Raw genomic sequence first — 56,594 nt, 5'->3', positions numbered from 1 at the left:
TCTCTGAACCTGAGAAGTGCCCTCGTAGATCTCGGTGATCTTGGCGTCACGCATCATGCGCTCCATCGGGTACTCACGGATGTAACCGTAGCCGCCGTAGATCTGTACGCACTTGGTGGTAACGTCCATTGCAACCTCAGAAGCGTACAGCTTCGCCATAGCAGCTTCCTTAGTGAACGGCAGACCAACGTCGTGGTTGAACGCCGCGCGGCGAACGAGCAGACGAGCAGCCTCGATCTGGGTGTACATATCGGCTACCATCCACTGCAGGCCCTGGAACTTGTCCAGCGTCTTGCCGAACTGAACGCGCTCCTTCATGTACTGGATCGCCTTGTCCAGAGCGCCCTGCGCAATGCCGAGTGCCTGAGAAGCGATACCGATACGGCCGCCGTCCAGCGTCATCATAGCAATCTTAAAGCCGCCGTTCTCCTTGCCGAGCAGACGGTCAGCCGGCAGATGCACGTCTTCGAAGATCAGCTCAGCGGTCTGAGAACCACGGATGCCCATCTTGTGCTCGATCTTGCCGATGGAGAAGCCCGGATCGTCCTTGTCAACGATGAAAGCAGAAATGCCCTTGTTGCCCTTGGACTTATCGGTCATAGCAAAAACAACGTAAGTATCCGCGCGGCCGCCGCCGGTGATGAACACCTTGGTGCCGTTGAGGATGTAAGAGCCGTCCGGCTGCTTGACAGCAACACTCTGCTGTGCAGCGGAGTCGGTACCAGCGTTCGGCTCGGTCAGGCCGAATGCGCCGATCTTCGCGCCTTCCTTGGGCTCGATGAGCGGGCGGAGCCACTTTTCCTTCTGCTCTTCGGTACCGAATGCGTAAATCGGCCATGCGCCCAGCGTGCCGTGCGCAGACATGATGCCGCCGGTGGTACCGCAAACGCGGCTCATCTCTTCGATCGCGATCGAGTAGCAGATGTAGTTACCGCCGGAACCGCCAACTTCCTTGGGGAACTGAATGCCCATCAGGCCGTACTTCATCAGCTTCTGGACAGTCTCTTCCGGATAGCGCTCCTGCTCGTCGATCTCGGCTGCGATCGGCTCAACTTCGTTAAGCGCGAACTCACGGCACATCTTCTGGAACAGTGCTTCTTCTTTTGTAAGCCTAAAATCCATGCCATATACCTCCCAAAAAATATTCGCGGGTGTACAGAAAAACACAGCGCCCGATGCCCATGGGCCGCAGCGCTGTGTCCTAAGCCAACACCCTACTTTGGAGCATGTCTATTTCTATTATATCGTTTGCCGAGAATATGTCAAGGATTTAACACACTTTTGCGTGAGATTTTCGACCCGATTTTTTCCATTGCAGTTCGCTCTTTTTACCCTGTGTGGAATCCCGGCTTTTGTTTGCATTTTGTATATGCATGGCCGGCATCTCACACCATATCCGAGCGGTTTTTCACATATTCCGCGCCGCTTCCGCATAAGAAGCAGAGAAGGCCATTATATAAGGAGGAAAAGTCTATGTGTGGAATCGGCGGCTTTGTCGATTATGAACATGACGCGCGCCGCTATGCCGCAGCGGCAGAACGCATGCAGCGCAGCCTGACGCCGCGCGGCCCGGATGCGTCGGGCGACTATCAGGACGCGGACGCGGTGCTCGTCCACCGCCGCCTTATCGTCATTGATCCGGACGGCGGTTCGCAGCCTATGTATGCACCCGACGGAAATACCGTACTGGTATATAACGGAGAGTTATATAATACCGAAGAAATACGAAGAGACCTACTTGCGCGCGGGCATACCTTCCGCAGCCATTCGGACACCGAGGTGCTGCTGCACGCCTTTCTCGAATGGGACACGGACGCGTTCGAGCGTCTCAACGGCATTTTCGCGTTCGCCATCTGGCAGAAAAAAGAACGGCGGCTCGTACTGTGCCGTGACCGTCTGGGCGTCAAGCCCCTGTTTGTCGCGCGCTTGCAGGACGGCATCGTGTTCGGCTCGACCATCGGCGCGGTGCTTTGCCACCCGGCGGTTGAACCTGAAGTAGATGAGGACGGTCTGCGCGCCGTGCTGCTGCTCGGTCCCGCACGCCCGCCCGCGTCCGGCGTGTTCCGGCAGATCGACTCCCTGCTGCCCGGACATTATGCGGTGCTCACACCTGAGGGCTATGCCGACCGCACCTACTGGAAGCTGGAGGCACATGAGCACCCGGACGATTTGGAAACCACGATTGCACGCACACACGAGCTCATCTGCGACGCAGCACAGCGGCAGCTGGTGTCCGACGTCCCGCTCGCCTGCTTCCTGTCCGGCGGACTGGATTCGTCCATTCTGTCCATGCTGGCCGCCAAGGACTACGCTGCACGGGGCGAAACGCTGCACACTTGGTCGGTCGACTACCGCGACAACGACAAATATTTCACGAAAAACAGCTTTCAGCCCAACAGCGATAACGAATTCATTCAGATGATGGTGGATGCACTCGGCACAAAGCACCACAACGTCGTCATCGAACCCGACGCCCTGTGCGCCGCTCTGCTGCCCGCGACCGACGCGCGCGACCTGCCCGGCATGGCGGACGTCGACTCCTCGCTGCTGCTGTTCTGCGCGGCGGTCAAGAACGGCGGCACGACCGTGTGCCTGTCCGGCGAGTGTGCCGATGAGCTGTTCGGCGGCTATCCGTGGTACCACCGCGAGGAAATCCTGTTCGAGGACACCTTCCCATGGTCGCGCTCGGTCGACCTGCGGCTCGGACTGCTCGCGCCCGGCATTGTGCAAAACGGCGCGGAATTTGTCCGCGAGCACTATCTTGCCACCTGCCGCCGCGCGGAAAAACTGCCGACCGACAGCAAGAAGGATGCACGCATGCGCGAAATGTTCGTACTCAATCTGGACTGGTTTATGGCGACCCTGCTCGACCGCAAGGACCGCATGAGCATGTATTCCGGTCTGGAGGTGCGCGTTCCCTTCTGCGACCACCGCATTGTCGAGTATGCCTATAACATGCCGTGGGATTTCAAGGCGCTGGACGGACGGGAAAAAGGCGTTGTGCGCCGCGCATTTGCGCACGAACTGCCGGAGGAAATCGTCGTACGCAAAAAAAGCCCCTATCCCAAGACCTTCCACCCGGCCTATACCCGCCTGTGCGCCGACTATGTCCGCCGCATCTTCGAGGACAGCGACTCAATCGCCGCCCACCTGTTTAACCATGCCGCCGTGGAAGCGCTCATGGAAAAGCCGGAAAGTCTGGCGGAACCGTGGTACGGTCAGCTCATGCGCACCCCGCAGATTTTCGCCTATATCATCCAAATCGACCGCTGGCTGCGGCAGTACAAGGTGCGGCTGGTGTAATCCAGCCGCCCATCCCGCTTGACAAGGAGGTTTTGCCCATGCCCAATCCCACCGAAGATTCCGCCGTGCTGCGCGTGGTCGTCACGACCGCGCTCGGCGCGCTGCCGCTGGCCGACGCCTCGGTCACGGTATCGACCGCCGCGGACGAAACCGGCGCGCGTGAGCTGCTCTACTCGGTGCGCACGGACGCGGGCGGCATGACGCCGCCTATGACGCTGCCCACCCCGCCGCGCTCCAACTCCATGACGCCGGACGGCGGTCTGCCCTATGCGGTCTATACGGTTGAAGTGGCGCGTCCGGGCTACACGCCGGTCACCGCGCTGCACGTGACCATGTTTTCCGGCGTGCCTGCTGTGCTGCCTGTGGCGCTCACGCCGCTGCCGGAAAACCGGTCCTCCGCCCAGACCGACCTGACTGCCACGGGCGAGCCGCAAGTGCTGTACCACGACCAATCCAATCCCAATGCAGAGGAGTGATTCGCTTTGCCCCAGTCCCCGGTGACCATCCCGGAAACCATCACGGTGCATCTGGGCACGCCCTCATCCGCAGCACAGAACGTCACCGTGCCCTTTGCCGACTACATCAAAAACGTCGCCTCCTCGGAAATCTATCCGACGTGGCCGGAAGAGGCCATCCGCGCCAACATCTATGCGCAAATCTCCTATGCGCTCAACCGCGTGTTCACCGAATGGTACCGCGCGCAGGGATACGACTTTGACATCACCAATTCCACGCGCTATGACCAGTCCTTTGTCCCCGGACGCGACATTTTCGAGAATATTTCCACCATCGTTGACGATATGTTCAACAGCTACCTGACCCGCGGCAACGCCATCGAGCCGCTGTTCGCCCAATACTGCAACGGCACGACGGTAACCTGTCCCGGCGGCCTGAGCCAATGGGGAACGGTGCCGCTGGCTGAGCAGGGTATGACTGCGGAGGAGATTGTGCGATATTACTATGGAGACGACATCAACATTGTGCGAAATGCACCCATCGCACCCAACCTTGGCGGGTCGTGGCCGGGCGTGACCTTCCGGCTGGGCGATGTGTCCGAGGAGGTGCGCACCATCCAGAACCGCCTCAACCGCATTTCGACCAACTATCCCAACATCCCGAAAATCTATCCGGTCGACGGCATCTACGACGCAGACACCGAGCGCGCGGTGCGCGCTTTCCAGAAGCAGTTTAACCTCGGCGTGGACGGCATCGTTGGCCGTGCGACATGGTACCGCATCGCGTTCATTTACAACAACGTCAAACGCCTGAGCGAACTGGACAGCGAAGGACTGCTGCTCGACGAAGTCTCGCGCCAGTTCCCCGAAACCCTGCGCGAGGGCGCGACCGGTCCGGGCGTGCAGCTGCTCCAGTATTTTCTCGCCATTGTGGGCGAATATTACGACCAGCTGCCGCGCTGGCAGCCCAGCCAGATTGACGGTATCTTCGGTCCGCGCACGCGTGAGGCCGTCGAAGCCTATCAGCGCATGATGGGGCTGACCGTGGACGGCATTGTCGGCCGCAACACGTGGAACGCACTCGTATCCACCTATCAGTCCGTGCTGGCCGTACAGCCCGACCAAGGCTTTCTGGGCGAGGTCGCCGGTCTGCCGGATATCTTCCTGGTCGAGGGCATGCGCGGCGAATCGGTACGCGAGGCGCAGGAACTCATCAACATCATCGCGCGCGGTTATCCCGAGGTGCCGTCCGTTTCGGTCGACGGCATTTTCGGGCCTGCGACACGAAACTCGATTTCGGTCATTCAGTCGATATCCGGCCTGCCCGCCACCGGTGCAATCGGCCCGCTGACGTGGGAGGAAATGGCCTTGCTTGCGCGCGATGTGCTGGTTTCCTCGCAAACCAGCGAAGGGCAATATCCGGGTTATCCGGTGGGAGAGGAGGCGACCGCCTGATGTATACCGACAGCCAACGCAGAACGCATATTTATGATTTACAGCGCTTTCTGCGCCGCATCCAGCAGGAGCAGGGCGCAGTGCAGCCGCTCGCACCGGACGGGATTTTCGGTCCGGAAACCGCCGCCGCCGTGCGGGAATTCCAGCGGCGGGGCCGCCTGCCCGTGACGGGTACGGCAAATTTCGACACATGGACGGCCATCTACGCCGCCTATCTCGCCCTGACCGACCTTGACGCGCTGCCCGCCGCGGTCGACTTTTTCCCCGCGGGCGCGGACGCCAAACTCAAGCGCGGCGACAAAGGCCCCTCGGTCTTTGTGCTCCAGCTCATGCTGGGTACGACTACGCCGCACTTCGGAGGCACGCTTCCCGTCCCGCTCACCGGCGAATACGACGCAGATACCGAGGCCGGTGTGCGCCAAGCGCAGGGGGTATTTCTCCTCCCGCAGACCGGAGAAACCGACCGGGCCACCTGGGCGGCGCTCACGCTGTTCCACAACAGCTTTTTCGGCCGCACCCCGCTGGCGTGGACGCTGGAATAACAACGAAAAGGACGCCCGAAGGCGTCCTTTTTTTGTGTGATACCGTTATTCTGCCGCGTCTGCAGTCTCTGCAGCGGCATCATCCGTTGCTGCCGTGTCATCTGTAGCAGCAGCGTCATCTGTGGCAGCAGCGTCATCCGTGGCAGATGCGTCCGATGCCGCGTCCTGTGCATTGAGAATTTCCTTCACTTCGGCCGGCACATAATCGCGCACGTTCTGATAGGTGATCTCGTCAAAGGTTTCGGTCGTCTGTACATCCGCTTCCTGCATCCACTGGGTCAGCAGGTCGTCCATCGTACCGGCCACTGTCGTTGTCAGCAGGCTCTTGTAATTTTCGAGCTGACCGTCCACATCCAGCGGCACACGCTTGATGATATGATAGCCGTAGGACGACTTGACCAGACCGGATACCTCGTCCTCGGCCAGCGCCTTGGCGCCGTCGTAAAACTCGGTAACCATATCTCCGTCGGTGAAGATGTAGCCATCCGGATTGCCCGACAGGCCTGGGTCCTCGCTATACTCGTTCATCAGCGCGTCATAATCCTCGCCCGCGTTGATGCGGTCCAGAATCTTCTGCGCCTCGGCCTTGGCCTCCTCATCCGTGCGGATGGTCTCGCCCGTGGTGGAATCGACGGTCGAAATCAGGATGTGCTTGGCGGCAATGTAGTTATCAGCAAAATACTGCCGCAGCTCCTCATCGCTCGGCACATTGGCGCCGTTTTCGCCGTAATAGTATTCGTTGAGCGCGTTATAGCACTGGCTGATATACATAAAGTTGCTGTAGCTCTGATCCGAGAAGCCGAAGTTCGCGATTTGCTTGATGAAAGCGTCATAGCCCATCGAATCAATGGTATCCTGACGCAGCTGGCTCATCTGCTTTTCCTGATTGTAGGTCAGCTTGAGGCCCAGCTCGTTAAACTTCTGCAATACCACACGCGCATATACCGACTGATCCTTGGCAGCCTGCGGCATGGAAGCACCCAGCGTTGCAGCGGCATATTCGTCGTTCCATACGTCGCTCATGCCGAACTGCGCATACATATTGGCGTAATACGCCATGTTGTACAGCATATAGCCCGCATATTCATCCGCGCACACCTCGTCGCCGTTGACCGTCATCACGACTGGTGCGCCACTGTTCAGCGGCTGATACTGGATGGTCATGCTTGCCGTTCCCCAGATGGTACCGCCCATAACGACAACCAGCATCACAACCAGCGCGACGGCGCGCTGCACCATTTTGCTCATATTCTAACTCTCCTTATCGCGTAATCGAAACAGACTTTAATCAGTATAGCACCTTTCGGAGAACGATACAAGCAAAAACACAAAATCGTCACAATCCGTCAGGCTTCCGCTGCCGAACGTTCCAGCTGCGTATTGAAATTGCTGTAATGCTGCAGCCGCGCATGGTCGTTCCAGCCCAGCGTGCGATCCCGCGGCGTGCGATACGGGAGGCAAAACGGCTGCGAAGCGTGATAATAATTGATTCCCGTAGCGCCAAACACGCGATTTTCGTCCAGCTGCATGACATAGAGCATATAGCCTCGCGGGTTATCCGCACCCAGCGGATAGCTGATGACGCCGCTAATCTGGTTGCTGGTGTATGTGCCGAACATGTTGGTCGTCGTCACTGTATTATCGGCAAGGTCGGGAATGGGAGCGGCATAGGTTTGCCTCCGTTTCTCGTACACCAGCCGCCCGCCAATCAGGTCATAGCCGTAATCGCTGTCCTCAAAGGCGGAAAACGCATCGCCCCAGTACGCGCTGCCCTGTACCCACGCAAGGCGGTGCAGCACCGCCATGCGGTACTCCGGCAGCTCAATATAATAGGTGGATGCAATCATCGTATCCTTACCGGGCGAAATCTCCGGCTCAATCGGCGCACGTTCGGGCGCGTTGGTCTGGTCGCACAGCGTCATACTCTGCGCATCCGGGCCAAACGCCAGCATCTCCGCGCAGCAGGCGACATGGAACGCGCCGTCCAGTGCGCGCACGTCCTCATCCTTGAGGTCAGCCAGCACCTCGTCCGGCAAACCGAGGTCAGCGAGCTGCTGCCGGATTTCAGCCTCCCCGTGCTCCTCCATCGGCGCGGCATCCAGCCGCGGATGGTTGACGCACACGCTCAAGGCCAGCATGAGCAGCAGGCAGCCGCCGAGAAAGCCCCATCTCACCGCGCTCGTGTTCAGACGCACGGGAGCGGCTGTAAAGCAGTACCCGGCTTCGCCCATCGCCTCGCCCAGTCGGAACAGTGCGCGCACGATGCACACAAAGGCAATCAACATCGGAATCGCGGCCAGCCAGCTGTGCGCCAGCGGCGAAAACGCCAGCACAAGGATGAACCCTTCCCAGCACACCGCCGCTTTGAGCGGGTCGCTCTTCGGTTCGATGTCCGCCGTACGGCACACCTGCCGCAGTCCGGCACGCAGCGCAAGCATCTGCACAATCTGAATGCCCATGCCCGCCAGTCCGAGGCCGATATCCAAATTACCCGTTGGCAGCCAAGGCGTGACCGACAACACCAGAAACGCGCCCACCCAAACCAGCCGCACAACAGAAAGCGCCCACGCCAGTCGAAAGGCCGCTCCGTTGCGGCGCAGCGCGCGGAAACCCAAATATTGCAGCACCACACCCACCGCAGGCAGCAGGTATTGCAGATACAGAAAATTAAGCGTGATGCCGGTCAGCGCCAGCCCTCCTGCAATGCGGTCAATCGGCTCATGCCACGGATTGACCTCATCGACCACGCCCTGCGTGGGTATGGTATCGGCAATCTCCTGCTCGATCATCCGGTCAAATTCGTCCCGTTCCGGTCCGGTCATAGCGCGTCACCTCCCAACGCCTTTTGCAGATGGCGGCGCAGACGGTACAACCGTCCCTCGACCGCTCGCTCGGTTAGTCCCATTTCCGCTGCGATCTGCGCGGTGGACTGCAAATAATAATACTTGCGGTAAAACAGCATCTGCTCGGACGCACCGAGCGCGTCAACCGCCTTTTGCAAAAGCTGCGTGCGCTCACGCCGCAACACCACCTCCTCCGGCGAGGGAGAAGCCCCTGTCTGCTCATCCCACGTCTCGTCCGGCGCGCGCCGACGGCGCAGCCGGTCGACCGCTGCGTTGCGTGCCACAGCCGTCATCCACGCGGCCAGCGTGCCCTTTGCGCGGTCAAACGACGCAAACCGCTCCCATACGTGCAGGAAAACATCGCTGACGCATTCTTCCGTGTCCTGCGCGTCGCGCAGGATGCCGCGCACAATGTACTGCACCATCGGACCGTACTGCTTTTGCAAAAGCGTTACGCCCTCCGCATCGCCCGCAGAAAGCAGCGCGAGGATTTTGTCGTCCATGCTGCCGCCCCCTTTCTCTATCCTGTCTACCTATATCTACGCAAACTCCTTGCAAAACCCACGCAACTTTCCATAAAAAAACGGCACAGCAAATGCTGTGCCGTTTTGGATTGTGCGTTCTTTACTCCATCAGGCCGACGCAGTCGTAATACGGCTTCTCGGCAATCAACTTTTTGTTATCTTTAAACAGAGTATGACCAAGCGTAATCACCAGATAATCCGCCTTGGCGAGAATCTCCTCAAAGGAGACGTTGGGAATGCCCTTTACTTCGCTGTCCTTTGCAAACGGCTCACAGGCGATGACCTTGACGCCCTTCTCCTGCAAAATATGGCACAGCTCAATCGAGGGGGACTCGCGCAAGTCGTCCACATCCGGCTTATAGCTCAGACCGAGCACGCCGACCGTATCAGTGACCTTGCCCATCTTGGAGACGACCTTTTCGGCTACGAAGCGCGGCTTGTTCTCGTTGCGTTCACGCGCGGCGAGGATAACCTTGGCCTCCGCCGGGAACTGCTCGTAGATGAACCACGGGTCAACGGCGATGCAGTGACCGCCCACGCCCACGCCCGGCGTCAGGATATTGACGCGCGGGTGGCAGTTAGCGAGCTTAATCAACTCGAATACGTCAATGCCCATCTTGTCGCAGATGACCGACAGCTCGTTCGCGTACGCAATGTTGACATCGCGGAAGGTGTTCTCGGTCAGCTTGCACATCTCGGCGGTCAGGTCGTCGGTCTTGTGCACGACGCCCTTTTCCAGCACCTTTTCGTAGATGGACGCAGCCATTTCAGCGGCTTCCGGGGTGCGCGCGCCGACAATGCGGTCGTTGTTCTTCAGTTCATACATCATGTTGCCCGGGATGACGCGCTCCGGGCAGTGCGCAACATGAATCTTGTCCATGTCGATGCCGGACTCCTCGGAGAGCACACGCGCGAGCATTTCGGTGGTGTGCGGCGGCACCGTGGATTCCAGAATCACCAGATTGGGCGCTTCGAGCACCTTGCCCGCCATGCGGCCTGCGGATTCGACATACTTGAGGTCAGCCTTGTGGCTGCCGGTTTCATCCTGATAGAACGGCGTGGGTACAGCGATATAGAACACATCGGACTTGCCCAGCTCGCTGGAGAAATGCAGATGCCCGTGTGCAACGGCGGTTTCAAACGCCTCCTGCAGGCCCGGCTCGACAATATGGATATGACCACCCTTGAGGGTTTCGATTGTTTTTTCGTTCACATCAAAGCCGCAGACTTCAAAGCCGGCTTCCGCGAGGGTGATCGCGGTCGGCAAGCCGATATAGCCCAGACCCATGACAGTAATTTTCATAATAATCTTCCTTCATTCAGCAAAATCTTCTTACATTATACCACTTTTTTTCTTAATTTCAATCAAAGGTTTGAATTTTCATACCAAAGCCGCTATAATGAATGGTATCACGAATTCACACTGTTTTGATAGGATGATTGCTTTATGATTTTCAAGGGGCTGCTTGATGACGCGCGCTCGATTCGCGACCGCGATCCGGCTGCGCGCACCACGCTTGAAGTTTTTCTGCTCTATCAGGGCTTTCACGCACTCATTTACCACCGTCAGGCGCATTGGCTGTACAAACATAAGCATTTCTTTCTCGCGCGTGCGCTTTCCCAGTTCGCCCGTCATATGACCGGCATCGAAATTCATCCGGGCGCGACCATCGGGCACCGCCTGTTTATCGACCACGGCATGGGCATTGTCATCGGTGAAACTGCCGAGATTGGGGATGACTGCACGATTTACCATGGCGTAACCCTCGGCGGCACCGGCCATGACACGGGCAAACGCCACCCGACCATTGGCAACAATGTACTGATTTCGACAGGCGCAAAGGTGCTCGGCCCGTTCACCGTGGGCGACAACAGCCGCATCGGTGCGAATGCAGTTGTATTGCAGGAAGTGCCGCCCAACTCGACCGTGGTCGGCATCAAGGCACGTGTGGTCAAAATCGACGGTCAGCGTGTGCCGTCTTACGACCTCGACCAGATCCATCTGCCCGATCCGCTGGCGCAGGAGCTGTGCCGTCTGCAGCACCGCGTCTATGTCAACGAGCAAAAGCTCAAACGCGAAGAGATCCGCGAACACGAAGCGGACGAATAATGCAAAAAGACGCTTTCACAAACGGAAAGCGTCTTTTTTTATTACTTATGCTGCCAGGAACTTGACATACAGCCGGTAACACAGCAGAATGCTCTGTTCGACCGTGCAGGACTCCTTGGGAGACAGCGTGGTAGCGGATGTACCGTTCATAATGCCGTTGGCTGCCAACAGGCCGACCCCCTCTACTGCCCACTTCGACACCTGTGCCTGATCGGCAAAGCCCGCAATGCTTGCCGCCTTGGGCGCCAGATCGGTGCCGTTGTTCTGCTCAATGTACTTGACCGCACGGGCGATCATCGTGGCGATCTCCTCGCGGTTGGTGGTAACATCGGGTGCGAATTTGTTTTCACCCACGCCGTTGACAATGCTGGCCTGACTGGCCTTCAAAACCGCCGGATTACTGCTGTCGATGAACGTGTTGGCCGGTGCGGCTTCCAGATCCTGATCCAGCATCACTTCCACGCTCTGTACGATCAACTCCGCAAACTGCTCACGGGTGATGGCTTCCTGATATTTCGGACTGCCGGTCAGCACGGGAACCAGACCGGCCTGCATGGCGGACTCGATTTCAGATACTGCCCAATTGCTCGGGCCGCCCTCACTCGGGATATAGGGAAGCTCATTTGGATCTACAACTTCGCCCTTGATGGCAAGCGCAGGTGCGCAGAACAGGCACAGGCTCAAAAGCATGCAAATCAGTTTTTTCATGTTATTTTCCCTCTTTTCTTAGAACTGGCTGGTAAATGCGGATAATTTCTGATCCAGATACTGTGCCCGGCGGCTGGTAGACATGGGCGCTGCCAGAATGGTAACCCCGTCGCTGTCCGGCTCATAGGTCAGACCCATTTCGCCGTAATCATGTGCGCCCATGAAGAAAGTACGCAGCTCCGCTGCTTCCTCCGGCGTTTCTGCCTGCGCCAGTATCGTGCGTGCAGATTCTATGTTTTCATCAGCTTGCCAGCCGTGTGCTATCTGACCTTCTGTTAAATCCTGATCATAATTCGGTAGAAAGCCGACAGGAATTTTCAGCGTCGTTGTCGCGTTGGCTTCTACCTCATAGGAGATTTGCAGGATATATTGGTACGGCACATAAACACCTGCATCGATTATTTCAGAGCCTTCACTGAATTTGGCATAGGGGATATAAAACAGGTCGCCCTTGTCCGGCTGCGTATTACCGGTGTTCGTGACCTCTATTACCATTTTTCCGACATAGTCCTCATCAATCGTATAGCCTGTGATGTGCGCGGAGGCCTGACCGTAGGTAACCATGGGTATCTCCTCTGCATCCGGCATATAGCCGTTATCGCCAATCAGATACAGTCCGGTCAGATCGTCGCTATCCCATGTGCGCGCATTGCTCTTGCTACCGCTTTTGTTGATCTCCGCAATCTGTGCGCCCTTGACCGTAGAACCGCCGTACTCGGTGGGAGTAAATTTACCGTCGGTGAAAACGGTTGCCTTGCCATTGTGGAAATAGCCCACATAGATGCTGCCCATCGAGTCAAAGGCATAGAACTGGCAGGGAATGACCAGCTTACCGGTGGTGTCAATATAGCCCACCTTCATAGTGTCCTTGTCCATGACTGCTGCCAGACCTTCGAAAAAGTCGAACACATACATAAAACGATCACGGTTTAAGTCAACGACCTCGCCCTTTTCATTGATGTAGTTCCACTGGTCGTTTACCAGCGCGGGCATCAAACCTTCACGGAACGGGCGCTCGCCGTACTGAAAAATGTTCTGTTGCATCAATTTGTCCCCGTTTTCCTGCCAGAACCGGTTAGCGTCCACTGCCGCACCTGCCGGAACTAACAGTACGGAGACCGCAAGCACCACCGATAGCAAAACTGCCAGTATTTTTCTCATGTTGTTCTCTCCCTTTTTTGTAAAATATTCCAATCTAATTCCTTTCAGAATCCCTATATTTAGTTATATTTTACATAGCTTCCAGACATTCGTCAAGCTTGATTCCATTTTTGGTTTTTCTGCACAACGCAAAAAGGACGCTTTCCCGACAGGAAAGCGTCCTTTTTCATTTTTCAAACCCTTCAGCAATCACGCCGAACAGCTCATTGATGCGCTCATACCGTCCCTTGAGATACAGCCAGCCAAACAGCGCCTCAAGCGCGGTCGCCTGCGAATACTCCGCAGTTGACGCCGACTTGGGCACGCTCTTGGGCTTGGCGTTGCGCCCATGGCGGTAAACCTCCTGCTCGGCTTCGTCGAGCAAAGGCAGGATGCGCTGCACGGCTTCCGCCTGCGCAGGTGCGCAGACCAGCTGCGTTGTGCGGCGGTGCAGGTTTTTCGCGGTTTGCATGCCGCCGCAGGCCAGAAACGACCGCACCATCACCTCATAAACGGCATCGCCCACATGGGCGAGCGCGAGGCTCGACATGCGGGCGATAGCAGCGTCATCCAAAATCGGATGCAGATAGTCCATTACTTGTCCTCGGATGCCTTTTCCGCAGCGGGGGCTTCCGCAGCCTTGGCAGCCTCTGCCTTAGCCTTCGCAGCAGCCGCCTGCTTTGCCTGCATCTCCTTGAACTTTGCCTTTTCCTCTTCGGTCGGCACCGGCTCGATGCAGCCCTTCGGGCAGGCCTTGGCGCACATCTTGCAGTTCTTGCACTTGTCGTAGTCAATCTTAGCTACGCCGTCAATCACATGAACTGCGTCAAACTTACAGGTCTTTTCGCACATCTTGCAGCCGATACAGCCGTTCGAGCAGACCTTCATGACCTCAGGACCCTTATCGCGGTTTACACAGTTGACGTGTACCTTTTTGGAGTCCGGGATGAGGTTAATCAGCTTCTTCGGGCAGGCCGCGACGCACTTGCCGCAGGCCACGCACTTGTCGGAATCAACCTTGGCCACGCCGTCCACAATGTGGATGGCGTCAAACGCACACGCCTTGACGCACGAGCCGAGGCCCATGCAGCCGTAAGCGCAGGCCTTGGGGCCGTTGGCAACACGCAGCGCTGCCGAGCAGTCCTGCAGGCCTTCGTACTTTGCCTTGTCAACCGCGTTGCAGCCGCCGTTGCAGTAAACGTGCGCAACCTTGCGCTCGCCTGCTTCTACGGTCACGCCCATAACCTCAGCGATCTTAGCTGCCGCCGCAGCGCCGCCGACCGGACAGCCGTTAACCGGCGCCTTGCCTTCTACAATCGCAGCCGCCAGACCGTCGCAGCCCGGGAAGCCGCAGCCGCCGCAGTTTGCACCCGGCAGGCACTCACGAACCAGCGGTACGCGCTCATCCACCTCGACCGCGAACACCTTGGCCGCGATACCGAGCAGGATGGCGAACACGATGCCCATGATAAACAGGACCGCGACCGCAGAGATAATATTTTGCATATCCATTTCTTATCTTTCCCCCTTGCTTACCAGATCGACAGGCCGGAGAAGCCCATGAAGGACATCGCGAGCAGCGCCGCGGAAATCAGCGCAATCGGGAAACCTTCAAAGCACTTGGGGCACTGGGCCGTTGCATCCAGACGCTCACGGATGGAAGCAAACAGCACGATTGCGAGCGTGTAGCCCACACCGGCGCACACGCCGTAAACCATCGAGCCGATGAACGAATAGCCGTTGTCAATGTTGGAAATGGCCGCGCCGAGCACCGCGCAGTTGGTGGTGATCAGGGGCAGGAAAATACCGAGCGCAGAGTACAGTGCCGGCATCGCCTTTTTCATGAACATCTCAACGAACTGCACGAGCGTTGCAATAACCAGAATGAACGCGATGGTCTGCATGTAATCCAGACCGAGCGGCTCGAGGATGAAATACCAGACCGCCCACGAAACCGCGCTGGCCAGCGCCATAACGAAGATAACCGCCATGCCCATGCCGATAGCCGTATCGGTCTTCTTGGAAACACCGAAGAACGAGCAGCAGCCGAGGAACTGGACAAGAATGTAGTTGTTGACCAGAACCGCTGCCACGGCAAGCGACAGCACTTCGGTCAGGCCCATTGCGTCAGGAAAATTGAAAGCCATTTACTTGTCCTCCTTTCCAGACATGATCTTCTGGATTGCTGCAAAGATGAAGCCCATCATGAGGAAGCCGCCGGCCGGCAGAATCATCATAACCGCCGGGTTGGTGCTCAGACCGGGAATGGCGAAGCCTTCCGCCGGAATAAAGCTCAGGAACGGCAGCAGGGTGGACAGGCCGGACAGCAGCGTGCCGGCGCCCAGCAGCTCACGGAAGAAGCCCATGAGGACCAGAGCAAACGTAAAGCCCAGGCCCATGCATACGCCGTCCAGAGCGGAGGGCAGCACCTTGTTCTTGGAAGCATACGCCTCGGCACGGCCGAGGATGATGCAGTTAACAACGATAAGCGGCAGGAACAGGCCGAGAGACGCCGCCAGAGACGGCACAAACGCCTGCAGTGCCAGGTCGATCATGGTAACGAAGGTTGCGATGATCGTGATGAACGCCGCGATACGGATTTTATCCGGAATAAACTTGCGCAGCGCGGAAATAACGACGTTGGAGCAAATCAGAACGATGGTTGCCGCAACGCCCATGCCAATACCGTTGGACAACGAGGTCGTCGTTGCCAGCGCAGGACACAGACCGATGGTCTGCATGAAAATCGGGTTGTCGAGGATGACGCCCGCTTTCAGCTGTTCAGAAAATTTCATTTGGCTCTTCCTCCTTTAACCCAGACTTGCGACACAGTTTGCCGCAGTGTTAACACCGAGGGTGACCGCGCGGGAGGTAATGGTCGCGCCGGTGATGGCGTTGATCGTGCCGCCGTCCTTGGAAACGGCCAGACTGCCGTCCGCCGGCTGACCGGCAAACTGTGCAATCCAGTTCTTATCGCTCTGCGACTTGGCGCCGAGGCCCGGGGTCTCGGATGCCTCGGTCACCTTGATACCGGCAACCGTGCCGTCCGCATTGATGCCGACGATCATCTTGAGTGCGCCGCCAAAGCCCTTGGGGTTGACTTCCACGCAGTAGCCTGCGTCCGCGCCATCCAGCGTCGCCTTGTATACGCCGGAAACCACCGGCTGGTTCTTATCGGCCGGCGTAGCGAAGTCCGCCGGAACCTCTACATCAGCAAATTCCGCGTCCGGAATAATCTCGCTCATTGCCTGATTGCGGGTCTCAATGCCGTTCTGCTCGATCTTGTCCTTCGTCACACTGTTAATCACGCCCAGAAGCAGCGCGCACACAAAGGTGATAAGGCCCAGTACGACGACCAGCATCAGAATGCCGCCGCCCTTTTTGCTGCTATCCATAACTTACTGTGCCTCCTTCTTCTTATCCAGCGCGTAGCCGAACTTGCGGGGATGGGTGGCCTTGTCGATCGCCCAAACCAGCGTGTTCATAATGAGGATGGAATACGAAACGCCCTCCGGCAGACCGCCGAAATAACGGATGAACACGGTCAGCAGACCGCAGCCGATGCCGAAGATGATCTGTCCCTTGGGGGTAACCGGGCTGGTGACATAGTCGGTCGCCATGAAGAACGCACCGAGCATCAGGCCGCCCGAAAGCACCTGAGACAGCATCCACTGTACGCGGGATACGTCGCCCATCGGGAACAGGAAAGTAAGTACTGCGACCGTCAGGATGTACGCGGCCGGGATATTGATGGTGATAACCTTGCGCCACAGCAGGTATGCGCCGCCAGCGATCAGCGCAAGCGCCGAGGTCTCGCCGATAACGCCGCCGGTCTGGCCGAGGAACAGCTCAAGCAGGCTCGCATCCGGCAATGCACCGGTCTTGAGAGCCGCCAGAGGCGTTGCCGTGGAGATGGCGTCGGTCACAGTGACCGAGCCGATAAGCGGCAGGGACGCATGCGGCTGGGTCCAGGTGGTCATCAGGCCCGCCCAGGATGCCAGCATGAACGCACGCGCGCCGAGCGCCGGGTTCATAAAGTTCTTGCCCAGACCGCCGAACAGCATCTTCACGATGATGATGCCGAACAGCGCGCCGAACACCAGCATCCACCACGGAGCCGAAACCGGTACGTTGAACGCGATCAGCATGCCCGTCACCAAGCAGGACAGGTCGCCGATGGTGTTCGGATGGCCTACGATTTTGTTGTAAATGGTCTCAAACACAGCGCAGGCAACCATGGTGATCACGGTCAGCACCAGCGCGCGCGGGCCAAAGGTGTATACCGCAACGCACAGCGCGGGAAGCAGTGCCACAAGCACATCCAGCATCAGGCTGCGGGTATCGTCATCCGCCTTGATATGGGGTGAGGAGGTGACGACGACTTTACTCAGATCATACATTTTCGTTTCCCCTCCTTACTTCTTCTCGGCCTCAGCCTTCGCCTTTTCGGCATCTGCCTTGGCCTTTTCTGCCGCACGCTTGGCCTGAATCTTACCCTTGGTCAGGCGGAACTGCGCCACCAGCGGGATGCGGGCCGGGCAGACATAGGCGCACGAACCGCATTCGATGCAGTCCATCACGCCGCACTCGAGCGCGTTGTCCAGATCGTCCTTCTTGCCGTACAGGTTCATGTAGTTCGGCAGCAGGTGCATCGGGCAGGCGTTGATGCACTTACCGCAGCGGATGCACTGCGGATTGGCTACGCGCTTGTCTTCCTCGCCGGAGAAGGCCAGGAATGCGTTGGTGCCCTTGAAAATCGGAATTTCAAGCGAGAACTGCGCAACACCCATCATCGGGCCGCCCATCAGCAGCTTGTTAGGCGCTTCCTTGAAGCCGCCGCAAGCGTCGATCAGCTTTTCAACCTGCGTGCCGATGCGCACTTCGAGGTTTTTCGGCTCGGCGATGGCAGAGCCGGATACCGTTACGATACGGCGGATAACCGGCATACCGGTGGTAAAGCGGCGATAAACCGCGCCGGCGGTGTCCACGTTGAACACAGCGCATCCTGCGTCCGCCGGCAGCTTGCCGGAGGGAACCTCACGGCCGGTGCAGGCGTTAATCAGCTGCTTCTCCGCGCCCTGCGGGTACTTACACTTGAGAGGATAGAGCTTGAGGCGCGGATCGTCCGCGATCAGCTTTTCGATGCCCGGGAAGGCGTCGGACTTGTTCTCCTCAACCGCGATGATCGCGTTCTGCACGCCCATGATATCGGCCAGCATTTTCAGGCCGCCGATCACTTCTTCCGGACGCTCCAGCAGCAGACGGTGGTCGCCCGTTATGTACGGTTCGCATTCCGCCGCGTTGATGATGACCGTGTCGCACTTGCCGATACCGGACTGGATTTTGACATGGGTCGGGAAGGTTGCGCCGCCGTGACCGACAATACCGGCCGAGCGAATGCACTCGATGCGCTCCTCATTGGACATGGAAGCAAAGTCGTACGGATGCACGGACTCGTGCAGGCGGTCCTCGCCGTCATTTTCGATCACAATCGACAGCACTTTGCTGCCGTTGGGATGCAGACGCGGCTCCACTGCCTTGACCTTACCGGACACGGTTGCGTGGACAGGAGCGCTGACAAAGCCGCCGGCTTCCGCGATGGGCTGTCCCAGATCCACGGTATCACCGACCGAAACGATCGGCTTGGCCGGGGCGCCGATGTGCATGGAAACCGGCAGAATAACCTGATCAGGCAGTGCCAGCTTCTCGATCGGCTTGGTGTTTGTCGCGGCCTTGTAACCCGGATCTGCATGAGTACCGGGGTGAATGCCGCCACGGAACGAATACACCATGTTTTTCACCTCTCTATTTTTTTGCGCAAGAAGAACCTGCGCCGAGGGGGCGCGGCTCCATCTTCATAAAGGAAGTTGTAAGGCCGTGCCTTGGCGCAGCCTTACAAAATAGATTATACTGTTTCTTACACCAAATAAGCAAGTCCAAAACACAAAAAATTTGACCAAAAAACAAAAAATCTTTGTGCCGCTTGATTATCTGCTGGTATTTTCTCTACTCCTTTTGTGAACAAACTGTGATTTTACATCTTTTCCACCCATCCCCAGATTTGAAAAAAGCCGGCGCGTTTCCGCGCCGGCCTGTCAGCCTTATTGCTTGTTTTTCGGATTTTCACAGTACATTTCCGTGTAAGCCGTCGCTGCCGGGTCTCCGCGCGGCGGCGTGTCCTGCGACCAGGGCGGTACCGGTGCGACCGCGGCGGAATCAATATGCGCCGCGTCGTCATACTGCGGGAACGGCTTGGGCTCGCGTTCAGGCTTTCGTTTGTCCTTCATGCCGCGCCGCCCCCTTACACCGCCACACGTCTGGCCATAAACTGAGCGGCGGTCTGGCACAGCTTGACCGTCACCTCGGTTGCCGATGTGCTTTCATCCTCGCTGACATACACCACGCAGCCGCTGACGTCCCCTTCGGTGATAATGGGTACCGCCACGACCACATTATACGCGTCGTGATCGGATACCGTCAGCTCAGGCGTTTCGTCCACACCGCGCTCATAAACCACGCGCTGTTCCATCAGCTGCTCCAGCTCGGCGGAGATGCGTTTTTCCAGAATATCCTTTTTCGCGCCGCCTGCCGCGGCAATGACCGCATCGCGGTCACAGATTGCACAGCTCATTCCCGCCGTGCGCGCAAGCGCCTCAGCCAGTTCTCCTGCCAACGCGCCCATTTCCCCCATCGGGGAATACTTCTTGAAAATCACTTCGCCGTCGCGGTCGGTGAAAATCTCCAGCGGGTCGCCCTCGCGGATACGCAAGGTGCGGCGGATTTCCTTCGGAATGACCACGCGACCCAAATCATCAATACGGCGCACAATGCCGGTTGCCTTCATTTACGCGTTCCCTCCCATACGCAATTTCTGGTTGTACAGGTAGTATGACTGGAACGCAGCGCATTATACGGCGGCAATTCTGGCAATTTTTGACGCGCATAAACAAATTTTGTCGTCAGCGGGCGATAACGCGCACCCCTGTGACGATGGCGCGCGGCGCACCGGTCAACGGCATGCCGGTATACGGTGTGTTCACCGCTTTGGATTGATACGTTTGATATACAGTTTCCTGCTCCCAATCGAGCAGCACCAGACGGGCAAAATTACCCTCCGCCACCGCGCGGCCGGTTAAGCCGTAAATCTCCGCGGGCGCTTTGCTCATTTTGTCGATGAGCTGCATGGGTGTCAGCCGGCCGGTTTTCACCAGATAGGTATTGCACACGGAAAACGCGGTTTCCAGCCCCGTGATGCCGCTCGGCGCTTTGGCAAACTCGCGCGCTTTTTCCTCTGTGGTATGCGGCGCATGGTCGGTGGCAATCATATCAATGGTGCCGTCGCGCAGCCCTTCTATCAATGCCTGCCGGTCGGCCTCGCGGCGCAGCGGCGGGTTCATGCGCGCATAAGTGCCGTGCGCGGGTACGTCGTCCTCGTTCAGGCTCAGATGGTGCGGCGTGACCTCGGCATAGACGCGCGCGCCGAGCGCCTTGCCTGCGCGAATGAGCGCAACCGACTGCCCGCAGGAGACATGCTGGAACACCACGCGCGCACCCGTATCGAGCGCCAGCGCGATATCGCGCGCAATCATCGCGGTTTCCGCCGCGGCCATCGCGCCGGGCACGCCGAATTGCTTTGCCGCCACCGAACCGTAATTGACGCCGGGAGACGGCACAAGCGACGGCTCCTCCTCATGGAAGGACAGCAGGATGTCGCGCGCGGCGGCCTGCTCCATCGCCGTGCGGCACAGCGCCGCCGAAGTGAGGTTGATGCCGTCATCGGTCAGACAGGGCGCGCCCGCAGCGGTCAGCGCGTCAAAATCGGTCAACTCCTGCCCTTTCAGGCTCTTGGTCACCGCGCCCGCCTGGAGTACCTCGACCGGGCAGTCCTTCGCCTTGTCGGTCACATAACGGATGATTTCGGGCGTATCACAGGTCGGCAGCGTATTCGCCATGCAGATAACGGTCGCATAACCGCCCGCGGCAGCGGCCGCCGCGCCGGTCAGCACGTCCTCTTTTTGCGTCTGACCGGGGTCGCGGAAATGCACATGCCCGTCCACAAAGCCGGGAGAAACCGTCAGCCCCGCCGCATCGTACACCTCGCAGCCCGCAGGCGCGTCAATGTGCGGCTGCACGGCAGCGATTACGCCGTCATCCCCGACAAGCACATCGCGCGGCGCATCCACGCCGGTATACGGGTCCAGCACCCGACCGTTTTGAATCAGCAGCATAGAAATACCTCCGTGAGATAGGATGTCCGCCCGTCTAGGCGGCGATTCTTTTTCTTTATTGTATCATGACCCCTTCCGCGCCGCAAGACATCCCCTTTTTCCGCGCCGCAAGGCGCGCAGAAAACAGAAACCGGCGGTTACACCGCCGGTTTCATAAAAAGCCCGGCTTTGCCGGGCTTTTTATACAAGGAAGAGAAAAAGTTTCGTTTATCGGAACTTTTTATCGTTTGGACGCATCCGCGGCACGCCGCGGTGCGTTCCTCTTCGACCAAACCTGTACGGTTTGGTCGAGATTTTTACATTTGGTGGTCCAGCGTCACGACCGGATTATACCGCGTGTCAATCTCCTTGAGCCGGTCGTAAATCTGCATCATCAGCTCACGCTTGCCCTTTTCGTCATACGTAAACGGCACGACCACATCAAAAATCAAGTTGATTTGCCGTTCGCCATCCACCACGCGGAAATCGTGCATAGACAGATTTTCGTCAATCCCCCGCAGCACGCTGTCCACTTGCTCACGCAGCGCGGCGACATGCTCGTTATTGACATCGATGGGGTCCATATGGATAACCAGATACACACCTGTACGCTGCCACACGCGCTTTTCCGCCTCATCAATGACCTCATGCACCGCGACAAAGTCCGAATCGCTCGGCACTTCGGCATGCAGCGAAGCCAGCGAACGACCCGCGCCGTAGTTGTGAATAATCAGGTCGTGCACACCGACAATATAATCAGATTCGCGTACAATGTCCTCGATGCGGCGCGCAATTTCCGGGTCGGCCGCTTCGCCGAGCAGCGGCGCAACCGTGTCACGCACAATGCCGATGCCCGCCCAGAGAATAAACAGTGCTACCAGCACGCCGACATAACCGTCCACCGGCAGGGTGGTAAAACGGCCCGCAATCATGCCGATGACCACCACCGAGGTGGTAATCACGTCGTTGCGGCTGTCCTGTCCCGCCGCCATGAGCACCGGAGACTCAATTCGGCGGCCGATGGAGGAATTGAACGCGCCCATCCACAGCTTTACCAGCATGGACACTGCCAGAATCACCAGCAGCACAACCGAAAACGCCACCGGCTCGGGGTGGATGATGCGGTCGAACGAGGTTTTAAGGAACTCGAAGCCCACCAGCACGATGATAAACGCCACAATCAGGCCCGCGATGTACTCGGTACGTCCGTAGCCGAACGGATGCTTTGCATCCGGCGCCTTACCCGACACCTTAAAGCCCACAATCGAAATCAGACAGGACAGCCCATCGGACAGGTTATTGAATGCGTCCGCTGCAATCGATATCGAGCCGGTCAGCAGGCCGATTACCAGCTTGAGCACAAACAGGAACACATTGCACGCGATGCCCACCGCGCCGGACAAAATGCCGTATCGCTCGCGCACGCGCGCATCCTTTGTATTATCCGCATCATGAATGAACCAACGGACCAACGCTTTGGTCATAATAATCCCCTCGAATACAAAATGTTATAAACACCAAACAATATTGCAATCTGCAATATCATAATTGCCGGAATGCCCCACATGAAGCTGCGGTGGAGCGTTTTATGACGGATAAGCAGCATGGTCAGGTACACACCCGGTCCACCGCCGACCAGCGCCCAGAAAAAAAGCGTGCGTTCGGGCACACGCCGCCAGCCGCTGCGCGCAGCAAGTTTGTCATAAATGCAGACAGCCGCGCCAATCACGCTGACCGCAATAAAATAGTATAATACGCGCTGCACGTTCGGAATGCCCTCCTCCGGCGAAATTTTCTTTTTATTGTACCACAGTCTGCTGCACCGCGCAATTCGCAGCAAAAAAAGTAGCCGTCGCTAACGCATTTGCGACCAAAATGAGAAATCCCACCCAAGCGCTTTGTCTTGAGTGGGATTTCCCATAAAAAATGAAAAGAAATGAAGAAATAAACCAGGTTACTGCGTATAGGATATATTGCCGTTTTTATCGCAGGTCATCGTTATCGTATAGGTTTTGCCGCCTGCATAATTGAATGTGCATTTGCCCTTTACCGATGCGCCTGTGCACCACGAATCGCCGGAATATCCATACGACGAGGAAGCAGACCAGCTATCCGCTACGGCCTTAGCCCGTACCGTATCATATTGAAAAGTCCCATTCAAGTAAAAGGTTCCAATATAGGTGCTTCCGTGATAGGCGTCGGCTTTGCGGGTAATCGATTTTTCGTAAATGGTAAACGGCGACGGGGTATCGACGGTGGATACCTTCAGATAATATCCATCACCATAGTCAACGACCGTGAAATCGTCCTCATTTGCTGCAAACGCGGGAATCGTGAAACAAAAGAGCATCAGTGCGGAAAGAACCGCAGAAATCATTTTTTTCATGTAAACCACCTTGCTAATCTTCTAACATTCCATCAGAAACAACACGATTGGTTGATGATGTAGTTTGTTCATTGACATAGAAGTCATCGCGCATCACTTGCTGTGAATGAATATAATACGCGCCGAACGCCACTGCAATCACCAACAGAATCAAAATGAGCAATCCAAGTGCCAAGCGACGCTTACGTTGCGCACATGCAATCTCCGATGCGCTGATGGTTTCCATCAGTTGCGCCGCTGTCTGCTCCGGCGTGCCGATTCTTGCGCATAATTCCTCATAAGACAGCATAGGATAAGCCAATAATTCCTGTCGCAGCCCGTCCAGCAATCTGGAACTGGTCGCTCTGGAACAGATCAGCCTACGGGAAACCGCGCGCACATAACGGTGCACGGCTTTTGCTGCCGTCATACTTTATCCTCCCCACTGACACGACGAATCTGCTGTACCGCTTCGGACATCTTATCGTAAACATCCTCTATCTGTCGCAAATACGTTATCCCATCGGGAGTGATTTCGTAATATTGGCGGACACGGTTATCGTCTGAAATTTCTTTTTGGCCTTCGCGCACAAATCCCTGTGATGAAAGGCGATAAATAACCGGATAGAGCAGCGAAATAGCATATTGCCCGGCGCTGCGCTTTTCCAATTCGTGTGCCATTTCATATACATACATCGGCCGCTCGGAGAGCAGCAAAAGTACAAGCAGCGGATTGACTGCACGCTTGAAGTAATCCTCGAAGGAGTGGCCGCTTTCCTTGGTGGATTTGCTTTCTTTTTTCATGATGCCACCAAACATGTTTGTTGATATTATACTAACAGCTTGTTTTTATCTTGTCAATATTTAGTATTGCTAAATATATAAATATTTCGTGCCATAATATTTGTATATCTGTGCATACCCAAGGGGATAACCCCAAATTTAAGATGCGCATCAGTAATCAAAAGCCCGGCTCAGCCGGGCTTTTTCTGTAAATATGAAGCAAAATTTCACATGCCGGAATGCTGCGCAGCCGGTTGCTTTGTCCAAGCGTCGCGCAGCACCACCGATTAAATCAGCACAGCACGCTTCCGTCGACAATTTTCTTCGGGCTGCCGTTGTCGAACGGCTGCTTGAAATGGCACCACAGCTGCAATCCCGAGTCGAACTGCGCGGCATACTGCCCTGCCAGCCCTGCCGCGCCGATGCGCGCCAGCCCGAACAGATCAGGCACGGAATCCGTGCGCGTTTCTTCCGGCCTCCACAGGTTGTGCCAAGGCGTGTGCTGTTCGTTGAGTGCGTCCCATGCCGGACGTTCCACTTTCATGTGTCCGGTCAGGATTGCGCCGCGCCCCGCCAGCCGTTCCAGCCGCTGCGCGGTGCGGTAGGTACGGCGCTTATCTGCATAGAAGAACTTTTCCCACGACAGCATTTCGTCAAACGAACGCCGCAGGTCACGCACCGATACATCCTCGCCATACACATTTTCCAGCACCGCATGCAGCAGCACCGCCAGCACGGCTTTTTCTTCCACAGGAAGCGCGTAAAAGCCCGCCGGTTTAAAGTTGGTCACCGGCGCATGATACGCCCGCTCGTATACCAGATAGTCAATGTCGCTCTCAATCTGGCAATGTACGGCCGAAGCGTTGAGCTTCGGCTCCGCCCCGCAGATTTGCACCTGCCGGCAGTATACATATGGATGAATCTCGCTGTCGAGCGCATAGTGGCACAAAAAGCCGTAGAAATACGCCGCCGCCGTTTCCTGCGCCGCCCCGGTCAGGCAATGCACGCCGCGCGCGAGCGCTGCAAACAACTCGTCGGTCTTTTCCGAATGCATGCGGTTGCCCAGCTTGTGCAGCGGGCTGCCCAGTAATATCTTGCGGTAAAACAGTGGGTCCGGCCCCTGACACCCCCACCGAAAGCTCACCGGATGCTTGCGCGTCAACTCCTGCACCGGCGCGGGAAAGACGCTTTGCGCCTGCTCTCCAAACAGATGATGCGATACAAAATCCGCCATAACCGGACCTCCTCTGTCCTATCAGTTGTTTTCCTCTATTATACACGCTTTGCGTCCCGCGGGGAAGTGCCTGCTCAATCCACACCCGGGAACACGATACCCGCATCCTGCCGTGCGCGCTTGAGCAATTCCATCATTTCGATGGTTTTCTCCATGCGGCGGCGGCAATCCGCGCGGTCATCCGCCGCGACCAGCCCCGCGATGCCCTGCATCTCCCAGTACCACGCGGTTTCGCCCTGCTGCTCGTCAAAGACCTGCTCGCCCTCGTCGGTCACAACCGTGACGCGCGTACACATGCTGACCGGGTTCTCCACGCGAATGAAACCCTTTTCTCCTATGATATGCGCGCCGTTTTCACCTTTGCAGTCCTTCGCGCCCGTACACGCGCAAACAAAGCCCGAATATTCCAGCGCCGCGACGCCGCCGAGGTCGATGCCGTTGGCATGCCGCCGTGCATGATAGGTCACGCGCTCCGGCATACCGAACAGGCCGTACACAAAATACAGGTTATACAGGTTGATATCCATGAGCGCACCGCCCGCAAAGGCAGGATTGAACACATTGGGCGTCTGCCCCGCTTTCAGTGCGTCGTATTTGCTCGAATACTGGCAGAAGGTACACGACACCTGCCGCACCGGCCCGATTTCGGGCAGCTTCTCGCGAATGCGCGCAAAATGCGGCAGAAACAGCGTTGTGATGCCCTCCAGCAGGAATAATCCTTTGCGCTCCGCGAGTGCGGCAAGCTCCTCGGCCTGCGCACGAGTAGGCGTAAACGGCTTCTCGCAGATGACATGCTTGCCGCTTTCGAGTGCTTTTTTGGTCTGCACATAGTGCAGGCTGTTGGGCGAGGCGACATAGACCCAGTCGATTTCCGGGTCGGCCAGCATATCCTCCAGCTTGGTATATACCTTATTTACGCCGAACCGCTCCGCAAGCGCGCGTCCGGTTGCTTCCCCACGCGAATACACCGCCTCATAGGTCACGCCCGCCACGCGCACCGCCTCCGTCATCACCCATGTTACGATGTTGCCCGTTCCAATCGTTCCGATTTTCATATGCAGCCTCTTTCCCGCCTTGCGGCATTCCGTTTGTCTTTATCATGGCACACTTTGCCGCCGCGCGCAACGGATTTTTTGTCCCCTTTGTAAAAAAACGCAGCCGCCTTTCCCATAGGGAAAAACGGCTGCGCCATCCATCTTCTTTTTGAGCAAGTGAAACGGCTTAGCCTTCGTAATCCGCTTCGTTCTCCCAGTTGTGCCAGACAGCCTGCACATCGTCGTTATCCTCGAGATTGTCGAGCAGCTTGCGCATCTGTGCCATATCCTCTTCCTTTTCGAGGGTGACATAGTTCTGCGGAACCAGCTCGACCTCGGCCTCGACAAACGAATAGCCCAGCGTCTCGAGCGCCTCGCGCACAGCGGAAAAATCCCCCGGCGCGGTGTAAATCTCGAAGGTTTCCTCGTCGGCCTGGAAGTCCTCGGCGCCGGCGTCCAGCGCCTGCATCATCACGGTGTCCTCGTCCAGCTCGCCGCGCTCCATGATGATAACGCCTTTCTTGTCGAACTGCCAGGATACGCAGTTGGTCGCGCCCAGACCCGCGCCGTACTTATCAAACAGGTGGCGCACGTCGGCAACCGTGCGGTTCTTGTTATCGGTCAGCGTTTCGACAACGACCGCCACGCCGCCGACACCGTAGCCCTCATAGTTGTTGGCCTCATAGTTAACCTGACCATTCGCGCCCGAATACTTGTCCAGCGTGCGCTTAATGTTGTCGTTGGGCATATTGTTGGCCTTGGCCTTGGCGATGCAGTCGCGCAGACGGGAGTTGAAATCCGGATTGGCCGAACCGCCTTCCTTAATAGCAATGGCCATCTCACGGCCGATTTTGGTGAAGATTTTTGCTTTTTTCGCGTCGTTTGCGCCCTTGCGCTTGGCAATATTATGCCACTTGGAGTGTCCCGACATGGTGGAAAGTCCCTCTTTCTATCTGAAATAAATTTAATATAACCTCAAAAACGCCATACGGCGCATACAAATTTTATCAGATTTTTTATATTTCCGCAATACCCGCGTGTATATTTTTCACGTGCCGGGTGCAAACTACGCTTGAAATCTTCAAAAAAGAGGTGATTTCCCATGAGCAAGCAGAACAAGCGTCAGAACCCGTCGACCACCAACCAGTGTCCGAACGGAAGCCAGAATAAGAACCCGCAGCCGAACACCCAGAGCAAGAATCCGAGCAGCACGCAGGACTGACCGGTCCGGCCTGCCGCTTCGACTTACGGCTTGGGTAAACAAAAGGACGTGCCGCAGCACGTCCTTTTGTATTTTGCGCTTAGTCGCCCATCGACAGGCCGAGCGCGCGCGCCGCACGCACCACTTCGCCGTCGGGCGGCACGGTCTTGAGCTTGCCCGCCACCTCTTTGAGCGGCACGGGCACGATTTTATCGTCCTGCAGCGCCACCATATAGCCGTATTTCTTCTCGCGGATGAGATGCGCCGCCGCCACGCCGAAACGGCTGGTCAGCAGACGGTCGGCCGGACAAGGCGCGCCGCCGCGCTGATAGTGGCCCGGAATGGTCACGCGAATCTCATGCCCGGTAATCGCTTTCAGCTCGTCCGCAATGCGGTACGAAATAGACGGATAAGGCATATTTTCACGCGCAGCCTTAAATTCCTTCTTGCTCATCTTGGCCTCTTCCTGGCTGATGGCACCTTCCGCAACCGCAAGGATGGAAAAGCGCTTGCCGCTCTGTGCGCGCTTGTCGATTGCTTGCGCTATCTTTTTGGCCGAATACGGAATCTCCGGAATGATGATAACGTCCGCGCCGGACGCAATGCCGGAATACAGCGTCAGCCAGCCGGCCTTATGGCCCATCACCTCGACGATGAACACGCGCGAATGCGAAAACGCGGTCGAGTGAATGGAGTCGATAACCGTCGTTGCGATATCCATAGCCGACTGGAAACCGAAGGTCATCTCGGTGCCCCACAGGTCGTTGTCAATCGTCTTGGGCAGGGTCACAACGTTAACGCCGTGCTCGCTGAGGAGGTTCGCGGTCTTGTGCGTGCCGTTGCCGCCGAGAATGACCAGACAATCAAAGCCTTCCTCATTGACGGTTTTGAGCATTTTCTGCAGCTTGGTCTCCTCGCTGTCCTCGGTGGCCTTCTGCATTTCCTTAAACGGCTGGCGGGACGTGCCGAGAATCGTGCCGCCCAGGGTCAGAATATCCGAGAAATCCCGCGCGTTCATTTCATGATAATCGCCCTCTATCAGGCCGCGGTAGCCGTCCCGGATGCCATAGATGGTCACCTTGCTGCCCAGTTCGTTATACAGCGTCTTTGCTACGCCGCGCAGAGCGGAATTCAAGCCCTGGCAGTCGCCGCCGCTTGTCAGCATGCCAATCTTCATAAGCGCAACCTCCTTTTTATTACCTTTATCATACGCCAATTTTCCCGCCTTGTGAAGAGTCTTTCCATAGGTTTTACATCCACAGCGTAATTCATCCGTTTTTGACTACTGTCGCAGTATCCGGTATTTTCTCTGCAAAATTTTTGTAGGATTCATCAGTTGCATACTATATATAGTTGTGTTATTCTTAGACCAGACAAGTTCCCTGCAACTGACGGACAAGGTGGAGCGCAAACCACCGGGGAGCAGGGGTTCCGTAAAAATGCCGACCGTCTGGGCAGTGTCGCACAAGATACGCGATGCTGCCCTTTTTTGCATCCAAAAAAGGGCAGCTGAACCAAAGAAACAGGAGGAATCACCTATATGAACGCATGGAACACCTTCATCGGCGGCGATTGGCAGAATGAGATCAACGTCCGCGATTTCATCCAGAAAAACTACACCCCTTACGAGGGCGACGGCGCGTTCCTCGCGCCCGCAACCGCGCGCACAACCGCGATGCGCGAAAAGTTTGACGCGCTGCTTGCGGAAGAGCGCGAAAAGGACGGCGTGCGCAACGTGGATACCGATACCGTTATCACGATTACGGCGTTCGACCCCGGCTACCTCGACAAGGATAACGAAATCATTGTCGGCCTGCAGACCGATGAGCCGCTCAAGCGCGCCTGCAACCCGTTCGGCGGCATGCGCATGGTGCGCGAAGCGTGCAAGGCCTATGGCTATGAGGTTTCGCCCAAGATTGAAGAAGAATTCAAATATCACAAGACGCACAACGACGGCGTGTTCTCCGCCTACACCAAGGATGTACGCGAAGCGCGTCATGTCGGCCTGCTGACCGGTCTGCCGGACGCTTACGGCCGCGGCCGCATCATCGGCGACTATCGCCGCGTGGCGCTGTACGGCGTCGACCGTCTGATTGAAGAGAAGCAGCGCGACAAGGACGCGCTGGGCGAAGTGCCGACGACCGAGAAGGAGATCCGCACCGCAGAGGAGCTTTCCGACCAGATCAAGGCGCTGAAAGATATGGTCAAGATGGCGGCTTCCTACGGATTTGACATCTCCCGCCCGGCGGAAAACGCCAAGGAAGCGGTGCAGTGGCTGTACTTTGCCTATCTCGCCGGCATCAAGGAGCAGAACGGCGCGGCGATGAGCCTCGGCCGCACCTCGACCTTCCTTGACATCTACTTCGAGCGTGACCTCAAGGCCGGTGTTCTGACCGAGTCCGAGGCGCAGGAGATTATGGACGATTTCGTTCTGCATCTGCGCATGGCGCGCCACCTGCGCACGCCCGAATATAACGAGCTGTTCGGCGGCGACCCGATGTGGATCACCGAGTCCATCGGCGGCATCGGCGAGGACGGCCGCTCGCTCGTGACCAAGAACAGCTTCCGCGTGCTGCACACGCTGTACAACTTAAATCCCGCTGCCGAGCCGAATCTGACCGTGCTCTGGAGCGAAAACCTGCCCGAAAACTGGAAAAAGTTCATCGCTAAGGTGTCCATTGACACGGACGCCGTCCAGTACGAGAACGACGACGTCATGCGTCCCTATTACGGCGACGACTATGCCATTGCCTGCTGTGTTTCCGCGATGCGCGTAGGCAAGGATATGCAGTTCTTCGGCGCACGCGCCAACATTGCAAAGCTGATGATGATGGCTATCAACGGCGGCCGCGACGAAAACAAGTTCGATCAGGTCGGCCCGGAACTGCCGGTCATGGAGGGCGATACGCTCGACTATGACGAGGTTTGCCGCCGCATGGACTTCTACCGTCCGTGGCTGGCCAAGACCTACGTTTCCGCGATGAACACCATCCACTATATGCATGACAAATACGCCTACGAGAAGAGCCAGATGGCCCTGCACGACACCGAGGTACGCCGCCTGATGGCGTTCGGCATCGCGGGCATGAGCTGCATGGCGGATTCGCTTTCTGCCATCAAGTATGCCAAGGTGCACCCCATCCGCAACCCGGAGAACGGCATTATCGTTGATTTTGAAATCGAAGGCGACTTCCCGAAGTTCGGCAATGACGATGACCGCGTCGACTCCATTGCCTGCGAGCAGGTTGAGAAGTTCTACCACGCGCTGACCGAGTATCCGCTCTACCGCGGCGCGATTCACACCCTGTCCATTCTGACCATCACCTCCAACGTCATGTACGGCAAAAAGACCGGCAACACGCCGGATGGCCGTCGCTACGGCGAACCGCTCGCACCGGGCGCAAACCCGATGAGCGGCCGCGACAAATCGGGCGCGCTGGCCTCGCTCAACTCGGTGGCAAAGCTCAGCTACGAATACTGCCGCGACGGCATCTCGAACACCTTCTCCATCACGCCGGGCGCGCTCGGCAAGACCGATGAGGAGCGGGTCAACAACCTCGTCGCCATCATGAGCGGCTACTTCGCCCAGAAGGCGCACCACCTGAACGTCAACGTCATGAACCGCGACACCCTCATCGCCGCCTACGAGCATCCCGAGCAGTACCCCAACCTGACCATTCGTGTCTCGGGCTATGCGGTCAACTTCTATAAGCTCAGCCGTGAGCAGCAGCGCGAGGTGATTTCGCGCACGTTCCACGAAGCGGTCTAACAACCTCTAAGAGGGACGCCCCCTCCGGGGCAGCAGCCGCGAAGGTTGTTCTGAGCCTGTGAGGCGGGCGGTAACCGGAAACCGGGACTGCACTTTTGCGCGCGCAGCGCGCCCTCAAGGAAATGGGGTGATTCGCAAGAGGGGAGAAACCTCCGGTGTCTCCCCTCTTGTGCGCCTGCCGCGCGCAGCGGCAAACATACCAAGTAATGCTATTTCAAGAAAGGTTGTGGCAAAATGACCGGACGCATTCATTCCATCCAGTCCCTCGGCGCGGTGGACGGGCCGGGCGTGCGCTGCGTCATCTTCATGCAGGGCTGCCCGCTGCGCTGCGTCTACTGCCACAACCCGGACACATGGGACACGACCTGCGGCGAAGAAATCGACACGGACGAACTTGTGCGCCGCGTGCTGCGCTATCAACCCTACTGGAAAAACGGCGGCGGCGTAACCGTCTCAGGCGGCGAGCCGCTATTGCAGGCGGATTTCATCGAGGAATTTTTCCAAAAGCTCCACGAGCACGGCGTGCACACCGCGCTGGACACCTCGGGCACCGGCTGCCCGACCGCAGCAGCCGAGCGCGTGCTGCAACACACCGATTTGGTGCTGTGCGACTTGAAATTCCTGACGGCGGCGGATTATCGCCGGTATTGCCGCGCAGAATTGTCACAGGTCGAGCGTTTTTTGCAGCTGACCGCGATGAAAGGCGTACCGCTCTGGGTGCGGCATGTGGTTGTGCCCGGTCTGACCGACAGCCTCGACCACCTGCGCTTGGTCAAGGCGCATGCTGAACGGTATCCCAATCTGCAAAAAATTGAATTTCTTCCTTTCCACAAGCTGTGCATTGAAAAATACGACCGGCTGGGGATTGACTTCCCGCTGCGCGATACGCCTGCCATGAATGAGGCATGGCTCAAGCAGCTGCTGGAAAAGCTGTAAAAAAAACGCGGAGGAACGCTGTTCCTCCGCGTTTTGCTATGTATTATAGTTACGCCTCTTCCTTCTCCGGCCGTCTGCCGCAGAAGTGCACCTCGTACCGACGCATGCAGTCCTTGATTACCTCAATCGCTTTTTCCCGGTTGAGCGCGTCCGAAGTAGTTGTATGCTTGTGTTCCAAGCCCTTGTAAACCTCAAAAAAATGCGTGATTTCACTGCCGTAATGCGGCGGCAGCTCATCCATATCGTGATAGAAATTCCATGTCGGTTCTTCAAACGGAATCGCAATGATTTTATCGTCGATCTCATCCTCGTCGATCATACGCATCACACCGATTGGATAGCAGTCCACCTCCACCAGAGGGTCGAGCGACTCCGTGCACAGCACGAGTACATCAAGCGGATCGCCGTCGTCCGCGTAAGTGCGCGGAATGAAGCCGTAATTGGCCGGGTAATGCGTGGAAGTATACAAGATGCGGTCCAGCCGCAGCAGACCGGTGCTCTTGTCCAGTTCATACTTTTTCTTGCTGCCTGCCGGAATCTCGATAACCGCAGTGAAGCGTTCCGGCGTAATGCAGCGCGGGTCAATGTCGTGCCAGATATTTCTCATGCCTTTTCTCCTTTCTCTTTGTTTCTCCAGTATAACAGACGCTCTATCTTCGCGCAAGGTCTAAGCCCCCGGTAAAAAGCCATTACTTTACATGATTTTTACATAAAACGCATTGTCCCAACACAAAAAAGCAGTATAATAGTAGTATACTGAGCGATCGTATGGCCGTCTTTCTTGTCCGGCGGCCGGAATCAAAACAGGGGGGAATCTCTCTCATGACACAGGCAATCTGGGAACAGGGCTATACGCAAAACCGTGAGCTGTCTTGGCTGCAGTTCAACGCCCGTGTATTGGCCGAAGCGGAGGACAACGCCGTACCGCTTTTGGAGCGATGCAAATTTCTTTCGATCTTCACCAGCAATCTGGACGAATTTTTTATGATCCGTGTGGGCAGCCTGTGCGATATGGCGGCAGTGGATAAGGGACATATCGACAACAAATCCGGCATGACCGCCAAGGAACAGCTGCACCGCATCTACGCTGCGGTCGAACCGCTGTATGCGCGCCGCGACGCTGCGTTTCGAGATGTCAGCACCCGGCTGCGCGCAGAGGGGCTGCGCCGCCTTTCCATCAGCGAACTGGAGCCCGCGGAGCAGAAATACATCAAGCAATATTTCAAAAGCGTCATCGCCCCCGTCCTTTCCCCGCAGATTGTGGATGCGCACCATCCTTTCCCGCACTTAGAGGGCAAGGTGCTGCATATTGCCGCGCTGCTCGGCCACAAAAAGAGCGAACGCTTAGGGCTGCTGCCCGTTCCCGCCTCGCTGCCCGCGCTGGTATTCCTGCCGGGTGAGGAAAAGCGCTATGTGCCCATTGAGGATATTCTGCTCGAATACACCGGCCATGTATTCGAAATGTACGACGTGCTGGAAAAGACCGTATTCTGCGTCACCCGTAATGCGGATATCAACCCGGATGACGAAACCTTCGGCGCGGAGGAGGGCGATTTCCGCACCAAGATGGAAAAGCTGCTGCGCCGCCGCCGTCGCATGGCGGTCGTGCGCATCGAGCTGACCCGCCCCATCAGCGACCATTTTACCGAATATTTCCGCAAACGCTTTGACGTAACCGACGCGCAGATTTTCCTGTCGCGCAAAGCGCCGCTTCGGATGGGCTATGCGTTTTCTCTGGGGGAGCACCTGCCCGAAAAACAACGGGCGGCCCTGTCCGACCCGCCGTTTTCTCCTCAGCAGCCCGCCATGCTGCCCGCCGGCCAGAGTCTGCTCAAGGCCGCGCTCAAACGCGACATTCTGCTTTCCTACCCCTATGAGTCGATGGAGCCGTTTTTGCAGATGATTCGCGAGGCCGCAAACGACCCTGCCGTGCTGTCCATCCGCATCACGATTTACCGTCTGGCACGCAAAGCCAAGCTGGTGGAATATCTGTGCGCCGCCGCAGAAAACGGCAAGGATGTGACCGCGCTCATCGAGCTGCGCGCCCGTTTTGACGAGCAAAACAACATCGACTGGTCCGAGCGCATGGAGGAAGCCGGCTGCAAAATCATTTACGGCTTTGAGGAGTACAAAGTGCACTCCAAAATCTGCCTGATTACCCGGCGGGAGCGCGGCGATGTGCGCCATATCACGCAGGTCGGCACCGGCAACTACAACGAAAAGACCGCCAAGCAGTACACCGACGTGTCGCTCATCACCTCGGACGAGTCCATCGGCGCGGACGCAGGCGCGTTCTTCAACAATATGGCGCTGGGCAACCTCGAAGGCCGTTACAACCGCCTGCTGGTCGCGCCGAGCAGCCTGAAAAACAACCTTCTCGCTCTGATGGATGAGCAGATTGCCCGCGGCAGCGAGGGATATATGCTGCTCAAGTGCAATTCGCTGACCGATATCGACATTATCCACAAGCTGCGGGATGCTTCCTGTGCCGGCGTGCGCATCGAAATGATCGTGCGCGGCATCTGCTGTCTGCTGCCCGGCGTTAAAGGACATACCGAAAACATCACGGTCACCAGCATTGTCGGCCGTTTTCTGGAGCATTCACGCATCTTTGTGTTCGGCCGTGGATCGGAGGAAAAAATGTATATCTCCTCCGCCGATATGATGACCCGAAACACCGAGCGCCGTGTAGAAATCGCCTGCCCCATTGACTCGCCCGAAGTGAGCGCACGGCTGCATGACATTCTGTATGCCATGCAGCACGACACGGTCAAGGCGCGCGTCTTGCAGCCGGACGGCACCTACCGCAAAAAGCCGCCCGTGCCCGACCCCATCTGCGCGCAGGTGCTGCTTATGCAGCAGGCCATCGACCAGGCCCGCGAGCAAGCTGCGCATCCTGCACCTCCCGAGCCGGGCTGGCGCAAGCTGCTGGGCCGTCTGCTGGGCCGCTGAGGTCCGCTTTTTCAAAGCGCAACATGCCCCACACACTTCCCCCTTGCTTCGCACGACACAAAATCCGTAGTGCATTCTTCCGATGCACTACGGATTTTTTGTTTGGTCACGCATTCGTGTGAGGGCAGGTCCTCTCCACAATCCTTCCGTTCGCACTATTCCTCCTGATTCTCCAACCCGGTGATTGTCACAATATTGGACAAATCACAGAAGAAACGATTTTTATCCCGTTCCGTGCTGCCGGGCGCAAATGAAAGACGCAGTCGAATCATATAACTGTCATCCCCTTGCCTGCCGTATGTCAAATTGGACATTGCAACACGATAACGATCGCATCTCTCCTCAATCTGGAGCAAACTGTCGTGCAAATCTTGGCATTCAATTTTCAGATACAGGCGGGATGCGCTTTTCTTTTGCAGCCGTGCCTGCAACTTATCCAATGCGGACAACGTAATCAGCACCGCCAAGCTGCCAAGCAGCGCCACAAGATAATATCCCATACCGGTGGCAAGCCCAAGGCATGCCACTGTCCATAGGCTGGCCGCCGTAGTCAGTCCACGGATCGTGATGCCGTCCTTGAGAATGGTTCCCGCGCCCAGAAAACCGACACCGGATATGACCTGCGCGCCCAGACGCGCCGGGTCCGGCGCGGACTGATACAGTTGATGCGTATCCTGATACAATTGGCTGCCGATAATCATAACCACACATGCGCCAAGCGCCACCAGCATGTGCGTGCGCAGACCCGCCGGATGCGCCGTCCGGGTGCGCTGTCCTCCCACGATCAGTCCGACTGCCATGGCAGCCAGCAATCGGAACGCGATTGACCAAACTGTAATTGTTTGCATACGGCCATCACTCCACTTCGCCATCGGTGCAGCACAGCCTTATTCCCGTATATCAGAATTCTGTCATTCCAGCATAAGGCAGTTATCCCGCTTGATTGTACAGTAAACCTCTGTATTTTCCTGCAACAGCATTGCCTCGGAAAACAGTACGTCCGCCCGCAGTCTGACGTCATCGCAGGCAACGGTATAGCGGATGATATTTCCATGCGGTACGCTGTTAACCACCGTTCCCTTGCAGACATAGCAGTCCGGCTGCTCGGTCCGCGATGCAGACAACTGAATCACCTCCGGCCGGATTGCGACATTTTCGGTCTGCGCATCCTCACCGGTCAGCGTTTTAAACTGCGCGGCGCTCAGAATATTATAGTTGCCGATGAAATTGGCGGCAAATTTCGTGCGCGGCCGCGTGTAAATCTCCACCGGTGTGCCGGACTGCTCAATTTGTCCGACATTGAACAGGTGGATCATATCGGACATGACCATCGCCTCATCCTGATCGTGCGTTACGAAAATGGTCGTGATGTTCAGCTCCTGCTGAATGCGACGGATTTCGCTTTGCAGATTTTTGCGCAGCAGCGCGTCGATTGCGCTGAGAGGCTCGTCCAAAAGCAACACCTTCAGCTCCGTGACGATGGCACGTGCCAGCGCCACGCGCTGCTGCTGGCCTCCGGACAGCTGACGCGGATAGTGGTCGATTTTATCCGACAAGCCTACAATTTCCAGCACTTCTTTTACCTTCGCGTCAATTTTAGACTTTTCCACCTTTTGAATCTGCAAACCGAAAGCAACATTCTGGCGGACAGTCATGGTTGGGAACAGGCTGTACTGCTGGAAAACCATACCGATATTGCGCTGTTTCGGCGTCAAGTGGGTAATATCATTGCCGTCCAGAAAGATTTGACCCTGATCCACATGTTCCAAACCCGCCAGACAGCGCAGCAGCGTGCTCTTGCCGCAGCCGGAAGGGCCGAGCAGCGTCACCATCTGTCCATATTCGACGCCCAGATTGATGCCCTTCAGAACATGGGCTGAGCCAAAATATTTATGAATGTCCTTAAACTCTATATATGCCATACCGTATTACTCCTTTGCATCCTTGCGCGCCTGTTCCTGTTTGCTGTCTACGCGATTCTGCATCGCAAAAGCAATGCCGGCGATGAGCAGCGTCGCTAAAAACATGATAAGTACGATAGCGCTTGTGTACTGGCCCGGATTGTTTCTTGCGTTATACAGCAATTGCTGCGCGGTCAGATACTGACTGCCGGCGACAATCTTGACAATTGCGAAATCGCTGAAAATTGTGGACATCGCAAGCAGGGATGAAATCAAAATACCGGAAACCATATTGGGTACGATGATGCGCACAAACGCATACAGCTTGCTCGCTCCCAGAATCTCCGCCGCTTCAATCAGCTGCTGCACGTTGATGGCACGCAGATTATTACGAATGCCCTGATAAATAAACGGCAATATAATGATACAATACACAAATGTCAGCATGACAATGCGGTTGCCGAAAATCGGTCCCGAACCGGCATACAGACCCAGCACGGAAATCGCCAAAATAACGCCCTTGAGCGTATGCGGGATCATGCAGATACTCTGTATTACGCCTTCCAGCTTGGGACAGTAAAGGATCGAAGTGTAAATGGCAAGAATGACCACCGCGCCGGTCAGGAGAATCGGCACAAAGCTGATGGTGATACCACGCAGCATGGATGGCCAGAATCTTGCATCCTCGAACACATCCTGATAATACTCGAGCGTATATCCGGAGGGAAGAATGCCCGACCAGCTGGTGACAAACGAATAGATGCCCAGAATCAGCAACGGCAGGATCAGGAATATGCTGACAATCAGAATGATTACCGGCGGCAGCCAACGATTGCTTTTCATCAACTGTTCCCTCCTTTATAGAAGAACTTCTTCACCATGTTGCACAGGAAGATGACCAGCAGCATGATCAGCATCATTGTGATGGACAGAGCCGACCCCATTTCCTGCTGCTGCACGGTTTCTCCCGTGAACATGCTGGTGATTTTAATCGGCAGCAGCGGATAGTTGGTGGAGATCATCATGTACGGCGTCGCATATGCGGTCAGCGCATTGGCAAACAGCATGGAGAAGGTGTCGCAAAGGCTGGGCAGCATCACAGGGATGCCGATATTCCACCAGAAGCGGAACGGGCTGGCCTTCATCAGCGCCGCCGATTCCTTCCATTCCTTGCGGATACTCTGGAAAGACGGCAGCAGAACCAGCGTTCCAAGCGGAATCTGGAAGTAAACGAAAACCAGAAGCAGTCCTTCCTTGCCATACAGGTTGAAATCGTCCAACGCATGGATGCCAAACTGGTTGAGCACCTCTATTAATACGCCCGAATTACCAATCAAGATAATAAACGCAAACGCCAATGGCAGACCCGCAAAGTTAGAAACCATGTTCAGAATGGACAGGAACTTGCTGTTCCAGCCGCGCGTTGCCTCTGCTGCCGCCATCGCTGCGATGAATGATACGATTAAGCCTGCGACGGTGGAAAGCAACGTCAGGTACAGGCTGTTTCGCATCGCCGCCTGATAAATCGGCTTGGAAAACACATCGATATAGTTTGCCACAGAAAGCGAACCTGTTTCCGGAGAAATAAAGCTCTGCCAGACCATGTTGGACAAAGGCGCAAGCAGGAAGAAAATCACCAAAATAAAGAACGGAAACGATGCCGCATATTTTCCGATGCCCTTCGCCTGTATCTTTCGATTCATTCTTGTTTCCCCTCCTTTTGCGCAATCTCCAATTGCTCAATCATCGCTTTGCCGCGCGGTATACACAGCAGATCGCAGATGAGCGGCGCAATGTTCAGATTGGAAATGCAGTGGTCGGAAAAATCGCCCGGTACAACGCGGTCCGAAACGATATACAGCGGAACCTCACGCTGAATCGCCTCATTCCCGCCGTGCATACCCAGCGTATCCATGCCATGATCTCCCGTAATGAGAATATCGTATGCATCCGCGCGCCAGCGGTCGAATAAAACAGCCAGCTGGTCGAACGAGATTTCCGAAGCATGTCCGTATTCCCGGCTTGCTGCCGTAAACTTATGCCCCTGATCGTCCACATTCATCGGATGCACCAGCATAAAATCCGGCTGGTACATCTGCCGCAGCATCTCTGCATCTGCATATAGATGGCTGTCCGGATAGGTATCCTCACAGTAAAAAATGCCATGGTCAATATCGCCCGAACCTTGCAGACACATCCGGTCGCGAAACAGGTCAAACGGTGCGCGATCGGTATACAGCTCCGCAATCCAATCATATGCCGCGGCTGCATTGCTGCGCCCATGTGCCCGGGTGAGAGAAAACAGATTCTCGCAGCGGCTGCGCCGCACAATTTGGTTGGAGTAGATGCCGTGCGCATGCACCGGCTGGCCGGTCAATATGGTTTCATACATCGGGCGGGAGGAGGACGGCAGTCCGCACTGTACGCGATACTTTGCCGCAAGCCCCGCTTCCGCCAGATGTTCAAAAAATCCGGCGCGCTGCACAGCCGTATCAAATCCCTGCGCGTCGATCATTACCAGAATCACTTTTTTATTCAATGTTTAATCCCTTCCTTCTGCGGGTGAAAAAAGGAAGCCGCCTTATGATACAGACGGCTTCCTTGCGACTGTGAAGATGCCGAAAATCAGCTAATCAGAGGAAGCACTTCTTCTTCCCACAGACGGGCGATTTCATTGCAAGCATCCGCAAAAGCTTCTACATCCGTAATCTCCAAGCTGTTTTCGTACGCCGAATCCGGCAGCATTTTTGCAGCGACATCCTCAGGCAGCTCGACATCCGAGCGGATGGGACGCGCATAGGATTTCGCACGCTCAATCTGACCCTGATCGCTCAGCAGATATTCAATACCGAGGGCGGCAGCGCACGGATGCGGCGCCCACTTATTGAACAGAAGCGCATATCCGGAGGTGACCGAACCGTCAGACGGAATGGTTGCAACCAGATTCATGTTCGGGTCCGCTGCATTGATCTCATCGCGCCAGCTCAGACATTGGAAATCATAACGGGCGACCATGCAAGCGACCTCACCGGTTGCCACGCGGTCACGAACCGGATCGGCGGGATCCAAACGGCCCTGCTCCGCCAGCTCCTTGAAGAAGTCGATGCCCGGCTGCACATTGTCCAAGCCGCCGCCATATGCGATTGCACACGCCAGCACCGCTACCTGAGAGGATGCGCCGCCGATTACGTTGCCCGGCGAAACCATATAGTCGCCGTTCTTAATGTCCTCCCACGTTTCCGGAACCTTACCTCCGGTCAGGTTCGGGTTGGTCAGGAACGCGCTCGTGCCGGTATAGGTGACATACCAGCGGCCTTCCGGATCCTTGGCCCAGTCCGGAATCGAATCCCAAGTGGAGACCTTATAGCCTTGCAATACATCCTGCTGCTCCGCCGTTACGGTAAAGGCCTGACCCACATCGCCGAAATCCTTGGTCGGGCTGTCCTTTTCTGCTTCAAAGATAGCTACCGTCTCCGCGGAGGCCATGTCCGTGTCATAATGCTCGATTCCGTATAACTCGGTGAACGACTCCCAGCTCTCTCCCCAGTTCGCCCAGTCGTCCGGCATGCCGGTGGTCTCCAGGCGGCCTTCTTCCTTCGCGCCTGCAATCAGCTCATCCATCGTCATGGAATTGAGATCCAAAGCGGTCGTTTCCGTTTGGTCCTCGCCACCGCCGCCACAGCCGGCTAACAGAAAGCCCGTTGCCAACAGCATCGCTGTCAGCCTTGTCAGCTTACGACTTTTTTTCATACAGATCTCCCTTTCTTTCTCATTTTTTCTTTTTTTCTTTTCTATCGACGTTACAGGTTTTCCCTGTCACGTGCGATTCAATAGAGGAATGGCGCATGGCTTACGACCGCGATAAAACGTCAGTTCTGTAAAGCCGATTTCGATTGCCTTGTCAATAGCGCGCGGAATTTCTCCGCCGACTGCCTGCAGCACATGCGCATCGCTTCCGATGGTAATACGCCGGCCGCCCAGCTCATAGTACCGTGCCAGAACCCAGTCCTCCGGCTCCTGACGCTGCTTCCAGTCCATGAATCCCCGTGTATTGATCTCCAACGATATCCCCTGACGAATCACTTCCTGTAAGATTGGCTCCACATATTCCTGATACGATATAATGGTCGGTACAGGAATTTTCCCTTTCATCACGCGCAGCGGATAGTCCAGATGGGCCAGACTGTCAAATCCGCCGAACCGCAGCAGTTCCAGCATATCGGTGAAATATTCTTTCAAAACCGCGTCGACAACAGACGCATCCGTGTAATCGATTAGATATATGTCCCGATCCCCGCGCAGAAAATGTACCGCGCCGAGAATGAAGTCGAACTGCCGGGATGTCAGGAACTCTTTGGCGACCTCCGGCATGAAATAAGGATGCCCTACTTCAATGCCCCAGCGGATTTCCAAACGATCCGCAAATGCCTCCCGTGCCCGCTCAAACGCATCCCGTCTTGCCTGTTCGTGCTCCAGATAGAACCGGTATCCGATTTCTGCATCGCACAAATCGAAATGATCCGTGATGGTAATACCCTGCAGGCCGCGGCTCACGGCAGTCTGCGCGATTTCCATGATGTCATATTTTCCATCCTGTGAATATTTGCTGTGAATATGCTGATCGTACATCGGCACCGCTCACCTCTCTCCATCGGCAATGATGACTTTTACGTTTCTGTTTTCCATCTCGTTTATGAACGCTCTATCTGCCTGCGCATCCGTAATCAGATAATCCACCTGATCGAGCGCGCAGGAGCGGTAGTTTGCCCGCACATTGAATTTTGTATGGTCGGTGACGGCAATCACCAGATCGGACTTACGCAGAAAACGCTGCTTAATCAGACACATTTCCATGCTGTAATCCATGATACCCTCATCCAGCGTCAGACCGTCCACGCCAATCACCGCTACGTCAATCTTTCCAAAGCTATCCAGAAAATCCGAGGCAAGCAGGCCAGTCGTAATCAGTTCGCCCTTTTTGACCTGTCCCCCCAGCAGATAGACCGAATGATCCGTCCGGCAGGACACTGCCATGGCACTATGCAGTGAATTGGTGAGCACCGAAACATTCTGCCGCATTGCCAGTAGACAGCCCACTTGATAGGTCGTAGTGCCCGAGTCCAGCACCACCGAGCACGAATCCGGGATCAGCCGGATCGCCTCCTGCGCGATGGCGCGTTTTTCCGCCACACAGACCTGACAGCGCTTGTTCCATTCGTCCATTTCCATGTTATCGGGATCTTCTTTGCGAATCTCCGCACCGCCATAGATCTTACGCACCAATCCTTCGGATTCCAGCAAGTCCAGATCGCGTCGTATCGTTTCGATGGATACGTCGAACCGCTCGCTCAGATCTACTGTCAGGACTTTCTTCTCCTGCATCAACAATCTTTTGATGCTTTGCAGACGATCATATTTCAAGCGCGTTTTCCCCCCCTCCGCACTATTTTTTTCAAATTTCAAATGTTATCATTTTTTGCAAGGTTTTTTGTTAAATACAACAATTTTTGTCCTTTTCAACTTGAAGATACCATGCATTTTCGACAATGTCAACCCAAAATACCAATTTTTTTCGAGAATATAACAGCAATTTTTCCCAACGGTTTTCTAACCCTGCAAATATTATCAAAAAATGATTATCTTTTCTGTGTGGACAAATGTTTTTTTGCTGCGCACACGAAAAGGCCTTGCTTTTCCTCCGCGCCGCCATTATACTGAAACCGTTACGGGAGGTGACACTGTGGTCAAAACCATCGTTCTCGCCGATGACGAACCGATCATCCGGCTGGACATTCGCAAATGCTTGGAAGAACAGGGCTATCAGGTCTGCGCAGAAGCATCGGACGGCTTTGATGCAGTGGAGGCCTGCCGTTCCCTGTCCCCGGATGCTGCGCTGATTGACCTGAAGATGCCCGTGTTCGACGGCATCTATGCCACCGAGCTGATCACACAGGAAGGGCTGGCCGGCTGCGTCGTCATCATGACCGCGTATGCTGACAACAGCTTTGTGCAAAACGCAGCTTCCGTCGGTGCGGCCGGTTATCTGGTCAAGCCGGTTCATCCCGCGCAATTGGCGCCCGCCATTGAAATCGCCTTTGCGCAAAGCGCTGCCCTACAGCGCGGGCAGGCGGAAATCCTACGTTTGCAGAAAAAAATGGATGACAACCGTGTCATCGACCGTGCCGTCACCCTGCTGTCCAGCGCACAGCGCCTGCCCGAACGGGAGGCCCGCCGCTGGATTCAAAAGACCGCTATGAACAAGCGCTGCCCGGCCATTGAAATTGCACAAAGCCTGATTCGGCGTTATGACAGCCGAATCGACGTCAACGCTGCGAAGCAATGTCTGATGCAGCAGAAAGGGCTGAGCGACGCCGTTGCTTATCGCTGGCTGTGCCGCACAGCCAAGGCGCGCGGCCAAACGCTGGAAGAAACGGCGCAGCAAATCAGAAAGTAGGACAAGGCGCAATGAACTGGAACGAAGTACAACAACGCGCCCGTCTGTCCGACGCGATGACCGACCGCTTGCGCGAGCTGGGCCACTGGCTCCCGTTTATTGCCGACCTGATGTCAGTCGACCTGTTTATCGACTGTCCGGATGCGCAGAGCGGGCTGCTTTTCGTCGCAGCGCAGGCGTTTCCCAGTGCCGGACACTCGATGTACAGCGGCAGCGTGGACGGCTGCATCGCGCAGCGCGAAAGCGAACCCGCCGCCTATTGGGCGCTGGAAACCGGCGCGCCGATCCGTGATCTCAAAGCCGTGACACAGGAAAATCGCGTCGTGCGGCAGAATGTTATCCCGCTGCGGGATAACGACGGAACGGTCTGCGCGGTCCTTATCGCCGAGCAGGACATCAGTCAGGGCTACCACATGGAGCAAAAATACCGCGCGTTATCGCAGTCACCTGTCAGCGAGGCTGCAACGGACAGCCGCGATCTTGAATTGCTGCAGCAGCGCGAAATCCATCACCGCATTAAAAATCATCTTCAAACCATGGCAAGCATCATGAACTTGCAGATGCGGCAGGCCTGCCATCCGGAAGCGCGTCAGGCATTTCAGGAAAACCGGGCCCGCATCCTGAGCATCGCCACGATCGAGGATATTCTGTTGGCGCAGCCATCCGGACGAATCAGCCTGCATGAGCTAATCGACCGATTGTGCCGCAATATCCAGTCGATTTTTCAAAATTCAGACACCAATGTGCAGTATACAATTCGCGGCGGCGATGTGTCCCTGCCGCAGAAGCAAGCATCGGATGTCGCCATTGTCATCAACGAGCTGCTGACCAACGCCTGCAAGCACGCCTTTGTTGGACGGTCGGAGGGGCACATTGATATCCTGCTGCAGCGCACGCAGGCCTTTGTCACGGTCGTCGTGCGCGACGATGGAATCGGTTTCCCGCCCGAGGGCTATCGTGAAGGGCTGGGCTTATCCATCGTGCGCATGACGGTACAGGAGAAGTTAGGCGGCGAGCTGCATATTGCCGGCAATTCGAGCGGCTCGATAATTTCATTTGACTTTTCCGCAGACCAATGCTAAGATGAATGCATAACCACATAGTACGGTTATACAATCGGGTATAACTGAGTTGGCAATTGCGCCCAGAGCGATGAGTTTTTTCTCACCGCTCTGGGCTTTTGTTGTTTTTCGGGGAGGAAATGCCTTGCAGCATACGCAGCTTTGCAGCGTCGGCATCGACATCGGAACATCCACCACACAACTGATCTTCAGCCGACTCGGCGTGGAAAATACCGCAGGGTATTTCTCCATTCCGCGCGCCGAAATTGTGGAAAAGAAGGTTTTTTACCGCAGTCCAATCATGGATACGCCGCTTGTGGACGATCGTCATATCGACGGGGCCGCGCTTCGGCGCCTCATCGAACAAACCTATGCCGACGCCGGCGTTGTGCCGGCACAGGTGCAGACCGGCGCGGTTGTCATCACCGGCGAAACCGCACGGCGCGAAAATGCACGAACGGTTCTCGAACAAATCAGCAGTCTGGCCGGAGACTTTGTAGTATCCACCGCGGGGCCGGATCTGGAATCCATCCTCGCCGGACAGGGCAGCAGCGCCCAGCAATATTCCCGCGACCACAACACCGTAGTTGCCAATCTGGATATTGGCGGCGGCACCACCAATATTGCCGTTTTCGACGGCGGATCGGTGATTGCCTGCGGCTGCCTGGATATTGGCGGACGGCAGGTCAGCCTGACTGCGGATGGCAAAATTCGCGCCGTGTGCAATGGCGCGCGCCAGATCGCTCAGGCGCTCCAGTTGCCTGTCATACCCGGTCAGCCCGCTGATCCGGACGCACTTACGCTTCTGTGCAGCAAAATGAACGAGCTTCTGGAGCAGCTGCTTGGGCTGATGCCGCCTTCCGACTTGCTGGAACGCCTCGCCACCCCCGGCAGCACGCCTTTTTCTCTTCCAGCGCATCGACCCATTCGCTTTCTCTCCTTTTCTGGCGGGGTGGCGGACTGCATTCTGCGTCCGCCACCCGACCCCTTTACCTATCATGATATCGGCGTGCTGCTCGGCAACGAAATCCGGCGCGGCAGGCTGTTCGGACGTTTTCAAATCCTCTCCGCCGCCGAAACCATCGGCGCGACGGTTGTCGGCGCCGGAACCTATACCACCCGTCTTTCCGGCAGCACCATCGCCTATGACAGCGGCCTGTTTCCGCTCAAAAACATTCCGGTGCTCCGTTTGAGTGCCGAACAGGAATCCGCGCTCTCAGCAGGCAATGACCGCGTTTTGCGCGAACAGGCCGCCTGGTTTATGCAGCAAAACGACTGCCCGCTGTTTCTGCTTGCGCTGGAAGGTCCTGCCGACCCGACCTATACGCAGCTTGACACATTGGCCTCCGCCATCGCCGCCGGCCTGAGCGAAGCACTGCCGGAAGGTCAGCCGCTGCTGGTACTCAGCCATCGCGATATTGCCAAGGCACTCGGCCAACTGATGCGTCAAAAAGCCGGCAGCCGTCCCGTCGTTGCGATTGACGGCATCGAAATCGGCAGCGGGCAGTTCATCGATCTGGGCATGCCTGTTTTAAACGGCATGGCCGTTCCGGCGATTGTGAAAACGCTGATTTTTGAATCCTGAAGCAAGGGAGGAACACCCATGGCATACCGCACCAGTCTTTTGGGGCAAACCTTTACTTTCGATGACATCAAAACCGTTCTGGCACGGGCAAACGAGGAAAAATCCGGCGATATTCTTGCCGGGGTTGCCGCCCGCTCCGATCTGGAGCGTGTAGCCGCCAAGGAGGTTTTATCCGGCATTCGTCTGGAGGAACTGCGCGAAAACCCTGTCGTTCCTTACGAGGAGGATGAAGTCACACGACTCAATCAGGATGGGCTGAACCAGACCATCTATGGTGAAATTCACGGTTGGACGGTTGGCGAACTCCGCAACTGGCTGCTCTGCGAAACCACCACCGAAGCGGCAATTCGCCGGATTTCCAAGGGACTGACGGCAGAAATGGTCGCGGCGGTTACCAAGCTGATGAGCAATCTCGATCTGGTCTACGCCGCGTCCAAAATCCGCGTTCCGGCGCGGTGCAACACCACGATCGGTCTGCGTGGCACGCTGTCGACCCGTCTCCAGCCGAATCACCCAACGGACAGCGTGGAAGGGATCACGGCATCCGTGCTGGAAGGCCTGTCCTACGGCTGCGGTGACGCCGTTATCGGCCTGAATCCCGCCGGCGACACCGTCGACGGCACGGCGGAGGTTTTGAAGCGGTTTGACGATATCAAAAACCGGCTGCACATCCCCACGCAAATCTGTGTGCTCAGTCATATCACGACACAGATTGAAGCCGTGCGGCGCGGCGCCCCATGCGACATGATTTTCCAATCCATTGCGGGCAGCGAAAAAGGCAACCTCGCCTTCGGCTTCACCACCGACAATATTCGGGAAGCCAAACAGCTGCTCGAACAGCAGGGGACAGCCGCCGGTCCGAATCTGTTGTATTTCGAGACCGGCCAAGGCAGTGAACTTTCCTCCGACGCGCACAACGGTGCCGATCAGCTCACCATGGAGGCGCGCTGCTATGCCTATGCGCGCTGCTTTTCTCCCTTTATGGTCAATACGGTGGTCGGCTTCATCGGCCCGGAATACCTGTATGACAGCCGACAGGTGATTCGGGCAGGGCTGGAGGATCACTTCATGGGCAAGCTATCCGGCGTGCCGATGGGCTGCGACTGCTGCTATACCAATCACATGATGGCCGACCAGAACGATATTGAAAACCTTTCTCTTATGCTGGCTTCCGCCGGCGTCAACTACATTCTCGGCGTGCCCGCCAGCGATGACATCATGCTGAACTACCAGACCAACGCCTACCATGACGCAGCGGGCATTCGCGAAATCCTCGGCCTGCGGCCCATCCGGGAATTCGACTGCTGGCTGGAGGAAATGGGCATTACCCAGAACGGACGCCTGACCGCCCGCGCAGGAGATCCCACCATTTTTGCCGACTTGCTATGAATCAAGGAGGGATGAGCATTGCTTTATTCGGATATTGAACGTGTCGTCGATCAGGTGATTCGTTCGATGCGGGATCCGCACGCCCCCGTTGTACCGGAAAAATGGGCGGATCTGCCGCCCATCCAGTATGGTGGCGCCTGCAAGGCGCGCGCCGCTGCGGAAAACACCGCACGGCAGCAAGACACTTCAAAGTGCCGCGCACAGCTTGGTTTGCCGCCTGAGGAGGAAAAAAAAGCAGAGGTTTCCACATTGCAGGTGCAGGACCCCGCTTTTCTATCCCGCATGATGGCACAAACGCCCGCGCGCATCGGCGTGGGACGTGCCGGCGCGCGGCTGCGCACCGAAACCTTGATTCGGCTGCGCGCGGATCATGCCGCTGCACGCGACGCCGTCTGGAAAGACGTAGACACCGCCGTGCTGGAGGAATTGAACCTTTTCTCCATTCAAACCCGTTGCCAGAGCAAGGCGGAGTTCATCACCCGTCCCGATCTCGGGCGGGGCTTTACGGACGAAACGCTCTCCCGCCTGCGGGAACACTGCGTCAAGGATGTGGACGTGCAGCTTATTGTCAGCGACGGTCTTTCCTCCACCGCCATCAACGCCAACGCGGCGCGCATTCTGCCGATCGTTCTGGACGGGCTAAAGGCACGGGGCCTGTCGGTGGGAACGCCAATTTTCGTGCGATACGGCCGCGTCGCAGCGCAGGACGTAATCGCCCAGGCACTCAACGCCGCTGTGGTCTGCTCGTTTATCGGAGAGCGTCCCGGTCTTGCAACAGCGGAAAGCATGAGCGCTTATATCAGCTATCACGCACAGCCCGGCATGCCGGAATCCCGGCGCACCGTGTTATCCAACATCCACAAAAACGGCATTCCGGCTATGGAAGCCGGCGCCTATCTGGTGGATCTCATCGCGCAAATTCTTGAACAGAAGGCCAGCGGCGTGGCCCTTGTCCGTTAGGAAGGGAGGTGCATCTGCTTGATTCCTTCCCCGGTACCGGCACACGTCCTGAGCATGCGTATTCTCCCCAACGCGGACCCGGCGCTGCTTGGACAGCTGACGCTGCGCGACGGCGACCGAAGTCTCGGTTTGCTGACGGCGGACTGCGACGACGTCGCCTATGCGGCGCTCGATGAGGCGACCAAAAAGGCCGATGTGCAGGTTGCCTATGCCCGCAGCATGTACGCGGGCGCGTCCAACGCCAGTACACGGCTGGCCGGAGAGTTTCTCGGCATTCTGTCCGGTCCCGATCCGGAACAGGTGCGCAGCGGTTTGCAGGCCGCCGCACACTACATTCGGGAGGAAGCGCACTTCTGCACCGCCTGCGAAGACGGCTCGGTCGTGTACTTTGCACACTGCATCTCCCGCACCGGCTCCTACCTCTCCCGGCAGGCCGGTGTCCCCGAGGGAACCGCCATGGCCTATCTGATTGCGCCGCCGCTCGAAGCGGCAATCGGTCTGGATGCCGCACTCAAGGCATCCGCGACCACGCTGCGCGTGTTTTACGGTCCCCCGACCGAAACCAATTTCGGGGGCGGACTGCTCACCGGTGAGCAGTCCGCCTGCCGCAGCGCCTGCGACGCATTCGCGCAAGCAGTCTGCGATATTGCACAACATCCCATTCTCGTTGAATAACAGGAAAGTGAGGCGTTTTGATTTTGGAAATGGATCGAGATCTGCAATCCATACAGGAGGTACGCAACCTCGTTGCGCGCGCCCGCACGGCTGCCGCGCAGCTTGCCACTTTCTCGCAGGAGCAGCTGGACGCCATCTGTGCAGCCGTTGCTTCCGCCTGCGAGAAAGAGGCTGAGCGGCTTGCCCGCATGGCAGTGGAAGAAACCGGCTTTGGGCGCTGGGAGGACAAGGTGCTCAAAAACCAATTGGGCAGCACCATCGTCTGGAACCATATCAAAAACAAGCGCGTCGTCGGCATACTGCATGACGACACCGCGCGAAAAGTCATCGAAATCGGTGTGCCGATGGGCGTGGTCGCTGCGTTGATCCCTTCCACCAACCCCACTTCAACCACCATGTACAAATGTCTGATTGCGCTCAAATCGGGCAACGCCATCGTCATCAGCCCGCATCCCGGCGCAAAGCGCTGCATCACAGAAACCTTCCGCATCATCGAACAGGCCGCGCGCCAAGCCGGCGCGCCCGATGGCGCGGTAACCTGCGTTGAACTGACCACCATGGAGGCCACTAACGCCCTGCTTAAGCACCGTGATGTCAGTATCATTCTCGCAACCGGCGGCGAAGCCATGGTGCGCGCGGCCTACTCCTCCGGCAATCCGGCGCTCGGCGTCGGCCCGGGCAACGGCCCGTCCTTTATCGAGAAAAGCGCGGACATCCCGCTCGCCGTACGACGCATTTTTGCCAGCAAGACCTTTGATAACGGCACCATCTGCGCTTCCGAGCAATCCATCGTGGTGGAGCGCTGCTCGGAAGCCGCAGTGGTGGCCGCCTGCACCGAGCAGGGAGGCTACTTCCTCACCGACGAGGAAAGCCGCCGGCTGGCCGCCTTCATGCTGCGCGCCAACGGCACCATGAATCCGAAAATCGTCGGACGAACCGCGCAGCAGATTGCCGCCATGGCGGATATCGCCATCCCCGAAGGCACGCGCGTCCTGCTTTCCCGCCAGACCGAGGTATCCCGTTCCAATCCGTACGCCCGCGAAAAGCTGTGCCCCGTGCTCGCCTTTTACGTTGCGGACGACTGGGAAGCGGCATGCGCACTCTCGATTTCCATTCTGCAGGTGGAGGGCAGCGGCCACACCATGACCATCCACTCCACCAATCAGCAGGTCATCCGCGAGTTCGCGCTGAAAAAGCCGGTGTCGCGTCTGCTGGTCAACACGCCGGGCGCACTGGGCGGCGTCGGTGCGACGACCGGACTCGCACCCGCTCTGACTCTAGGCTGCGGCGCGGTCGGCGGCAGCGCAACCTCGGACAATATCGGCCCGGAAAATCTCGTCAATATCCGCCGGGTCGCCTGGGGACTGCGTGAGCTGGAAGATCTGCGGCAGGATACCCCAACACCGGTCTCCGCCGCCGCACCGCAGAACGAGGCGCTGACCCCCGCCGATATTGAGGCAATTACCCGTGCGGTCATCGCCCGATTGACCGCCTCGCACGGATAACCGACCGCATCAACAGGAGGTATGAAAAATGGAAAATTTACAGGCTCTCGGCATGGTAGAAACCAAAGGTCTTGTCGGCTCCGTCGAAGCGGCGGACGCGATGGTCAAGGCGGCAAACGTGACGCTGATAGGCAAAGTGCATGTCGGCGGCGGTCTGGTAACCGTGATGGTGCGCGGCGACGTCGGCGCGGTCAAAGCTGCGACCGATGCGGGCGCTGCGGCAGCGGAGCGCGTGGGCGAGCTGCTGTCCGTACACGTCATTCCGCGTCCTCACAGCGAAGTCGAAGGCATTCTCCCCAGAATCGAAGGATAAACCTGCAAATAGAAAAAGGAGTAATCAATATGGCAAACTTACAGGCTCTCGGCATGATCGAAACACGCGGTCTGGTCCCCTCGATCGAGGCGGCCGACGCAATGGTCAAGGCAGCAAATGTAACGCTGATAGGCAAAGTGCATGTCGGCGGCGGTCTGGTAACGGTGATGGTACGCGGCGATGTCGGTGCGGTCAAGGCCGCCACCGATGCGGGCGCCGCGGCAGCGGAGCGCGTGGGCGAACTGCTGTCCGTACACGTCATCCCGCGCCCGCACGGCGAGGTAGAAGGTATTCTCCCCACCATCGAGCAGTCGTAACGCGATTTCCTGTATATAGGGAGGACTGGATGTGAAAAAACGCAGCATTCTGACCGAGAGCGATCTGCGCATCGCACGCGCGCGGCGCGCGATGGACGAAATCCATGTCGCTCCCGACACCTTTGTCACCCCGCTTGCAAAAGAATATCTGCGCGATCACGGCATCCGGCTGGTTCAGGACAACTACGCCCCCATGACCAAAACAACACAACAGGCTCCCGGCTTTATCGAAGAGGCTACGGGCGCAGCAATCGCGCAAAAGGGAGAATATCTGACCCATCTGCACGGCCGCACGCTGGTGCCGAAAGACCATCCGCGCATTGTGCTGCGCGGTATGCTGGATACTTTGCAGGCAAAGGTCCTGCTGTTGCAGACCGAGGCCTGCGCCCCGCTTTTGCGGCGCGATCTGGGCGATATTCTGGAAGCTATCCGGCAGATACTGCGCGCCGAGGTCAAGGACTGCGCCCTGCCGGAAGCGCCGCTGCTCGGCATGGACGAGCAGACGCTGCACCGCATGTCTCACGAAATAAAAGAAACGTTCGGCTTTGACCATCCGATTCCCTCTGCCGATATGGGGCGGATCGCGCTGCAGCTCAATCTGCTGCGCACGGAAATCCGCGCGGTGGAACGCAGTGCAGTCACCGCCTTTCCGCCCGGCACCGCGCAGGAGCGGACGGATATTATCCGGCAGCTTAACCGGCTGAGCAGTGCCGCATATCTTTTATTCTGTCGAACGCTTGCCGGATATTACAAGGAGGAGGATTGTCATGGATCAGCAGCAACTGTGTGAAATGATTACGCAGGCCGTCATGCAGCGCCTGCATAGCCAAGAGCTGCCGCTCGACATACCGGTGGAGGCCTCCGCACGTCATGTCCATCTGACCGCCGAGGCGGTACAGGCGCTTTTCGGCGCAGGCGCCCACTTGACCCCCAAGCGGCCGCTGTCCCAGCCCGGACAGTTTCTCAGCGAAGAGCGGGTGCGTATCGTCACGCCCAAGGGCGAACTGGCGCACGTGGCCGTGCTCGGCCCCGAACGTTCCGCCGTACAAGTAGAGCTGTCCGCCACCGATGCCCGTGCGCTCGGTTTGCAGGCGCCGGTCCGGCTTTCCGGCGATCTGCGGGACGCCGCCGACGTGTATCTCATCGGCCCGAACGGCATGCTCGCCGCACCCGGCAGCGCCATCATCGCGCAGCCGCATATTCACATCACCCCGCCTGACGCCGCACGCATTCAGGTGCAGGACGGGCAGATCGTCAGCGTCTCACTCAAAGGCGCGCGTCCGCTGACGCTGGATGGGGTGGCCGTGCGCGTCAGCAGCCAGGCGGGGCTTGCCATGCACATCGACTGGGACGAGGCCAATGCCTGCATGCTTGCCCCGTCGAGCAGCGCGCGCATCCGCGCCGCCGGCATCAGCATCCCACAATCTGCCACAGCCGATGCGCCCGCAGCAGATGCGCCGGCCTGCGTCGCGCAGGAACGTCTGATCACCGAAAGCAAAGCGCGCGCGCTGGCTGCCCGCGGGCAATCTGTACAGGTTGCCCGCACCACCCTGATTACGCCTGCCGCGCAGGATGTGCTGCTGCATGCCGGCGTAACCGTCATTCGGCTGTAAGGAGGCCCGCTATGTTGATCTGCAGAGTCATCGGCCATGTATGGGCAACCAAAAAAGAAGAAGCCCTCAGCGGACAGAAGCTGATGGTCGTGCAGGAAGAATGCACCAACGAAAAAAACGGCGCAACCTTTGTCGCGGCCGATTCGGTTGGCGCCGGCATTGGAGAGCAGGTTCTGGTTGTCACAGGCAGTACCGCGCGCCGTGCACTGGGTACGGATACGCTGCCCATTGACAGCGCCATTGTCGGCATCATTGACGAAATCGAAGTGGCGCAGGCGCAGTCCCGGCAGGCGAACGCAGCCGCCCCATCCTGATGCTTGTGAGAGGAGACGCAGAACATGGAGCTTTGGAAGCAAATACAGCAGGCCGGCATTGTTGGCTGCGGCGGAGCCGGATTCCCCACGCATGTCAAATACCAGAGTCAGGCCGATACCCTGATCCTTAACGGCGCGGAATGCGAGCCACTTCTGCACACGGATCAATATCTCATGCAGCATCATGCGCGCGAAATCATCTGTGCTGTCTGCGCCATGCGTGACGCGGTGCAGGCAAAGACGGCCGTAATCGCGCTGAAACATCATTATGCTGCACAGATTGATGCATTGCAGCAAGCCATTGCTCAGGCAAACGCCGACATCCATCTGCATCTGCTTGACAGCTTTTTCCCCGCCGGGGATGAGCAGACGCTGGTTTTCGAGGTCACCGGACGGGTGGTTCCGCCCGGCGGTCTGCCCGGTCTGGTCGGCTGCGTAGTCAGCAACGCCGCCACTGCGCTGTGTGTCTATGACGCGATGCAGAACCAGCCGTTCACACACAAATATCTGACCGTCACCGGTGCGGTGCGCCGTCCCACTATCGTCCGTGCCCCAATCGGCACGCCGGTAGCAGATTGTCTATCCTGTGCCGGCGGCGCAGAACCGGACGAATTTATCGTACTCAACGGCGGTCCGATGATGGGAAAGCGGCTTTCCCAGTCCGAAGCCATGCAGTCGCATGTCACCAAAACCATGTCTGGGCTTATCGTCCTGCCCCTGTCCAGCGCCATTGCACGCACCGAGAACATCTCGCTGGAAAGCATGATGAACCGCGCACGCTCCTCCTGCATACAGTGCAGCTACTGCACGCAGCTCTGTCCGCGGCATCTGCTCGGGCATCCGCTCGAGCCGCATCGCATCATGCGCACCCTTTCCCTGTACGGCAACAATTTGGACGCTGTACTGGACGACCCCGCCATGCGCAACGCGGCGCTTTGCTGCGAATGCGGTATCTGCGAGCTTTTTGCCTGCCCGATGCAGCTGCAGCCACGCCGGGTAAACCGATTGATCAAGCAGCGTCTGGCGCAGCAGGGCATTCGCTATCAGCGGCCTGAACAGACATGGCAGGCCCGCCCCGAACGTGCAGGCCGTCTTGCGCCCTCCGCCCGGGTTGCCGCGCGGGCCGGTGTCGCTGCCTATTACGATATTTCTATCGATACCCTCACGCAGGCAGCTCCACACACGGTTACACTTGCGCTGCGCCAGCATGTCGGCGCCCCTGCACATCCCATTGTCTCGGTCGGCGACCGCGTCCATGTCGGCCAGCAGATCGCCGCCTGCCCGTCCGAGCAGTTGGGCGCCCATCTTCACGCATCCATCGACGGCATGGTTGCCTCGGTCTCGCAGGACGCCATCACTATCACATCAGAACAGGGAGGGAATGAGTAATGGAATCGCTTGGTATTCTGGAAAGCAACAGCATTGCAAAAGGCATCGAAGCCGCTGACGCCGCGCTCAAGGCCGCGGAGGTTTCTCTGCTGTACGCCCGGCCGGTATGTCCCGGCAAGTATTCCATCCTGCTTTACGGTGATGTCGCCGCGGTGGACGCCTCTCTTGCGGCCGGTTCTGCCGTTCTGGACAATCATCTGGTCGATTCCGTGTCCATCCCGCGCATCCATCCGCAGGTGATTCACGCCATCGGCCTTTCTGTGGAGCCGCCGCCGCTCGGCGCTGTCGGTGTCATGGAGTTTTTCAGCGTGACGGCTGCGGTTTATGCAGCCGACGCTGCGGTCAAGGCCGCGGATGTTATGCTCATGGATGTTCGCCTTGGCATGGGAATCGGCGGCAAGTCCTTTGTTATTCTCTCCGGCGACGTTGCCGCGGTATCGCAATCGGTTTCTTCCGGCATGCGGATCGGCGCAGAAAAGGGGCTGGCGCTGCAAAGTGTCGTCATTCCGCGCCCTCGGCCGGAAATCTTCGAGTCCCTCCTATAACGTCCGGCGGCAACCGCAACAAAAAGGGGGCAACACATGTTGGAATCGGATAAACAACGCATCATTCAGGAATTTGTACCCGGCAAACAGGTGACCATGGCGCATCTGATTGCGCATCCGGTCGAGGACCTCTATACCAAACTGGGTGTGGTCAGCGAAAACCGGGGCGCGCTCGGCATTCTCACCATCACACCCAGCGAGGCCGCAATCATCGGTGCGGATGCGGCAACCAAAGCCTCGGCAGTCGAAATTGTTTTTGTCGATCGCTTTTGTGGATCGCTGGTTATTTGCGGAGACGTTGCCAGCGTGGAAGCGGCGCTGCAAAATGTTCTGCATGTCTTGACCGATATTCTGCACTTTGCTCCTACGGAGATCACACGCTCATGAAAAAAATTATGCTAATCGGCAAAACCGGCTGCGGCAAGACAACACTCGCACAGCGTCTGCTCGGCGAAAATCCATGTTATCAGAAAACGCAGACCGTTTCGCTGCGCGGCAGCTGCATTCTCGATACGCCCGGGGAATATCTGGAGCAGCGCGGCATGTACAAGGCGCTGATTGTGACAGCAGCCGACACCGATCTAATCCTTTTCTTGCAGGACGCGACCGACCAGCAATGCGGTTTTTCACCGGGCATGGCCAGCCTGTTTCCCAAGCCGGCTGTCGGCGTGGTGACCAAGTGCGATCTGTGCCCCAATCCGCAGGATCGCGCGGCCGCCATTCGTTTCCTCGAAATCGCAGGCGTCTCGCGCATTTTCTCTGTCGGCCTGCATGCGGCGGATGACGATCTGGCATCGCTGGCAGCCTTTGTGGAGTAACCGCTGTGACACTCCACGCCCCGCTCTGTGGCCGTTCGCACGCATATGAAAACACAAAAAAGCCGTCACTTTCGTGACGGCTTTCAGTCTGTCGAGAAACCCGGCCTATGCGTCAGGCATAAGCCGGGTTTCTGGCGTATAAAGGCCAAAAAAGTACAAACATGAATGGAGAAGACTTCTCCTTCCACAACCAA

Annotated in this window: 59 protein-coding genes and 1 riboswitch (1 of these 60 running past the window's edge); of the genes, 24 read left to right on the top strand and 35 right to left on the bottom strand. The window is 57.2% G+C overall.

Annotation, left to right across the window (positions count from 1 at the left end; all coding sequences use genetic code 11):
* Nucleotides 1-1,122 carry the 5' portion of an acyl-CoA dehydrogenase gene (locus ACTQ34_RS05770; protein ID WP_297283732.1) on the bottom strand. It extends 30 nt beyond the left edge of the window, so 1,122 of the gene's 1,152 nt are visible here — the first part of the coding sequence; the start codon lies at nucleotides 1,120-1,122; its stop codon lies off the left edge, out of view.
* 351 nt (nucleotides 1,123-1,473) lie between these two features.
* Between ACTQ34_RS05770 and asnB the strand changes: the two genes are divergently transcribed.
* Genes asnB through ACTQ34_RS05750 form a run of 4 tightly spaced genes read left to right on the top strand, consistent with a single transcriptional unit; the run spans nucleotide 1,474 to nucleotide 5,755 of the window.
* A complete protein-coding gene (asnB, locus tag ACTQ34_RS05765; protein WP_441362930.1) occupies nucleotides 1,474-3,303 on the top strand; it encodes an asparagine synthase (glutamine-hydrolyzing) in 1,830 nt (609 codons plus the stop codon).
* Nucleotides 3,210-3,779, top strand: a complete 570-nt coding sequence (locus ACTQ34_RS05760; protein ID WP_441362929.1) for a carboxypeptidase-like regulatory domain-containing protein — start codon at nucleotides 3,210-3,212, stop codon at nucleotides 3,777-3,779. The genes asnB and ACTQ34_RS05760 overlap by 94 nt, the downstream gene beginning before the upstream one ends.
* Nucleotides 3,780-3,785: 6 nt before the next feature.
* Nucleotides 3,786-5,213: a peptidoglycan-binding protein gene (locus tag ACTQ34_RS05755; protein WP_441362928.1), complete on the top strand. Its 1,428-nt coding sequence runs from the start codon at nucleotides 3,786-3,788 to the stop codon at nucleotides 5,211-5,213.
* Nucleotides 5,213-5,755 (top strand): peptidoglycan-binding domain-containing protein, encoded by a 543-nt coding sequence (locus ACTQ34_RS05750; RefSeq protein ID WP_441362927.1) that lies wholly within the window; start codon nucleotides 5,213-5,215, stop codon nucleotides 5,753-5,755. Before ACTQ34_RS05755 ends, ACTQ34_RS05750 begins: the two co-directional genes overlap by 1 nt.
* Before the next feature lie 45 nt (nucleotides 5,756-5,800).
* Here the strand turns inward: ACTQ34_RS05750 and ACTQ34_RS05745 are convergent, their stop codons facing one another.
* From ACTQ34_RS05745 to ACTQ34_RS05730, 4 genes are all read right to left on the bottom strand, one after another.
* Entirely contained in the window at nucleotides 5,801-7,003 is a 1,203-nt protein-coding gene (locus ACTQ34_RS05745; RefSeq protein ID WP_441362926.1) for a peptidylprolyl isomerase, read from the bottom strand.
* Nucleotides 7,004-7,101: 98 nt separating this feature from the next.
* Nucleotides 7,102-8,577, bottom strand: coding sequence for a hypothetical protein (locus tag ACTQ34_RS05740; RefSeq protein ID WP_441362925.1), 1,476 nt, complete (start codon nucleotides 8,575-8,577; stop codon nucleotides 7,102-7,104).
* Nucleotides 8,574-9,101 (bottom strand): RNA polymerase sigma factor, encoded by a 528-nt coding sequence (locus ACTQ34_RS05735; protein ID WP_441362924.1) that lies wholly within the window; start codon nucleotides 9,099-9,101, stop codon nucleotides 8,574-8,576. Before ACTQ34_RS05735 ends, ACTQ34_RS05740 begins: the two co-directional genes overlap by 4 nt.
* A 121-nt stretch (nucleotides 9,102-9,222) precedes the next feature.
* Nucleotides 9,223-10,425: a nucleotide sugar dehydrogenase gene (locus tag ACTQ34_RS05730; RefSeq protein ID WP_441362923.1), complete on the bottom strand. Its 1,203-nt coding sequence runs from the start codon at nucleotides 10,423-10,425 to the stop codon at nucleotides 9,223-9,225.
* 147 nt (nucleotides 10,426-10,572) lie between these two features.
* On the opposite strand from ACTQ34_RS05730, the gene epsC reads away from it, so the two are divergent.
* Nucleotides 10,573-11,232, top strand: a complete 660-nt coding sequence (gene epsC, locus ACTQ34_RS05725; protein WP_441362949.1) for a serine O-acetyltransferase EpsC — start codon at nucleotides 10,573-10,575, stop codon at nucleotides 11,230-11,232.
* A gap of 45 nt (nucleotides 11,233-11,277) precedes the next feature.
* Here the strand turns inward: epsC and ACTQ34_RS05720 are convergent, their stop codons facing one another.
* The 21 genes from ACTQ34_RS05720 to ACTQ34_RS05620 all read right to left on the bottom strand — a co-directional run bounded on the left by ACTQ34_RS05720 (nucleotide 11,278) and on the right by ACTQ34_RS05620 (nucleotide 29,081).
* The gene (locus ACTQ34_RS05720) at nucleotides 11,278-11,940 is read right to left on the bottom strand and encodes an S-layer homology domain-containing protein (protein WP_441362922.1); all 663 of its coding nucleotides are present in this window, start codon (nucleotides 11,938-11,940) and stop codon (nucleotides 11,278-11,280) included.
* A gap of 18 nt (nucleotides 11,941-11,958) precedes the next feature.
* Nucleotides 11,959-13,101 carry a WG repeat-containing protein gene (locus ACTQ34_RS05715; protein WP_441362921.1) on the bottom strand — a complete coding sequence of 381 codons (1,143 nt, stop codon included), beginning with the start codon at nucleotides 13,099-13,101 and terminating at the stop codon, nucleotides 11,959-11,961.
* Between the two features lie 166 nt (nucleotides 13,102-13,267).
* The gene (locus ACTQ34_RS05710) at nucleotides 13,268-13,675 is read right to left on the bottom strand and encodes a Mini-ribonuclease 3 (protein ID WP_441362920.1); all 408 of its coding nucleotides are present in this window, start codon (nucleotides 13,673-13,675) and stop codon (nucleotides 13,268-13,270) included.
* Complete coding sequence (locus ACTQ34_RS05705; protein ID WP_441362948.1) at nucleotides 13,675-14,586, bottom strand: RnfABCDGE type electron transport complex subunit B; 912 nt, start codon at nucleotides 14,584-14,586, stop codon at nucleotides 13,675-13,677. The genes ACTQ34_RS05710 and ACTQ34_RS05705 overlap by 1 nt, the downstream gene beginning before the upstream one ends.
* A gap of 26 nt (nucleotides 14,587-14,612) precedes the next feature.
* Nucleotides 14,613-15,227 (bottom strand): electron transport complex subunit RsxA, encoded by a 615-nt coding sequence (rsxA, locus tag ACTQ34_RS05700; RefSeq protein WP_441362919.1) that lies wholly within the window; start codon nucleotides 15,225-15,227, stop codon nucleotides 14,613-14,615.
* The gene (gene rsxE, locus ACTQ34_RS05695; protein WP_441362918.1) at nucleotides 15,228-15,875 is read right to left on the bottom strand and encodes an electron transport complex subunit RsxE; all 648 of its coding nucleotides are present in this window, start codon (nucleotides 15,873-15,875) and stop codon (nucleotides 15,228-15,230) included.
* Nucleotides 15,876-15,890: 15 nt separating this feature from the next.
* Entirely contained in the window at nucleotides 15,891-16,475 is a 585-nt protein-coding gene (locus ACTQ34_RS05690) for an RnfABCDGE type electron transport complex subunit G (protein ID WP_373165287.1), read from the bottom strand.
* A gap of 3 nt (nucleotides 16,476-16,478) precedes the next feature.
* Nucleotides 16,479-17,480 carry an RnfABCDGE type electron transport complex subunit D gene (locus ACTQ34_RS05685; RefSeq protein WP_441362917.1) on the bottom strand — a complete coding sequence of 334 codons (1,002 nt, stop codon included), beginning with the start codon at nucleotides 17,478-17,480 and terminating at the stop codon, nucleotides 16,479-16,481.
* Between the two features lie 15 nt (nucleotides 17,481-17,495).
* Nucleotides 17,496-18,872, bottom strand: a complete 1,377-nt coding sequence (gene rsxC, locus ACTQ34_RS05680) for an electron transport complex subunit RsxC (protein WP_441362916.1) — start codon at nucleotides 18,870-18,872, stop codon at nucleotides 17,496-17,498.
* A gap of 309 nt (nucleotides 18,873-19,181) precedes the next feature.
* The gene (locus tag ACTQ34_RS05675) at nucleotides 19,182-19,367 is read right to left on the bottom strand and encodes a hypothetical protein (RefSeq protein ID WP_441362915.1); all 186 of its coding nucleotides are present in this window, start codon (nucleotides 19,365-19,367) and stop codon (nucleotides 19,182-19,184) included.
* A gap of 14 nt (nucleotides 19,368-19,381) precedes the next feature.
* On the bottom strand, nucleotides 19,382-19,924 hold the full coding sequence (locus ACTQ34_RS05670) for a stage V sporulation T C-terminal domain-containing protein (protein ID WP_441362914.1): 543 nt from the start codon (nucleotides 19,922-19,924) through the stop codon (nucleotides 19,382-19,384).
* Nucleotides 19,925-20,039: 115 nt separating this feature from the next.
* Nucleotides 20,040-21,308, bottom strand: coding sequence for a dihydroorotase (locus ACTQ34_RS05665; protein WP_441362913.1), 1,269 nt, complete (start codon nucleotides 21,306-21,308; stop codon nucleotides 20,040-20,042).
* Between the two features lie 296 nt (nucleotides 21,309-21,604).
* Complete coding sequence (locus ACTQ34_RS05660) at nucleotides 21,605-22,771, bottom strand: cation diffusion facilitator family transporter (protein WP_441362912.1); 1,167 nt, start codon at nucleotides 22,769-22,771, stop codon at nucleotides 21,605-21,607.
* Nucleotides 22,768-23,052: a DUF1294 domain-containing protein gene (locus ACTQ34_RS05655; protein ID WP_441362911.1), complete on the bottom strand. Its 285-nt coding sequence runs from the start codon at nucleotides 23,050-23,052 to the stop codon at nucleotides 22,768-22,770. Before ACTQ34_RS05655 ends, ACTQ34_RS05660 begins: the two co-directional genes overlap by 4 nt.
* Nucleotides 23,053-23,241: 189 nt before the next feature.
* Nucleotides 23,242-23,673, bottom strand: coding sequence for a hypothetical protein (locus ACTQ34_RS05650; RefSeq protein WP_441362910.1), 432 nt, complete (start codon nucleotides 23,671-23,673; stop codon nucleotides 23,242-23,244).
* A gap of 13 nt (nucleotides 23,674-23,686) precedes the next feature.
* On the bottom strand, nucleotides 23,687-24,082 hold the full coding sequence (locus ACTQ34_RS05645; protein WP_441362909.1) for a hypothetical protein: 396 nt from the start codon (nucleotides 24,080-24,082) through the stop codon (nucleotides 23,687-23,689).
* Nucleotides 24,079-24,456, bottom strand: a complete 378-nt coding sequence (locus ACTQ34_RS05640) for a PadR family transcriptional regulator (protein WP_441362908.1) — start codon at nucleotides 24,454-24,456, stop codon at nucleotides 24,079-24,081. Before ACTQ34_RS05640 ends, ACTQ34_RS05645 begins: the two co-directional genes overlap by 4 nt.
* 271 nt (nucleotides 24,457-24,727) lie before the next feature.
* On the bottom strand, nucleotides 24,728-25,669 hold the full coding sequence (locus ACTQ34_RS05635) for a zinc dependent phospholipase C family protein (RefSeq protein WP_441362907.1): 942 nt from the start codon (nucleotides 25,667-25,669) through the stop codon (nucleotides 24,728-24,730).
* A 74-nt stretch (nucleotides 25,670-25,743) separates the two neighbouring features.
* Entirely contained in the window at nucleotides 25,744-26,724 is a 981-nt protein-coding gene (locus tag ACTQ34_RS05630; protein ID WP_441362906.1) for a Gfo/Idh/MocA family protein, read from the bottom strand.
* A 166-nt stretch (nucleotides 26,725-26,890) separates the two neighbouring features.
* Complete coding sequence (locus ACTQ34_RS05625; protein ID WP_441362905.1) at nucleotides 26,891-27,634, bottom strand: YebC/PmpR family DNA-binding transcriptional regulator; 744 nt, start codon at nucleotides 27,632-27,634, stop codon at nucleotides 26,891-26,893.
* 370 nt (nucleotides 27,635-28,004) lie between these two features.
* Nucleotides 28,005-29,081 carry a 6-phosphofructokinase gene (locus ACTQ34_RS05620; protein WP_441362904.1) on the bottom strand — a complete coding sequence of 359 codons (1,077 nt, stop codon included), beginning with the start codon at nucleotides 29,079-29,081 and terminating at the stop codon, nucleotides 28,005-28,007.
* Between the two features lie 197 nt (nucleotides 29,082-29,278).
* A riboswitch (ZMP/ZTP riboswitch) is annotated at nucleotides 29,279-29,367 on the top strand.
* A gap of 77 nt (nucleotides 29,368-29,444) precedes the next feature.
* Here ACTQ34_RS05620 and pflB point away from each other — a divergent pair.
* Nucleotides 29,445-31,673: a formate C-acetyltransferase gene (pflB, locus tag ACTQ34_RS05615; RefSeq protein WP_441362903.1), complete on the top strand. Its 2,229-nt coding sequence runs from the start codon at nucleotides 29,445-29,447 to the stop codon at nucleotides 31,671-31,673.
* A gap of 234 nt (nucleotides 31,674-31,907) precedes the next feature.
* Entirely contained in the window at nucleotides 31,908-32,609 is a 702-nt protein-coding gene (pflA, locus tag ACTQ34_RS05610; protein WP_441362902.1) for a pyruvate formate-lyase-activating protein, read from the top strand.
* Nucleotides 32,610-32,658: 49 nt separating this feature from the next.
* Here the strand turns inward: pflA and ACTQ34_RS05605 are convergent, their stop codons facing one another.
* On the bottom strand, nucleotides 32,659-33,216 hold the full coding sequence (locus ACTQ34_RS05605) for an inorganic diphosphatase (protein WP_441362901.1): 558 nt from the start codon (nucleotides 33,214-33,216) through the stop codon (nucleotides 32,659-32,661).
* 215 nt (nucleotides 33,217-33,431) lie between these two features.
* Between ACTQ34_RS05605 and ppk1 the strand changes: the two genes are divergently transcribed.
* The gene (ppk1, locus tag ACTQ34_RS05600; protein WP_441362900.1) at nucleotides 33,432-35,561 is read left to right on the top strand and encodes a polyphosphate kinase 1; all 2,130 of its coding nucleotides are present in this window, start codon (nucleotides 33,432-33,434) and stop codon (nucleotides 35,559-35,561) included.
* A 155-nt stretch (nucleotides 35,562-35,716) separates the two neighbouring features.
* On the opposite strand, the gene ACTQ34_RS05595 is transcribed toward ppk1, so the two are convergent.
* From ACTQ34_RS05595 to ACTQ34_RS05560, 8 genes are all read right to left on the bottom strand, one after another.
* Nucleotides 35,717-36,409 carry an MgtC/SapB family protein gene (locus ACTQ34_RS05595; RefSeq protein ID WP_441362899.1) on the bottom strand — a complete coding sequence of 231 codons (693 nt, stop codon included), beginning with the start codon at nucleotides 36,407-36,409 and terminating at the stop codon, nucleotides 35,717-35,719.
* 63 nt (nucleotides 36,410-36,472) lie between these two features.
* Nucleotides 36,473-37,483, bottom strand: a complete 1,011-nt coding sequence (locus tag ACTQ34_RS05590) for an ABC transporter ATP-binding protein (RefSeq protein ID WP_441362898.1) — start codon at nucleotides 37,481-37,483, stop codon at nucleotides 36,473-36,475.
* Between the two features lie 6 nt (nucleotides 37,484-37,489).
* Nucleotides 37,490-38,305 carry an ABC transporter permease gene (locus ACTQ34_RS05585; RefSeq protein WP_441362897.1) on the bottom strand — a complete coding sequence of 272 codons (816 nt, stop codon included), beginning with the start codon at nucleotides 38,303-38,305 and terminating at the stop codon, nucleotides 37,490-37,492.
* Nucleotides 38,305-39,165, bottom strand: coding sequence for an ABC transporter permease (locus tag ACTQ34_RS05580; RefSeq protein ID WP_441362896.1), 861 nt, complete (start codon nucleotides 39,163-39,165; stop codon nucleotides 38,305-38,307). Before ACTQ34_RS05580 ends, ACTQ34_RS05585 begins: the two co-directional genes overlap by 1 nt.
* A complete protein-coding gene (locus tag ACTQ34_RS05575; RefSeq protein WP_441362895.1) occupies nucleotides 39,162-40,001 on the bottom strand; it encodes an alkaline phosphatase family protein in 840 nt (279 codons plus the stop codon). The genes ACTQ34_RS05580 and ACTQ34_RS05575 overlap by 4 nt, the downstream gene beginning before the upstream one ends.
* An 86-nt stretch (nucleotides 40,002-40,087) precedes the next feature.
* Nucleotides 40,088-41,212: an extracellular solute-binding protein gene (locus ACTQ34_RS05570; RefSeq protein WP_441362894.1), complete on the bottom strand. Its 1,125-nt coding sequence runs from the start codon at nucleotides 41,210-41,212 to the stop codon at nucleotides 40,088-40,090.
* 66 nt (nucleotides 41,213-41,278) lie between these two features.
* On the bottom strand, nucleotides 41,279-42,091 hold the full coding sequence (locus tag ACTQ34_RS05565; protein ID WP_441362893.1) for a histidinol-phosphatase HisJ family protein: 813 nt from the start codon (nucleotides 42,089-42,091) through the stop codon (nucleotides 41,279-41,281).
* Between the two features lie 9 nt (nucleotides 42,092-42,100).
* A complete protein-coding gene (locus ACTQ34_RS05560; RefSeq protein WP_441362892.1) occupies nucleotides 42,101-42,883 on the bottom strand; it encodes a DeoR/GlpR family DNA-binding transcription regulator in 783 nt (260 codons plus the stop codon).
* Nucleotides 42,884-43,202: 319 nt separating this feature from the next.
* On the opposite strand from ACTQ34_RS05560, the gene ACTQ34_RS05555 reads away from it, so the two are divergent.
* From ACTQ34_RS05555 to ACTQ34_RS05480, 16 genes are all read left to right on the top strand, one after another.
* Nucleotides 43,203-43,916 carry a response regulator gene (locus tag ACTQ34_RS05555; RefSeq protein ID WP_441362891.1) on the top strand — a complete coding sequence of 238 codons (714 nt, stop codon included), beginning with the start codon at nucleotides 43,203-43,205 and terminating at the stop codon, nucleotides 43,914-43,916.
* A gap of 11 nt (nucleotides 43,917-43,927) precedes the next feature.
* Nucleotides 43,928-44,998, top strand: a complete 1,071-nt coding sequence (locus ACTQ34_RS05550) for a sensor histidine kinase (RefSeq protein WP_441362890.1) — start codon at nucleotides 43,928-43,930, stop codon at nucleotides 44,996-44,998.
* Between the two features lie 124 nt (nucleotides 44,999-45,122).
* Nucleotides 45,123-46,562, top strand: a complete 1,440-nt coding sequence (locus tag ACTQ34_RS05545; protein ID WP_441362889.1) for an ethanolamine ammonia-lyase reactivating factor EutA — start codon at nucleotides 45,123-45,125, stop codon at nucleotides 46,560-46,562.
* An 18-nt stretch (nucleotides 46,563-46,580) separates the two neighbouring features.
* Nucleotides 46,581-47,951: an ethanolamine ammonia-lyase subunit EutB gene (locus ACTQ34_RS05540; RefSeq protein WP_441362888.1), complete on the top strand. Its 1,371-nt coding sequence runs from the start codon at nucleotides 46,581-46,583 to the stop codon at nucleotides 47,949-47,951.
* Nucleotides 47,952-48,200: 249 nt separating this feature from the next.
* Nucleotides 48,201-48,911, top strand: a complete 711-nt coding sequence (gene eutC / locus ACTQ34_RS05535) for an ethanolamine ammonia-lyase subunit EutC (RefSeq protein ID WP_441362947.1) — start codon at nucleotides 48,201-48,203, stop codon at nucleotides 48,909-48,911.
* An 18-nt stretch (nucleotides 48,912-48,929) separates the two neighbouring features.
* The gene (gene eutL, locus ACTQ34_RS05530) at nucleotides 48,930-49,586 is read left to right on the top strand and encodes an ethanolamine utilization microcompartment protein EutL (protein WP_441362887.1); all 657 of its coding nucleotides are present in this window, start codon (nucleotides 48,930-48,932) and stop codon (nucleotides 49,584-49,586) included.
* A 29-nt stretch (nucleotides 49,587-49,615) separates the two neighbouring features.
* A complete protein-coding gene (locus tag ACTQ34_RS05525) occupies nucleotides 49,616-51,091 on the top strand; it encodes an acetaldehyde dehydrogenase (acetylating) (protein ID WP_441362946.1) in 1,476 nt (491 codons plus the stop codon).
* 28 nt (nucleotides 51,092-51,119) lie between these two features.
* Nucleotides 51,120-51,404 (top strand): BMC domain-containing protein, encoded by a 285-nt coding sequence (locus ACTQ34_RS05520; protein ID WP_441362886.1) that lies wholly within the window; start codon nucleotides 51,120-51,122, stop codon nucleotides 51,402-51,404.
* Between the two features lie 29 nt (nucleotides 51,405-51,433).
* Nucleotides 51,434-51,721, top strand: coding sequence for an ethanolamine utilization microcompartment protein EutM (gene eutM, locus ACTQ34_RS05515; RefSeq protein WP_441362885.1), 288 nt, complete (start codon nucleotides 51,434-51,436; stop codon nucleotides 51,719-51,721).
* A 31-nt stretch (nucleotides 51,722-51,752) separates the two neighbouring features.
* On the top strand, nucleotides 51,753-52,511 hold the full coding sequence (locus ACTQ34_RS05510; protein WP_441362884.1) for a hypothetical protein: 759 nt from the start codon (nucleotides 51,753-51,755) through the stop codon (nucleotides 52,509-52,511).
* Nucleotides 52,489-53,334, top strand: coding sequence for a phosphate propanoyltransferase (gene pduL, locus ACTQ34_RS05505; protein WP_441362883.1), 846 nt, complete (start codon nucleotides 52,489-52,491; stop codon nucleotides 53,332-53,334). Before ACTQ34_RS05510 ends, pduL begins: the two co-directional genes overlap by 23 nt.
* Nucleotides 53,335-53,345: 11 nt before the next feature.
* On the top strand, nucleotides 53,346-53,648 hold the full coding sequence (locus ACTQ34_RS05500; RefSeq protein WP_441362882.1) for a EutN/CcmL family microcompartment protein: 303 nt from the start codon (nucleotides 53,346-53,348) through the stop codon (nucleotides 53,646-53,648).
* Between the two features lie 24 nt (nucleotides 53,649-53,672).
* Nucleotides 53,673-55,037 (top strand): 4Fe-4S dicluster domain-containing protein, encoded by a 1,365-nt coding sequence (locus ACTQ34_RS05495; RefSeq protein ID WP_441362881.1) that lies wholly within the window; start codon nucleotides 53,673-53,675, stop codon nucleotides 55,035-55,037.
* A complete protein-coding gene (locus tag ACTQ34_RS05490; protein WP_441362880.1) occupies nucleotides 55,037-55,582 on the top strand; it encodes a BMC domain-containing protein in 546 nt (181 codons plus the stop codon). The genes ACTQ34_RS05495 and ACTQ34_RS05490 overlap by 1 nt, the downstream gene beginning before the upstream one ends.
* A gap of 36 nt (nucleotides 55,583-55,618) precedes the next feature.
* Nucleotides 55,619-55,969 (top strand): BMC domain-containing protein, encoded by a 351-nt coding sequence (locus tag ACTQ34_RS05485; protein WP_441362879.1) that lies wholly within the window; start codon nucleotides 55,619-55,621, stop codon nucleotides 55,967-55,969.
* Nucleotides 55,966-56,400, top strand: coding sequence for a EutP/PduV family microcompartment system protein (locus ACTQ34_RS05480; RefSeq protein WP_441362878.1), 435 nt, complete (start codon nucleotides 55,966-55,968; stop codon nucleotides 56,398-56,400). The genes ACTQ34_RS05485 and ACTQ34_RS05480 overlap by 4 nt, the downstream gene beginning before the upstream one ends.
* Nucleotides 56,401-56,594 lie beyond the last annotated feature (194 nt).

Origin of the sequence: Agathobaculum sp. LCP25S3_E8, assembly GCF_052117165.1 — a bacterium.
GTDB lineage: Bacteria > Bacillota > Clostridia > Oscillospirales > Butyricicoccaceae > Agathobaculum.
Note: the sequence above shows the minus strand (reverse complement) of the source record. Positions and strands in the feature narration are given on the sequence as shown.

Bases quoted from the DNA above. Each gene is read 5' to 3' on its own strand.
- asnB (WP_441362930.1), top strand. From the start codon at position 1,474: ATGTGTGGAATCGGCGGCTTTGTCGATTATGAACATGACGCGCGCCGC.
- ACTQ34_RS05750 (WP_441362927.1), top strand. From the start codon at position 5,213: ATGTATACCGACAGCCAACGCAGAACGCATATTTATGATTTACAGCGC.
- ACTQ34_RS05745 (WP_441362926.1), bottom strand. From the start codon at position 7,003: ATGAGCAAAATGGTGCAGCGCGCCGTCGCGCTGGTTGTGATGCTGGTT.
- ACTQ34_RS05740 (WP_441362925.1), bottom strand. From the start codon at position 8,577: ATGACCGGACCGGAACGGGACGAATTTGACCGGATGATCGAGCAGGAG.
- ACTQ34_RS05735 (WP_441362924.1), bottom strand. From the start codon at position 9,101: ATGGACGACAAAATCCTCGCGCTGCTTTCTGCGGGCGATGCGGAGGGC.
- ACTQ34_RS05730 (WP_441362923.1), bottom strand. From the start codon at position 10,425: ATGAAAATTACTGTCATGGGTCTGGGCTATATCGGCTTGCCGACCGCG.
- ACTQ34_RS05720 (WP_441362922.1), bottom strand. From the start codon at position 11,940: ATGAAAAAACTGATTTGCATGCTTTTGAGCCTGTGCCTGTTCTGCGCA.
- ACTQ34_RS05715 (WP_441362921.1), bottom strand. From the start codon at position 13,101: ATGAGAAAAATACTGGCAGTTTTGCTATCGGTGGTGCTTGCGGTCTCC.
- ACTQ34_RS05710 (WP_441362920.1), bottom strand. From the start codon at position 13,675: ATGGACTATCTGCATCCGATTTTGGATGACGCTGCTATCGCCCGCATG.
- ACTQ34_RS05705 (WP_441362948.1), bottom strand. From the start codon at position 14,586: ATGCAAAATATTATCTCTGCGGTCGCGGTCCTGTTTATCATGGGCATC.
- rsxA (WP_441362919.1), bottom strand. From the start codon at position 15,227: ATGGCTTTCAATTTTCCTGACGCAATGGGCCTGACCGAAGTGCTGTCG.
- rsxE (WP_441362918.1), bottom strand. From the start codon at position 15,875: ATGAAATTTTCTGAACAGCTGAAAGCGGGCGTCATCCTCGACAACCCG.
- ACTQ34_RS05690 (WP_373165287.1), bottom strand. From the start codon at position 16,475: ATGGATAGCAGCAAAAAGGGCGGCGGCATTCTGATGCTGGTCGTCGTA.
- ACTQ34_RS05685 (WP_441362917.1), bottom strand. From the start codon at position 17,480: ATGTATGATCTGAGTAAAGTCGTCGTCACCTCCTCACCCCATATCAAG.
- rsxC (WP_441362916.1), bottom strand. From the start codon at position 18,872: ATGGTGTATTCGTTCCGTGGCGGCATTCACCCCGGTACTCATGCAGAT.
- ACTQ34_RS05675 (WP_441362915.1), bottom strand. From the start codon at position 19,367: ATGAAGGACAAACGAAAGCCTGAACGCGAGCCCAAGCCGTTCCCGCAG.
- ACTQ34_RS05670 (WP_441362914.1), bottom strand. From the start codon at position 19,924: ATGAAGGCAACCGGCATTGTGCGCCGTATTGATGATTTGGGTCGCGTG.
- ACTQ34_RS05665 (WP_441362913.1), bottom strand. From the start codon at position 21,308: ATGCTGCTGATTCAAAACGGTCGGGTGCTGGACCCGTATACCGGCGTG.
- ACTQ34_RS05660 (WP_441362912.1), bottom strand. From the start codon at position 22,771: ATGACCAAAGCGTTGGTCCGTTGGTTCATTCATGATGCGGATAATACA.
- ACTQ34_RS05650 (WP_441362910.1), bottom strand. From the start codon at position 23,673: ATGAAAAAAATGATTTCTGCGGTTCTTTCCGCACTGATGCTCTTTTGT.
- ACTQ34_RS05645 (WP_441362909.1), bottom strand. From the start codon at position 24,082: ATGACGGCAGCAAAAGCCGTGCACCGTTATGTGCGCGCGGTTTCCCGT.
- ACTQ34_RS05640 (WP_441362908.1), bottom strand. From the start codon at position 24,456: ATGAAAAAAGAAAGCAAATCCACCAAGGAAAGCGGCCACTCCTTCGAG.
- ACTQ34_RS05635 (WP_441362907.1), bottom strand. From the start codon at position 25,669: ATGGCGGATTTTGTATCGCATCATCTGTTTGGAGAGCAGGCGCAAAGC.
- ACTQ34_RS05630 (WP_441362906.1), bottom strand. From the start codon at position 26,724: ATGAAAATCGGAACGATTGGAACGGGCAACATCGTAACATGGGTGATG.
- ACTQ34_RS05625 (WP_441362905.1), bottom strand. From the start codon at position 27,634: ATGTCGGGACACTCCAAGTGGCATAATATTGCCAAGCGCAAGGGCGCA.
- ACTQ34_RS05620 (WP_441362904.1), bottom strand. From the start codon at position 29,081: ATGAAGATTGGCATGCTGACAAGCGGCGGCGACTGCCAGGGCTTGAAT.
- pflB (WP_441362903.1), top strand. From the start codon at position 29,445: ATGAACGCATGGAACACCTTCATCGGCGGCGATTGGCAGAATGAGATC.
- pflA (WP_441362902.1), top strand. From the start codon at position 31,908: ATGACCGGACGCATTCATTCCATCCAGTCCCTCGGCGCGGTGGACGGG.
- ACTQ34_RS05605 (WP_441362901.1), bottom strand. From the start codon at position 33,216: ATGAGAAATATCTGGCACGACATTGACCCGCGCTGCATTACGCCGGAA.
- ppk1 (WP_441362900.1), top strand. From the start codon at position 33,432: ATGACACAGGCAATCTGGGAACAGGGCTATACGCAAAACCGTGAGCTG.
- ACTQ34_RS05595 (WP_441362899.1), bottom strand. From the start codon at position 36,409: ATGCAAACAATTACAGTTTGGTCAATCGCGTTCCGATTGCTGGCTGCC.
- ACTQ34_RS05590 (WP_441362898.1), bottom strand. From the start codon at position 37,483: ATGGCATATATAGAGTTTAAGGACATTCATAAATATTTTGGCTCAGCC.
- ACTQ34_RS05585 (WP_441362897.1), bottom strand. From the start codon at position 38,305: ATGAAAAGCAATCGTTGGCTGCCGCCGGTAATCATTCTGATTGTCAGC.
- ACTQ34_RS05580 (WP_441362896.1), bottom strand. From the start codon at position 39,165: ATGAATCGAAAGATACAGGCGAAGGGCATCGGAAAATATGCGGCATCG.
- ACTQ34_RS05570 (WP_441362894.1), bottom strand. From the start codon at position 41,212: ATGAAAAAAAGTCGTAAGCTGACAAGGCTGACAGCGATGCTGTTGGCA.
- ACTQ34_RS05565 (WP_441362893.1), bottom strand. From the start codon at position 42,091: ATGTACGATCAGCATATTCACAGCAAATATTCACAGGATGGAAAATAT.
- ACTQ34_RS05550 (WP_441362890.1), top strand. From the start codon at position 43,928: ATGAACTGGAACGAAGTACAACAACGCGCCCGTCTGTCCGACGCGATG.
- ACTQ34_RS05540 (WP_441362888.1), top strand. From the start codon at position 46,581: ATGGCATACCGCACCAGTCTTTTGGGGCAAACCTTTACTTTCGATGAC.
- ACTQ34_RS05525 (WP_441362946.1), top strand. From the start codon at position 49,616: ATGGATCGAGATCTGCAATCCATACAGGAGGTACGCAACCTCGTTGCG.
- ACTQ34_RS05520 (WP_441362886.1), top strand. From the start codon at position 51,120: ATGGAAAATTTACAGGCTCTCGGCATGGTAGAAACCAAAGGTCTTGTC.
- eutM (WP_441362885.1), top strand. From the start codon at position 51,434: ATGGCAAACTTACAGGCTCTCGGCATGATCGAAACACGCGGTCTGGTC.
- pduL (WP_441362883.1), top strand. From the start codon at position 52,489: ATGGATCAGCAGCAACTGTGTGAAATGATTACGCAGGCCGTCATGCAG.
- ACTQ34_RS05500 (WP_441362882.1), top strand. From the start codon at position 53,346: ATGTTGATCTGCAGAGTCATCGGCCATGTATGGGCAACCAAAAAAGAA.
- ACTQ34_RS05495 (WP_441362881.1), top strand. From the start codon at position 53,673: ATGGAGCTTTGGAAGCAAATACAGCAGGCCGGCATTGTTGGCTGCGGC.
- ACTQ34_RS05490 (WP_441362880.1), top strand. From the start codon at position 55,037: ATGGAATCGCTTGGTATTCTGGAAAGCAACAGCATTGCAAAAGGCATC.
- ACTQ34_RS05485 (WP_441362879.1), top strand. From the start codon at position 55,619: ATGTTGGAATCGGATAAACAACGCATCATTCAGGAATTTGTACCCGGC.
- ACTQ34_RS05480 (WP_441362878.1), top strand. From the start codon at position 55,966: ATGAAAAAAATTATGCTAATCGGCAAAACCGGCTGCGGCAAGACAACA.